General features: G+C 60.2%; 49 protein-coding genes (1 of these 49 only partly in view). 18 read left to right on the top strand and 31 right to left on the bottom strand.

From position 1 onward, the window contains the following. Window positions 1-167: 167 nt before the first annotated feature. A complete protein-coding gene (locus I7X13_RS04180) occupies window positions 168-1,736 on the top strand; it encodes a peptide MFS transporter (protein WP_198068624.1) in 1,569 nt (522 codons plus the stop codon). Between the two features lie 83 nt (window positions 1,737-1,819). On the opposite strand, the gene I7X13_RS04175 is transcribed toward I7X13_RS04180, so the two are convergent. The 13 genes from I7X13_RS04175 to I7X13_RS04115 form a co-directional block, all read right to left on the bottom strand. Further along, entirely contained in the window at window positions 1,820-2,404 is a 585-nt protein-coding gene (locus I7X13_RS04175) for a GNAT family N-acetyltransferase (RefSeq protein ID WP_211531982.1), read from the bottom strand. Window positions 2,405-2,524: 120 nt separating this feature from the next. Continuing rightward, on the bottom strand, window positions 2,525-4,171 hold the full coding sequence (gene groL, locus I7X13_RS04170; protein ID WP_198074452.1) for a chaperonin GroEL: 1,647 nt from the start codon (window positions 4,169-4,171) through the stop codon (window positions 2,525-2,527). A 47-nt stretch (window positions 4,172-4,218) separates the two neighbouring features. Beyond that, window positions 4,219-4,509 carry a co-chaperone GroES gene (gene groES / locus I7X13_RS04165; protein ID WP_198068620.1) on the bottom strand — a complete coding sequence of 97 codons (291 nt, stop codon included), beginning with the start codon at window positions 4,507-4,509 and terminating at the stop codon, window positions 4,219-4,221. 256 nt (window positions 4,510-4,765) lie between these two features. Continuing rightward, window positions 4,766-5,158, bottom strand: coding sequence for a preprotein translocase subunit SecG (gene secG / locus I7X13_RS04160; protein WP_198074451.1), 393 nt, complete (start codon window positions 5,156-5,158; stop codon window positions 4,766-4,768). A 27-nt stretch (window positions 5,159-5,185) separates the two neighbouring features. Beyond that, window positions 5,186-6,760 carry a hypothetical protein gene (locus I7X13_RS04155; protein WP_198074450.1) on the bottom strand — a complete coding sequence of 525 codons (1,575 nt, stop codon included), beginning with the start codon at window positions 6,758-6,760 and terminating at the stop codon, window positions 5,186-5,188. A gap of 215 nt (window positions 6,761-6,975) precedes the next feature. Continuing rightward, window positions 6,976-7,458, bottom strand: coding sequence for an LptE family protein (locus tag I7X13_RS04150; protein WP_317191519.1), 483 nt, complete (start codon window positions 7,456-7,458; stop codon window positions 6,976-6,978). A gap of 34 nt (window positions 7,459-7,492) precedes the next feature. Beyond that, the gene (locus I7X13_RS04145; protein ID WP_198074449.1) at window positions 7,493-8,785 is read right to left on the bottom strand and encodes a sigma-54 interaction domain-containing protein; all 1,293 of its coding nucleotides are present in this window, start codon (window positions 8,783-8,785) and stop codon (window positions 7,493-7,495) included. A gap of 179 nt (window positions 8,786-8,964) precedes the next feature. Next, a complete protein-coding gene (gene miaB, locus I7X13_RS04140; protein ID WP_198074448.1) occupies window positions 8,965-10,404 on the bottom strand; it encodes a tRNA (N6-isopentenyl adenosine(37)-C2)-methylthiotransferase MiaB in 1,440 nt (479 codons plus the stop codon). Between the two features lie 98 nt (window positions 10,405-10,502). Beyond that, on the bottom strand, window positions 10,503-11,780 hold the full coding sequence (locus tag I7X13_RS04135) for an anthranilate synthase component I family protein (protein ID WP_198074447.1): 1,278 nt from the start codon (window positions 11,778-11,780) through the stop codon (window positions 10,503-10,505). Window positions 11,781-11,840: 60 nt separating this feature from the next. Next, on the bottom strand, window positions 11,841-13,421 hold the full coding sequence (locus tag I7X13_RS04130) for a DUF3808 domain-containing protein (RefSeq protein ID WP_198074446.1): 1,581 nt from the start codon (window positions 13,419-13,421) through the stop codon (window positions 11,841-11,843). A 78-nt stretch (window positions 13,422-13,499) separates the two neighbouring features. Beyond that, entirely contained in the window at window positions 13,500-14,261 is a 762-nt protein-coding gene (locus I7X13_RS04125) for a zinc ribbon domain-containing protein (RefSeq protein WP_198068607.1), read from the bottom strand. Next, a complete protein-coding gene (locus tag I7X13_RS04120) occupies window positions 14,251-15,372 on the bottom strand; it encodes a Nif3-like dinuclear metal center hexameric protein (RefSeq protein ID WP_198074445.1) in 1,122 nt (373 codons plus the stop codon). The genes I7X13_RS04125 and I7X13_RS04120 overlap by 11 nt, the downstream gene beginning before the upstream one ends. Before the next feature lie 30 nt (window positions 15,373-15,402). Continuing rightward, on the bottom strand, window positions 15,403-16,092 hold the full coding sequence (locus I7X13_RS04115; RefSeq protein WP_198074444.1) for a uracil-DNA glycosylase family protein: 690 nt from the start codon (window positions 16,090-16,092) through the stop codon (window positions 15,403-15,405). 113 nt (window positions 16,093-16,205) lie between these two features. On the opposite strand from I7X13_RS04115, the gene lpxK reads away from it, so the two are divergent. Genes lpxK through miaE form a run of 3 tightly spaced genes read left to right on the top strand, consistent with a single transcriptional unit; the run spans window position 16,206 to window position 19,987 of the window. Next, entirely contained in the window at window positions 16,206-17,276 is a 1,071-nt protein-coding gene (lpxK, locus tag I7X13_RS04110; RefSeq protein ID WP_198074443.1) for a tetraacyldisaccharide 4'-kinase, read from the top strand. 56 nt (window positions 17,277-17,332) lie between these two features. After that, window positions 17,333-19,369, top strand: coding sequence for a putative porin (locus I7X13_RS04105; RefSeq protein ID WP_198074442.1), 2,037 nt, complete (start codon window positions 17,333-17,335; stop codon window positions 19,367-19,369). An 18-nt stretch (window positions 19,370-19,387) separates the two neighbouring features. Beyond that, on the top strand, window positions 19,388-19,987 hold the full coding sequence (gene miaE / locus I7X13_RS04100; protein ID WP_198068597.1) for a tRNA-(ms[2]io[6]A)-hydroxylase: 600 nt from the start codon (window positions 19,388-19,390) through the stop codon (window positions 19,985-19,987). Between the two features lie 146 nt (window positions 19,988-20,133). Here miaE and fahA read toward each other — a convergent pair whose 3' ends face one another. From fahA to I7X13_RS04085, 3 genes are all read right to left on the bottom strand, one after another. Further along, window positions 20,134-21,426 carry a fumarylacetoacetase gene (fahA, locus tag I7X13_RS04095; protein WP_198074441.1) on the bottom strand — a complete coding sequence of 431 codons (1,293 nt, stop codon included), beginning with the start codon at window positions 21,424-21,426 and terminating at the stop codon, window positions 20,134-20,136. A gap of 197 nt (window positions 21,427-21,623) precedes the next feature. Next, window positions 21,624-21,839, bottom strand: a complete 216-nt coding sequence (locus I7X13_RS04090) for a NifU family protein (protein WP_198069023.1) — start codon at window positions 21,837-21,839, stop codon at window positions 21,624-21,626. 48 nt (window positions 21,840-21,887) lie between these two features. Continuing rightward, the gene (locus I7X13_RS04085) at window positions 21,888-22,991 is read right to left on the bottom strand and encodes an Mrp/NBP35 family ATP-binding protein (RefSeq protein ID WP_198068593.1); all 1,104 of its coding nucleotides are present in this window, start codon (window positions 22,989-22,991) and stop codon (window positions 21,888-21,890) included. A gap of 158 nt (window positions 22,992-23,149) precedes the next feature. Between I7X13_RS04085 and I7X13_RS04080 the strand changes: the two genes are divergently transcribed. Beyond that, entirely contained in the window at window positions 23,150-23,548 is a 399-nt protein-coding gene (locus I7X13_RS04080) for a hypothetical protein (protein WP_198068591.1), read from the top strand. A 21-nt stretch (window positions 23,549-23,569) separates the two neighbouring features. Here the strand turns inward: I7X13_RS04080 and I7X13_RS04075 are convergent, their stop codons facing one another. From I7X13_RS04075 to I7X13_RS04060, 4 genes are all read right to left on the bottom strand, one after another. After that, window positions 23,570-25,426, bottom strand: coding sequence for a glycoside hydrolase family 2 protein (locus I7X13_RS04075; protein ID WP_198074440.1), 1,857 nt, complete (start codon window positions 25,424-25,426; stop codon window positions 23,570-23,572). A gap of 173 nt (window positions 25,427-25,599) precedes the next feature. Further along, window positions 25,600-26,397, bottom strand: a complete 798-nt coding sequence (locus I7X13_RS04070) for a phosphatase PAP2 family protein (RefSeq protein WP_198068586.1) — start codon at window positions 26,395-26,397, stop codon at window positions 25,600-25,602. 234 nt (window positions 26,398-26,631) lie between these two features. Further along, on the bottom strand, window positions 26,632-27,666 hold the full coding sequence (locus tag I7X13_RS04065; RefSeq protein ID WP_198074439.1) for a DUF6252 family protein: 1,035 nt from the start codon (window positions 27,664-27,666) through the stop codon (window positions 26,632-26,634). 125 nt (window positions 27,667-27,791) lie between these two features. After that, a complete protein-coding gene (locus I7X13_RS04060; RefSeq protein WP_198074438.1) occupies window positions 27,792-29,057 on the bottom strand; it encodes an asparagine synthetase B in 1,266 nt (421 codons plus the stop codon). Window positions 29,058-29,234: 177 nt separating this feature from the next. On the opposite strand from I7X13_RS04060, the gene I7X13_RS04055 reads away from it, so the two are divergent. The 3 genes from I7X13_RS04055 (at window position 29,235) to I7X13_RS04045 (ending at window position 32,227) form a co-directional block, all read left to right on the top strand. Continuing rightward, window positions 29,235-30,476 (top strand): ABC transporter permease, encoded by a 1,242-nt coding sequence (locus I7X13_RS04055; protein WP_198068579.1) that lies wholly within the window; start codon window positions 29,235-29,237, stop codon window positions 30,474-30,476. A 158-nt stretch (window positions 30,477-30,634) separates the two neighbouring features. Beyond that, window positions 30,635-31,357 carry a hypothetical protein gene (locus I7X13_RS04050; protein WP_198074437.1) on the top strand — a complete coding sequence of 241 codons (723 nt, stop codon included), beginning with the start codon at window positions 30,635-30,637 and terminating at the stop codon, window positions 31,355-31,357. A 48-nt stretch (window positions 31,358-31,405) separates the two neighbouring features. Beyond that, window positions 31,406-32,227, top strand: coding sequence for a helix-turn-helix transcriptional regulator (locus I7X13_RS04045; protein ID WP_198074436.1), 822 nt, complete (start codon window positions 31,406-31,408; stop codon window positions 32,225-32,227). A 180-nt stretch (window positions 32,228-32,407) separates the two neighbouring features. Here I7X13_RS04045 and mtaB read toward each other — a convergent pair whose 3' ends face one another. Further along, window positions 32,408-33,742, bottom strand: coding sequence for a tRNA (N(6)-L-threonylcarbamoyladenosine(37)-C(2))-methylthiotransferase MtaB (mtaB, locus tag I7X13_RS04040; RefSeq protein ID WP_198074435.1), 1,335 nt, complete (start codon window positions 33,740-33,742; stop codon window positions 32,408-32,410). Between the two features lie 30 nt (window positions 33,743-33,772). Beyond that, window positions 33,773-35,635, bottom strand: coding sequence for an LTA synthase family protein (locus I7X13_RS21880; RefSeq protein WP_198074434.1), 1,863 nt, complete (start codon window positions 35,633-35,635; stop codon window positions 33,773-33,775). A 247-nt stretch (window positions 35,636-35,882) separates the two neighbouring features. On the opposite strand from I7X13_RS21880, the gene I7X13_RS04030 reads away from it, so the two are divergent. Further along, window positions 35,883-38,072, top strand: a complete 2,190-nt coding sequence (locus I7X13_RS04030) for a glutamine synthetase III family protein (RefSeq protein ID WP_198074433.1) — start codon at window positions 35,883-35,885, stop codon at window positions 38,070-38,072. A gap of 166 nt (window positions 38,073-38,238) precedes the next feature. On the opposite strand, the gene I7X13_RS04025 is transcribed toward I7X13_RS04030, so the two are convergent. Beyond that, window positions 38,239-38,772: a hypothetical protein gene (locus I7X13_RS04025; protein ID WP_198074432.1), complete on the bottom strand. Its 534-nt coding sequence runs from the start codon at window positions 38,770-38,772 to the stop codon at window positions 38,239-38,241. 188 nt (window positions 38,773-38,960) lie between these two features. Between I7X13_RS04025 and I7X13_RS04020 the strand changes: the two genes are divergently transcribed. From I7X13_RS04020 to I7X13_RS04010, 3 genes are all read left to right on the top strand, one after another. Continuing rightward, window positions 38,961-39,326 (top strand): hypothetical protein, encoded by a 366-nt coding sequence (locus tag I7X13_RS04020; protein ID WP_198074431.1) that lies wholly within the window; start codon window positions 38,961-38,963, stop codon window positions 39,324-39,326. 37 nt (window positions 39,327-39,363) lie between these two features. After that, window positions 39,364-39,891: a PAS domain-containing protein gene (locus I7X13_RS04015; RefSeq protein ID WP_198068563.1), complete on the top strand. Its 528-nt coding sequence runs from the start codon at window positions 39,364-39,366 to the stop codon at window positions 39,889-39,891. A gap of 106 nt (window positions 39,892-39,997) precedes the next feature. Beyond that, on the top strand, window positions 39,998-40,972 hold the full coding sequence (locus I7X13_RS04010; RefSeq protein WP_198074430.1) for an NAD(P)H-quinone oxidoreductase: 975 nt from the start codon (window positions 39,998-40,000) through the stop codon (window positions 40,970-40,972). Window positions 40,973-41,037: 65 nt separating this feature from the next. On the opposite strand, the gene I7X13_RS04005 is transcribed toward I7X13_RS04010, so the two are convergent. The 5 genes from I7X13_RS04005 to I7X13_RS03985 form a co-directional block, all read right to left on the bottom strand. Next, complete coding sequence (locus I7X13_RS04005) at window positions 41,038-41,643, bottom strand: thioredoxin family protein (RefSeq protein WP_198074429.1); 606 nt, start codon at window positions 41,641-41,643, stop codon at window positions 41,038-41,040. 40 nt (window positions 41,644-41,683) lie between these two features. Beyond that, window positions 41,684-42,160: a TlpA family protein disulfide reductase gene (locus tag I7X13_RS04000; RefSeq protein WP_198074428.1), complete on the bottom strand. Its 477-nt coding sequence runs from the start codon at window positions 42,158-42,160 to the stop codon at window positions 41,684-41,686. Between the two features lie 80 nt (window positions 42,161-42,240). Further along, the gene (locus I7X13_RS03995) at window positions 42,241-43,689 is read right to left on the bottom strand and encodes a phytoene desaturase family protein (protein ID WP_198074427.1); all 1,449 of its coding nucleotides are present in this window, start codon (window positions 43,687-43,689) and stop codon (window positions 42,241-42,243) included. Window positions 43,690-43,745: 56 nt separating this feature from the next. Beyond that, window positions 43,746-45,269 carry a lipase maturation factor family protein gene (locus tag I7X13_RS03990; protein ID WP_198068553.1) on the bottom strand — a complete coding sequence of 508 codons (1,524 nt, stop codon included), beginning with the start codon at window positions 45,267-45,269 and terminating at the stop codon, window positions 43,746-43,748. A 67-nt stretch (window positions 45,270-45,336) separates the two neighbouring features. Next, on the bottom strand, window positions 45,337-46,344 hold the full coding sequence (locus I7X13_RS03985) for an SDR family oxidoreductase (protein ID WP_211531978.1): 1,008 nt from the start codon (window positions 46,342-46,344) through the stop codon (window positions 45,337-45,339). Between the two features lie 314 nt (window positions 46,345-46,658). Between I7X13_RS03985 and ispG the strand changes: the two genes are divergently transcribed. Then, complete coding sequence (gene ispG / locus I7X13_RS03980) at window positions 46,659-48,656, top strand: (E)-4-hydroxy-3-methylbut-2-enyl-diphosphate synthase (protein WP_198074426.1); 1,998 nt, start codon at window positions 46,659-46,661, stop codon at window positions 48,654-48,656. A gap of 22 nt (window positions 48,657-48,678) precedes the next feature. Further along, window positions 48,679-48,936 carry an SMI1/KNR4 family protein gene (locus tag I7X13_RS03975; RefSeq protein WP_198074425.1) on the top strand — a complete coding sequence of 86 codons (258 nt, stop codon included), beginning with the start codon at window positions 48,679-48,681 and terminating at the stop codon, window positions 48,934-48,936. A gap of 142 nt (window positions 48,937-49,078) precedes the next feature. On the opposite strand, the gene I7X13_RS03970 is transcribed toward I7X13_RS03975, so the two are convergent. After that, window positions 49,079-49,552 (bottom strand): nuclear transport factor 2 family protein, encoded by a 474-nt coding sequence (locus I7X13_RS03970; RefSeq protein WP_198074424.1) that lies wholly within the window; start codon window positions 49,550-49,552, stop codon window positions 49,079-49,081. 87 nt (window positions 49,553-49,639) lie between these two features. On the opposite strand from I7X13_RS03970, the gene I7X13_RS03965 reads away from it, so the two are divergent. The 3 genes from I7X13_RS03965 (at window position 49,640) to I7X13_RS03955 (ending at window position 51,032) form a co-directional block, all read left to right on the top strand. After that, window positions 49,640-50,371, top strand: coding sequence for a phytanoyl-CoA dioxygenase family protein (locus I7X13_RS03965; RefSeq protein ID WP_198074423.1), 732 nt, complete (start codon window positions 49,640-49,642; stop codon window positions 50,369-50,371). Window positions 50,372-50,496: 125 nt separating this feature from the next. After that, a complete protein-coding gene (locus tag I7X13_RS03960; protein ID WP_198068543.1) occupies window positions 50,497-50,670 on the top strand; it encodes a DUF6728 family protein in 174 nt (57 codons plus the stop codon). An 11-nt stretch (window positions 50,671-50,681) separates the two neighbouring features. Further along, entirely contained in the window at window positions 50,682-51,032 is a 351-nt protein-coding gene (locus I7X13_RS03955) for an MmcQ/YjbR family DNA-binding protein (protein WP_198074422.1), read from the top strand. Between the two features lie 83 nt (window positions 51,033-51,115). Here I7X13_RS03955 and I7X13_RS03950 read toward each other — a convergent pair whose 3' ends face one another. Next, window positions 51,116-53,638, bottom strand: coding sequence for a M14 family metallopeptidase (locus tag I7X13_RS03950; protein WP_198074421.1), 2,523 nt, complete (start codon window positions 53,636-53,638; stop codon window positions 51,116-51,118). Window positions 53,639-53,889: 251 nt separating this feature from the next. Beyond that, window positions 53,890-56,673 carry a leucine--tRNA ligase gene (gene leuS, locus I7X13_RS03945; RefSeq protein WP_198074420.1) on the bottom strand — a complete coding sequence of 928 codons (2,784 nt, stop codon included), beginning with the start codon at window positions 56,671-56,673 and terminating at the stop codon, window positions 53,890-53,892. Between the two features lie 218 nt (window positions 56,674-56,891). Between leuS and dnaG the strand changes: the two genes are divergently transcribed. Then, window positions 56,892-57,671, top strand: the beginning of a protein-coding gene (gene dnaG, locus I7X13_RS03940; protein ID WP_198074419.1) for a DNA primase. 1,323 nt of this gene lie beyond the right edge of the window; the window shows 780 of its 2,103 coding nt (coding positions 1-780); the start codon lies at window positions 56,892-56,894; its stop codon lies beyond the right edge, outside the window.

Raw genomic sequence — 57,671 nt, 5'->3', positions numbered from 1 at the left:
AGATGCTTCGCTGCGCTCTGCATGACGGTTTGTTGAATACCGGTACAGTGCCCCCGGCTTCATAATGCCGAAACTTTCCTAGATTTACCGTGCCCGTATTGCATCAGGAATGCAGCGCGCCGCTTTTCAACCGATTTCCATTTATTTCTCACCCCTAGTTTTCTTCAATGCAAACCATTTCTGCTCAGACCGAGCAACCGCTCGCCGCGGAATCCACGAGCCACCCGCGCGGGTTGTACCTGCTGTTCGCCACCGAAATGTGGGAACGGTTCAGCTACTACGGCATGCGCGCCGTGCTGGTGCTGTTCCTCACTAAGGCCATGATGATGGACAAGGCCTTCGCGTCCAAATTCTACGGCGGCTACACCAGCCTGGTGTACCTCACGCCGCTTATCGGCGGCTTCATCTCGGACCGCTACTGGGGCAACCGCCGCTCCATCCTCACGGGCGGCCTGCTGATGGCGCTGGGCCAGTTCACGCTGTTTTTCTCGGCTTCAAACTACGGCGCGGCCGAAACCCACGCCCTGAGCCACTGGATGCTGTACCTCGGCCTGGGCGTGATGATTGTGGGCAACGGCTTCTTCAAGCCCAATATTTCGAGCATGGTGGGCTCTCTCTACAGCCCGGCCGACAAGCGCAAGGACGCGGCCTATACCATCTTCTACATGGGCATCAACCTGGGCTCGTTCATCGGCAACACCATCACCAGCCTCATCGGCGACACCGGCAACCCCGCCGATTTCCGCTGGGCCTTCCTGGCCTGCGGCATTGCCATGCTGTTGGGTACCGTGATTTTTAACTGGGGCAAGGGCAAGTACCTGCACACGCCCGACGGCACACAGGTGGGCGAAACCCCCGTGCAATCGGGCGGCGTGATGGGCATCTATGCGCTGCTGCCGGTGCTGCTGGCCATTATTCTGGGCATTCTGTGGCTCGATTCGGCCAAGTTCCCCACTATTGCGCCGCTGCTAGGCGTGGCCGTGGTGGGCATCGCCTACATGATTTTCAGCGATAAATCCCTAAGTGGGGCCGATATCAAGGGCATCATGGTGATTTTCATCGTATCGTTTTTCGTGGTGTTCTTCTGGGCCGCGTTTGAGCAGGCCCCGGCTTCGCTCACGTTCTTCGCCGATGAGCAGATGAACCGCACCATCTTCGGCTTCACGCTGCCGGCCAGTATCTTCCAGAACCTCAACGCCATTTTCGTGGTGGTGGGCGCGCCGCTCATGGCCATGGTCTGGACGGCCCTGGGTCGCCGCGGGGCCGAGCCACCGTCGCCTCTTAAAATGGCCATTGGCCTGGCCTGCCTCGCCGCCGGCTACCTCGTGATGTGCTTCGGCGTGCACAACCTGCAGCCCGGCGTGAAGGTGAGCATGTTCTTCCTGGTGGCGCTCTATTTCCTGCACTCCGTGGGCGAGTTGTGCCTTTCGCCCATCGGCCTCTCGCTGGTAAATAAGCTGGCTCCCGCCAAATTCGCCTCGCTGCTGATGGCCGTGTGGTTCCTTGCCAACGCGGCAGCCAACTACCTGGCCGGTTACATGAGCAGCCTCTACCCCGACCCCAAATCGACGGCCCCCGCGCCGGAAATCCTGGGCTTCCACATCACCAGCCTCTACGATTTCTTCATGGTGTTCGTGGTTTCGGCCGCCGCCGCTGCCGCTATTCTATTCCTCATCAGCGGCAAGCTGGCCAAGATGATGGACGCCCGCAACTACCCCGCGCCGGTGGCGCAGTAATTGCCTTTTGCATAAAAAAAGTCCCCGGCACCATCGGCGCCGGGGACTTTTTTTATGCACTACACACCGCTCGATGAAGGGCGCTACTGACGGGCAAGCCAGTTTTCTTTAGTGAGTCGATAGACAAAGTTGAGCTTGGGTGCCTCGCCGAAATACGCTATTTCTTCCTCGGCAATCTTCTCGGCGCCCATGCGGCCGATGGCTATCTGTGAACGGGTATTCTGCCCGCCAATGTGGAAATATACCTGCGAGACAAACTGGTAAATGTAGTCCAGCATCAGCGCCTTCACGCCGCTATTAAAGCCCTTTCCCCAATACCGGGTGGCATAGAACGTGTAGCCAATCAGAATGCTGTTGTCCTGCTCGTTATACCCGTAGAAACGTGTGCTGCCAGCTACTTCGTTGGTTGCTTTGTCTACGATTTTGAAGGCGCCGTGGCTTTGCATAGCGCCATCAAAAAACGTCCTGAATACTTCCGGCCGCCACCGGTCTTTGTTTGGGTGCTGCTCCCAGATGCTTGGGTCGGCAGCCGTAGCGTATAGGGCTTCAAAATCAATTTCCTGCAAGGGCAACAACAGTACCTGCTGGTTTTCTAAGTGGGGTTGGATATTGGGCATCATGGGGCTGCGTGCAAATGGACGAGTAATGTAGCCGGCGACGACCGCCAAGGTACAGTAGCGGCGGAGCCATTCTGCGGTTTGAGAATTCCTCCGGGCACAAAAAAGCCCCGCCGGCAATACCGGCAGGGCCTTCTCTTGAGCTAACAGCAGGGCTGCCAGCGGCTCGACTTACATCATGCCGCCCATGCCACCCATACCGCCCATGCCGCCGTCGCCGTGGCTATGGCCAGCTTCTTTGGGCTCGGGCTCGTCCGAAATCACGGCTTCGGTCGTCAGCAGCAGGCCGGCGATGGAAGCAGCGTTTTCGAGGGCCAGACGGGTCACCTTGGTGGGGTCGATGATGCCGGCGGCCACCAGGTTTTCGTACCGGTCTTCGCGGGCGTTGTAGCCGTAGTCGGCTTTGCCGTCGCGCACTTTCTGCACCACTACCGAGCCTTCGCCACCAGCATTGGCCACGATGGTGCGCAGGGGAGCTTCCAAGGCCGTGCGGATGATGTTCACGCCGGTTTTCTCGTCCTGGTTGTGCGTGTCGATAGCATCCAGAGCGTCCAGCGCACGCACCAGAGCCACGCCACCGCCAGGCACCACGCCTTCCTCAACGGCGGCGCGAGTGGCGTGCAGGGCATCGTCAACGCGGTCTTTCTTTTCTTTCATTTCCACTTCCGTGCTGGCACCGATATAGAGAATGGCCACGCCGCCGCTTAGCTTGGCGAGGCGCTCCTGCAGTTTCTCCTTGTCGTAGTCGCTCGTAGTGGTTTCCATCTGGGCCTTAATCTGGCCTACGCGGGCGGTGATGGCGTCTTTCGAGCCCTTGCCGTTTACGATGGTCGTGTTGTCTTTGTCGATGATGATTTTCTCGGCCGTGCCCAGGTATTCCAGGGTCGCGTTTTCGAGCTTGTAGCCCTGCTCTTCGCTGATAACGGTACCGCCCGTGAGGGTAGCAATGTCTTCCAGCATGGCCTTGCGGCGGTCACCGAAGCCGGGAGCTTTCACGGCTGCGATTTTGAGCGAGCCGCGCAGCTTGTTCACCACCAGCGTAGCGAGGGCTTCGCCGTCCACATCTTCCGAAATGATAACGAGGGGCTTGCCGGTCTGCAGCACCTGCTCCAGCACGGGCAGCAGCTCCTTCATGGTGCTCACCTTCTTGTCGTAGATGAGGACGAAGGGCGAGTCGAACTCAACCTCCATTTTCTCAGGGTTGGTCACGAAGTAAGGGGAGAGGTAGCCGCGGTCAAACTGCATGCCTTCCACCGTCTTCACTTCGGTTTCGGTGCCACGAGCTTCTTCTACGGTGATGACGCCTTCCTTGCCCACTTTGTCCATGGCATCGGCAATCATTTTGCCGATTTCCATGTCGTTGTTGGCCGAAATGGCACCCACCTGGGCAATTTCTGACGAGTTTTCAATCTTCTTCGACTGGGTCTTCAGGTTGGCCACCACGGCCTGCACTGCTTTGTCGATGCCACGCTTCAAATCCATCGGATTGGCGCCCGCAGCCACGTTTTTCGAGCCAGCGGTGTAGATGGCCTGGGCCAAAACCGTAGCCGTCGTGGTGCCGTCACCAGCCTGGTCGGCCGTTTTCGAAGCCACTTCTTTCACGAGCTGGGCGCCCATGTTTTCAATCGGGTCGCGCAGCTCAATTTCCTTGGCCACGGTCACGCCGTCCTTGGTGATGGAGGGAGCGCCGAATTTCTTGTCGATGATGACGTTGCGGCCTTTCGGGCCGAGGGTCACTTTCACGGCGTTTGCCAGTTTGTTCACACCAGCCTGCAGTTTGCTACGGCCGTCGGTGTCGAATTGGATGTTCTTAGCCACGTTGGGAAGAATTAGGAGTTATGAATTATGAGTTATTCTCGGCGGGCTTAGAGCACGGCGAAAATGTCCGACTCGCGCATGATGAGCAGGTCTTCGCCATCGACGGTGATTTCGGTGCCGGCGTACTTGCCGTAGAGCACCTGGTCGCCCACGGCCACCTGCGGCTTGATGATGGTACCGCTGTCGGCGGTTTTGCCTTCGCCCACGGCTACTACTTCGCCACGCTGGGGCTTCTCCTTGGCCGTATCGGGGATGATGATGCCGGATTTGGTTTTCTCCTCGGCGGCGGCGGCGCGAACAATTACGCGGTCAGCCAGCGGTTTCATGCTAAGTGCCATTTTGGGTGTATTTGGGTTGGATTAAGTTGAAATACTAGGTGTCCGGCCTATTCTCATTTCCCGTGCCAGCGCCACAAACCTGACAAAATGGGCAGGTTTATGGCTGGGCGTGGCAGAAGTGACGGACGCGCCGGCAGCAGTGGCTGGTTCACCTGCGCATCAATGCCGCGTCGGCCCTTTGCATTGCCCAACAAAAAAGCCGGTGCCCCTCGTTGGAGAAGCACCGGCTTTTGTCGGTTCGGAGTAGAAGCCGCGATTATTTGGCAGGCGTAGTAGCCGGCGCTGGCGTCGTGGTGCCAGTAGCGGGAGCAGTTGCGTCGGGGGCCGGAGCAGCCGGAGCGGGCGCGCTCGGGGCGGTAGGAGCCGGCAGCTTAGTTTCGAGGGCGCGCTGCTGGTTCACGCTGCGCACCGGGCCACCGCCGGTGGAGGTGAGCATATGCGACCCAAGCGACAGCACCACCAAACCGATAGCAAAGCCCCAGGTGAGTTTTTCGAGCAGGTCGCCGGTGCGTTTCACGCCCATCATGCTGGCCGCGCCGCCGGCGCTAAACTGGCTGGAAATTCCGCCCCCTTTGGGGTTTTGGGCCAGCACTACGAGGGCCAGCAGGAAGCATACCAGGAGAATGAGGATGATGAGAGCGATGTACATGAGGGGTAAAGAAGCTGAAAAAGCAAATTACGCTGAAGGTTGCAATGATTCTATTTGGGCTGCAAAGTACGCCATTTTTTCCGGCTGCTTCACCATGAGCTTTTCATAAATCTCAATGGCCCGGGCAGTTTTGCCTTGCCGCACGAAGATGCGGGCCAGATTTTCGGAAACGAGGTCGGGTTCGGAGCGGGTGCTGCGCACGCTCAAGTCGGGCTGGCCGCCGGGCGTGGGCGGCAGCATGCCCGGCCGCGTGAGGCGCGGCTGACGCTTGAGGAAGTTGTTGATGAGGTCAATGGTAGAAGGCAGCTCGGGCGGGGCGGGGCAGTGCGTGGCCCAGTGGTCGAGCAGCAGCGGGTCCGGCTCGAAGAAGGTGCCGGTGGGGGGGAGCGGCACGGCCGGCGGCTGGGCGGCGGCCACCACGGCGGTGGCGGTTTCGGCGGCTTCGGCCTTGGCAGTCAGCAGGTCCAGCAGCTGCATGGACAAGCCCAGACGGCTGCTTTCGCCGAAAGCGTAGCCCACCACGGCATCGCCGGTGAAAGCGGCCGGGGTGAACACCGGCGCGGCCGGGGCCGTCGCCGGCAGGGTAAATGCGTCGGGGCTGCCCAGGCTGCGGGTAACCGCCGATGCGGCCCATTCATCAACCAGGCCGGGCAGCTCATAGCTCGTTACGGCGGCGGGCGGCGCATCGGCTAGGCCAAATTCGAACCTCGCTTCGCCCACTTCTACCGGTGGCCGAATCGCGGGGGCCTGGGCCGGTAATTCGTCGGCAATTGCAATGGCCTCGGGTGCGTCAATTAGCGGTGCCGAAATTATTTCAGGCACTTCAACTGCTGCCACTGGCTCGGCCAGGGGGCTGGTCGTTATCTCAACCCCTTCTTGGTCGACCAATTCTATCGGGGGTGGGGCCGCCGTTGGCGTTGCCGGCTCCAATTCAACTGGAAACGGAGGAGAAGCTTCGTGCGCGGCTTGCGGCACCGCTGGCTTTTCTTCCTGGACGATGGCCGTGGCTTGGGTGGATTCAGCCGGGGGAACTGCTTCGGAGAGGACTTCTGCAATAGCTGCCGGTGCTACAGACAACTGCGCGGCCACGGCAGATGGCAAGGCCTGTTCAATTTCAACGGAAACCGCCGGCATTGCCGGACTTGTGGCCACTGGTTGGGGTTCCTCAACCGCTGTAATCGGTTCGGGCTTTGCAGCAATGACAACGGCTGCCGGTGCGGGGGCAGGGATTTCCGCCGCAACCGGCGCTGCTGGCTGTGGCGTAGCAACTGGCGTGGCTTCGGCCACGAAAGCTGGCTCGATTGCAACCGGGGGCGGACTCTCAATGGAGGGCGCAGCCCCGGAAACCGGAAGAGCTACGGGCTCCGCTTCCACTTGCTCGATGAGGCGGCGCAGCAGGCTGCGGTCGGCAGCGTAAGTGGCGGCGCGGCGCAGGCGCTGGCTGGCCAGCATGGTGCCCTGGTCGTGAGCGGCTTTGGCCAGCAGCAGGTGGGCAGTCTGGCAATAGGGAAAGGCCTGGGCCAGCTGCTCAAGCTCGCGCACTTCGGCCGGCCCCAAAGCGGTGGGGCGGTCGAGAACGTGCAGAAGCGTAGCGCGGGTCACAGATGAAACAGGCAGTGGAAGCGGTAATTGGGAAGAACTGAGTTTCGGAGCAAAGCCGTAAATCAGCGCATCGGACCCATTAATGGGGGTGCAACATTACGCTAATTTACGCAGATACACCTGCTGCTAGCGTGCAGTTAATTGATATTTCCCGGAAAATTCAGTGCGTAATTCCTCTGCCGGCCAACTGCCCCAAACCCCAATTTATTCGCCGACTACCAGTTAGCTACCGACTTATTAAAAATGTCGGTAATAATTTTATCCGTGGTGGTACGCACGGCGGTGGGGTCGTTGTTGATGGTCGAAATGTTGCGGTTGGCCGCATAATCGTCAAAATTCTGGAACACCTGCTCGAAGCTCTGCTTGTCGTCCTTGGTGTTGGTGAAGCGAATTTTGACCTGAATCGTGAGGCGGTTTGAGCCGGCCTGCGACACGCCGTTGACCTGCTGAATGGAGGCCGGCGCAAAGTCGTAGGCCACGATGTTGCCGTCGAATTGCAGGTCGCCGTCGCGGGGCACGAGTTTTAGATTGGTATTGCGCTGGAAATAGTCCTTCAAATCCTCGGTGAAGCGCTGCGTGAGAAAGGCCGGTCCCGAAGGCGAGTTGTTCTGAATCGTGGCAATGGAAATGGTGCGCACCGCTGGATCAATGTTGGTGCCGTTGAAGGAGTACACGCCGCAGCTGCTCAGTCCCAGCACCAAGCAAAGCGCGGCGACCGAATAAAAAGCGGCTTTACACTTGCTCCAGGTCATATTGCTTGAGTTTGCGGTACAGGGTGCGTTCCGAGATGCCCAGGTCGTGGGCGGCGTACTTGCGCTTGTTGTTGTGCTTCTTCAACGCCTTGAGTATCATCTCGCGTTCCTTGATATCGAGCGACAGCGTTTCTTCCTCGGTTTCGTGCGGAATGTCCTCCACCGGGGTTTCGTCGTCGTAGCTCGTGGCCGGCTCGCTGTTGTAAGGGCTGGGGGCGGCGGGCAGGAAATACTCGGCGGCCTGGCCGCTGTCAAACGTGCCGGCGGGAGCCGTATTGTTGAAGAGGTGGCTGTTTTGACGCAGGAGCTCTTGGGCCTCGTGGGGGCGCTGGCCTGTGGCCAGCTCCAGCACCATTTTCTTGAGGTCCGTCATGTCGCGGCGCATGTCGAACAGGATTTTGTAGAGCAAATCCCGCTCGGAGTAGCCGGCGGCGGCCCCGTCGGGCGCGCCCGGGCCCAGCAGCATGGGCAGGCGGCTGGCCTGGTCCTGCGGCAGATAGGGCGCGAGGCGGCGAGCATCCACGTCGCGGTCGGTTTCGAGCACCGACATCTGTTCGGCGATGTTCTTGAGCTGGCGAATGTTGCCGGGGAAGCGGAAGCGAGTGAGTACCGGCACGGCATCGGGCAGCAGTGTGATGGGCCGGGTGCGGTAGCGCTCGGCCGCATCCGACGCAAACTTGCGGAACAGCAGGTAGATGTCGTCGCCGCGCTCGCGCAGCGGCGGCACGGTGATGGGCACCGTGTTCAGGCGGTAGTACAGGTCTTCGCGGAAGGTGCCGGCCTGCACGCGGTCGAGCAGGTTCACGTTGGTGGCGGCCACCACGCGCACGTCGGTTTTCTGCACCTTGCTGGAACCCACGCGAATGAACTCGCCATTCTCCAGCACGCGCAGCAGGCGGGCTTGGGTGCCCAGCGGCATCTCGCCGATTTCATCGAGGAAAATGGTGCCGCCGTTGGTTACCTCAAAGTAGCCTTTGCGCGCCTCGTTGGCTCCGGTGAAAGAGCCCTTTTCGTGGCCAAACAACTCCGAGTCAATCGTGCCCTCAGGAATCGCACCGCAGTTGATGGCGATGAACTGCCCGTGCTTGCGCGGCGACAGGGCGTGGATAATCTTGGAAAACGACTCCTTGCCCGACCCGCTTTCGCCGGTGATGAGCACCGTCATGTCGGTGGGCGCGACTTGCGCGGCCACCTGAATGGCGTAGTTCAGCGCTGGCGCGTTGCCGATGATGCCGAACCGGAGCTTGATGGATTGGATTTCGGAAGGTGTCATTCAGAGGACCGAATCAGAATAATTCAGCCGTAAAATTATTTTTTAGGAAAATTCATGCGCCAGAGCAACCGGATAACCAGGAAGGCAATAAAACCTCCCCCGATAAGCAGGAAAATCTGCCACACGAGCAGGCTGTTTACAATTGTCATTGGGATGATGATTTAGCCTTTGAATATTCGTTACACAACCGCCTCGCCCAGCAATGCGGCACCGGTGGTGCTGGTTGCCAGTACGCTCACGTAGTCGCCCTTCTTGAAATTGCCTTTCGGGAAAATGACTACCTGGTTCTGGTCGTTGCGGCCGCTGAGGTGCTCGGCCGAGCGTTTGGACGGGCCTTCGACCAGCACCTGATGCACCTTGCCCACCATGCGGGTGTAGCGGGCCCGAGCGTGGAGCTGCTGCAAATCAATAATTTCCTGGAGGCGGCGCTTCTTGGTTTCGAGCGGAATGTCATCAGCCAGCTTGCGGGCGGCCAGCGTGCCGGGGCGCTCCGAGTAGAAGAAGTTGTAGGCCATGTCGTACTTCACCAAATCGAGCAGGCTGAGCGTGTCCTGATGCTCCTCCTCGGTTTCGGAGCAGAACCCGGCAATCATATCCGTCGAAATGGCGCAGTCCTCGCCCAGAATGCGGCGAATGGCCTGAACCCGCTCCTCGTACCAGGGCCGGTCGTAGGTGCGGTTCATCAGGGCCAGCACACGCGAGTTGCCGCTCTGGGCCGGCAGGTGGATGTACTTGCAGATGTTAACGTGGCGCGCCATGGTGTGCAGCACCTCGTCGGTGATGTCCTTGGGGTGCGACGTCGAGAAGCGCACCCGCAGCTCGGGGCTGATGAGAGCCACGCGCTCCAGCAGCTGGGCGAAATTGACGTGCTCGGTGCCATCGGCCGATGCCCATTTGTAGGAGTCCACGTTCTGGCCCAGCAGGGTCACTTCCTTGTAGCCAGCCGCTACCAAGTCAGTGGCTTCCTGGATGATGCTGTGGGCATCGCGGCTGCGCTCGCGCCCGCGGGTGAAGGGCACCACGCAGAACGAGCACATGTTGTCGCAGCCGCGCATGATGCTGATGAAGGCCGCTACGCCGTTGGAGTTCAGGCGCACGGGCGTGATGTCGGCGTAGGTTTCTTCGCGGCTCAGCAGCACGTTCACGCCCTTCTGGCCACCGTCCACCTGGCTGATGAGGCCGGGCAAATCCCGGTAAGCATCGGGACCAACTACCAGGTCCACAATCTTCTCTTCTTCGAGAAACTTGCTTTTCAGGCGCTCGGCCATACAGCCGAGCACGCCCACCAGCATGCCGGGCTTACGCTTTTTGTGGGAGTTGATTTGCTTGAGGCGCATGCGCACCGTCTGCTCGGCCTTCTCGCGGATGGAGCAGGTGTTGAGCAGCACGAGGTCGGCATTGGCGAGGTCGTCGGTGGTGTCGAAGCCTTCGTCGAACAGGATGCTCGACACGATTTCGGAGTCCGAGAAGTTCATCTGGCAGCCGTAGCTCTCGATGTAGAGCTTACGCTGGCGGCCGGTACGGGTAGCAGCCGTCACGCGCACGTCGCCGCTGGGCGTAGCCTCGGCGGCGGGAGCGGCTTTATCTAAAAAATCAAGGGTTAACAGGGGTTGGGCCATATTCTAAACGCGTTTCGGCGGAAGACAAAGATACGGCAGCCAAGGGTAAAATGACAGAATGGCAGAATAATGTAGGGTGTGGGACTTGCCCCCGCGCCCTACTCAATGCCTGTTCCCAATACTTCCAGCAAAGCCCTGGCTTTCAGCAAGCATTCGTCATATTCACGCTCCGGGTCAGAGTCGTAAGTAATAGCAGAGCCGACCTGGAAGCTCAGGTAGCCGGTATCCTGGCGGTATTGCAGCGAGCGAATAACGACGTTGAAATCGAAGTTTCCATCGGCTCCCACATAGCCGATGCTGCCGCTGTAGAGGCCGCGCCGGCTGCGTTCGTAGTGCTCGATGAGCTGCATGGCGCGGATTTTCGGCGCACCGGTCATCGAGCCCATGGGGAAGGCGGCGCGGAGGATTTCGGCCAGGCCGGTGCCGGAGCGTAGGTCGGCGGTGACGGTTGAAATCATTTGCCAGAGGTGGCGGAAGGGATAGAGGCCGAAAAGCTCGGGCACGCGCACGGTGCCGGTGCGGGCCACGCGGGCGAGGTCGTTGCGCACGAGGTCCACAATCATGAGGTTTTCGGCGCGTTCCTTTTCGTCGTGCAACAGGGTTTGGCGCTGCTGCTCATCTTCGGCCGGCGTGGGCCCGCGCCGGATGGTGCCCTTGATGGGCTGGGAAATCAACTGACCTTGGCGGTGCGCTAGGAACCGCTCGGGCGAGGCGCAAAGCAGGAAATGGTCGTGCCAGCGCACGAAGCCCGCAAACGGCGCGGGCGACGCCCGCATGAGCTGCCAGAAAACCGCTACGGGGCTTAATACCACGTCCTCGGCGTAGAATTCCTGGCAGAGGTTCAGCTCATACACTTCCCCGTTGAGAATTTCTTCCCGAATGGCTTCCACGGCCCGCAGATATTCCGTTTTGGGCAGACGTGGGCGCATAACTGGCACGGCTGGCGCCGCAACCGGCGGCACGGATTGCGCCAGAACTCGGGCCAGAATCCCGGCTGTTTGCCCGTGAATTTCCAGCGTATCAGCCCGCCACACCAACCAGGTTTCCGGCGTGAAAAAATGCAAGGGTGGCCACGCGAATCCTGCAAAATTTTCGCTATAAAGGGCTTCGATGTCGTTTTTTAAGTCGTAGGTCAGGAAGCCAAAACGGGGGGCAGCAGTCGCTGGCTGCCCAGACAAATCAGCCAGCGAATGGACATTTTGGGCTCCGGCCGGCGCTACTGCCAGTAGGCGCTCTAACGCACCCTGCGGGTAAGCCAGGTCGTTGGGCTCGAAGTAGGTGCAGTGCGGAAAAGTTGCGCCCCAATGCAGCGCCCGGACCCGAAAATCGGCAGGCAGCTCATGCAGCGGAACGGTTTCGAAAGCAGTTGCAGGCACAGCAGAATAACAGGGGAGGGCCGTCGGTTTGGCAGGTTTCAGCGATAAATAAAAGGCGGACTACTTCAACTCGCGCAACGCCAGTTTGGCTTTGGCGTCGGTGCTGTTTTTGTATTCGTGCCAGGGATAATTCAGCGCCCGTCGGAAATACAGGCGCGCCGTGGGCTTGTTGCCCACGCTTTGGGCCATGTAGCCTTGCTGCAGGGCAGCTTGGGGCGCGTAATAATAAGGCGCTTTGGGGCCGGCCTCGGTCTGCGTTTGCTCGAAGTAAAACCAGGCCGAATCGAGCCGGCCGAGGCCCTGGTAGGCGCGGGCGCGCCGGTAGGGCGCCTCAATGCGGTCGCGCCAGAGCGTGGCCTGGGTAGCATGGAAGGCCCGCAAGGTAGCCAGTGCCTCGCGGTCGTAACCGCCATCCGATTGCAGCCGGGCTTTGGTGAGAATGGGATTGAGCGCCACGGCTTCCTGGTAGTAATGCTGGGCGTACACGTCCTCCTCCACATCGGCCGGGCCGGGTTGGTTAATTAGTGCGCGGTATTTGGCCGCCGCGGCCGGTTGCCCGCTCAGCCACACCGCCAGGTAGAGCTTGAATGCGGCATCCTTGCGGTAGTGCTGGCCCCGAAACTCGTGCAGAAACGCCAGATTCTCGCGCTCCGATGCCGCGTATTCGCCCCGGTAGAGCAGCAGGTCGGCAGCCATGTGGTGCAGGTAGGCGGTGGGCAGGTAGCCGGGCCCGGTAGGGCGGGCGCGGTAAGCGGCGAGGGCCACCGCGCCGTGGTGCTGCCGCTTCTCCACGCTGATACGCAAGTAGGCGAATAGCAAGTTGTCGGGCTGTTGGATGGTAAGCTGTTCGGCCAGTCGCAGGGCTTCAGCCGGCTTCTTGTAGTAGCTCTCCCGAATCAGGGCCAGAAGAATCTGGCTTTCGAGCTGGAAGTCATTCGGTTGCGTAGCGGCCTGGGCCAGGCGTTGCAAGCCGGTGTCCAGGTTGGCCGTGAGACCCAGCAGACGCAGCAGCCAGTGGTAGCCCTCGGGCAGAGAGCCCACCGCAAACTCGCAAACCCCCAACGTCTTGCGGGCAGGCAGGAAATTAGGGTAATGCTTCACCACGTCCTGCATCTGATGGTAGCCGCTGCGTAGGTGGTAGCCGCCCATCACCACGTGCTTGAATAGCAACTGGCTAAGGCCCAGGTGCAGCGTGATTTCGGCCCGGGCGTAGTCGCGCAGGGCGCTGGCGGGCGCATCATCCAGGGCATCGAGGCGGGCTTCCTGGGCGTCGGTCAGGGCATCGTAGCGGCCGGCATCCTGGGTGATGAGTAGTTCCACGAAGTCGGCGCAGTTGGCTACCAGCAGGGGAGCGGGGGCCGTGGGCATGCTGGCCAGCTCGGGCCGCAACAAAGCACGGGCCGCATCGAGGCGCAGCTTCAGGACGTCAGCGTAAGCGCGGCGGCTGTTAGGGGTAAGGGCTTCGGGTTTCTGGTTGGCCGCCTGTTCGGTGTTGGCCGCCAATTCCTGGGCTTCTACGACTTGGGTCGGCGGCCCGGAACTCGCCTGCGCCGGCAACACGCTGCTCATCAATGCCAATGCCAGCCCCGCCAGGTGAGCAGGGAGGTGAAGCGCAGCAAGTGAAAATGTCCGACGAAGCATGAACCAACAAAACCAAAAGCCCGGCAACAAAAAAGGAACGGCAGGGCCGTTCCTTTTTCAAATCATTGCAAACAAAAACTATGCAGTGCGCACTTCCACGTCGGCCAGAATCCGGCCGCAGTGCTCGCACACGATGATTTTCTTGTGCGAAATGATGTCGGCCTGGCGCTGGGGCGGCACCGTGTTGAAGCAGCCGCCGCAGGCGTCGCGGCGCACCAGCACCACGGCCAAGCCGTTGCGCACGTTGCCGCGAATGCGGGTATAGGCCGTCAGCAGGCGGTCTTCCACCGGCTTGGTAGCTTCCTCGCGCTGGGCCATGATGGCACGCTCCTCCTCTTCGTTTTCCGAAATGATGGTGTCGAGCTCGCTTTTCTTGGTGTCGAGGTCCTTGCGGCGCTCGTCCAGCTTCGACTTCGTACCGCTGATTTCGGCGTTTTTCACGTCAATCTGGTACTGCGACTCCTTGATTTTCTTGTCGGCAATCTGGATTTCCAGGCGCTGCAGCTCAATTTCCTTGGCAATGGCTTCGAACTCGCGGTTGTTGCGCACGTTCTGCTGCTGCTCGTCGTACTTCTTGATGAGCGTTTCAGCGTCCTTGCTGGCCTGCTTGCGGCTCTTGATGAAGTCGTTCAGGCCCTGAATGTCTTCGTCAAATTTCTTCACACGCACCTCGTAGCCAGCAATTTCGTCTTCGAGGTCGCTCACTTCCTCGGGCAAATCGCCCCGCACACGCCGGATTTCGTCGAGCTGCGAGTCGAGGTGCTGCAGGGTGAGCAGGGCTTCGAGCTTGGCGGCTACGGGAACGTCGGCGGGAGCCACGGCGGCACTTTTAGCAGTCATATTGAACGGGGTTCGTAGGGGTTTCAGCGATTAAGACCGCAAAAGTACGTTCAAATCCGGCCGTTAGCAAATCCCGGAACACTTCGCCGGTGAACTGTTCGCTCTCAAAATGGCCCACGTCGCAGAGCATCAGCTGGCCCTCGGCTCCAAAAAACTCGTGGTATTTCACATCGCCGGTCACGTAGGCATCGGCCCCGGCGGCCCGCGCCGCGCCAATAAGAAACGCGCCCGCCCCGCCGCAGATAGCCACCGTTTTGATGGGCTTTTCGAAAGCCGTGTGACGCACTACGGGCACCAGCAACTGCCGCTTCAGCCGCTGCCGGAACGCGGACGGAGTCAGTGCCTCGGGTAGCTCGCCCACCAGGCCCGCGCCTATTTCCTGGTGCGTGTTTTCCAATTTAATCAATTCATAAGCAACTTCTTCGTAAGGATGTGAGGCCCGCAGCGCCCGCAGCACGGCCGCCTGCCGGTGCAGCGGCAGCAACACTTCGAGGCGCAATTCGGCCACCGTTTCGGCCTGGTTTTGGGCGCCGATGGCTGGCTGCGCGCCGTTGCCGGGCGTGAAAGTTCCGGTGCCTTCGGTACGAAAGCTGCAGTCGGAATACTGGCCCACCTGGCCGGCTCCGGCGGCGTAGAGCGCGGCCAATACGCGGCCGGCTACGTCGGCTTGCTGGTCTTCGGGCCGGTTGGGCACGTAGGTGATGAGGCGCGCCAAGGTGCCAGTTTGCGGGGCCAATACGCGGGTTTTCAGCAGGCCAAGTTTTTCGGCGAGCTTGTCATTAACGCCGCCGCGCACGTTGTCGAGGTTGGTGTGGGCGGCGTAAATGGCCACGTCGTTTTTGAGGGCGCTGATGATGGTTTGTTCCACTTCGTTGGCCCCGGTGAGGCGCTTGAGGGGCCGGAAAATGACCGGGTGGTGGGCCACCACCACGTTGCAGCCGCGCCGCACGGCCTCAGCCACCACGGCCGGGGTGCAGTCCAGCGTTATAAGCACGCCGGTGATTTCGGCGTGTGGGTCACCGCATTGCAGGCCAGCGTTGTCGTAGCTTTCCTGGTAGGCGAGGGGCGCGGCGGCCTCCAGCAGGCGGGCAAGGTCTTGAACGGTGGGCACTTTGGGAAGGGTTGAGGTTTGACTGTTGAATTATGAGTTGGGCAGGAGTTGGCCCAGCGTTTCTACATAATGCGCCACGTTGGCGGCCGTGTTGCGGCTTTTGTACTGCATGAGGTAGCGCGGGTGGTCGAGCACCACGATTTCATCGAACAAGCCCAGCCCCGCATTGAGGCGCTTGAAGAATTCGCCGTTGCGCTTGCCCAGGCTCACGGCCACATCGCGCCGCAAACCTAACGCTTCTACCTGTTGGCGCAGCGAAAGCTGAATATCCGGCCATAGGGCTTTAACAAGGGCTGGCGAGTCGTAGTAATTGTAGTTGAGCCCGTTTCTCAGCAGCACCAACGGGTACAGCGACCCCACATAAAAGTGCTGATAAAAAGCCGCCGGGCCACCCATTTCGTTAATGACTTTGTACACGAACTGGGTGGAAGTTTCGGGCCGTTGGCGCGGCAAATCGTGTTCGATACCGCAAAATGCGCTCAGTGCTGTGGGGTCGGTAAATGCGACGCCTGTGCGGCCCATGCCCAGCCTGCCGGGATTGATGCCCAGTAGGGCCACGCGCGGCGGGGCATCTGGGTAAAATTTGTGGGCAAACTGGCTCAGCAAGTCGAATACAGCCGGCTCGCGAAAGGGACTTTGAGCAACAACACCAGCGGGCAGAGCCGTGGGTAGAGGAAAGGTGCGAAGAAATTGCAGGAGCTGGTCGGCAAACGAGGGCATGGAGGACGAAGAATAATTGCGAATGAGTTTTATGAGCCCAGACGTTTGCTGACGTCCTGACCTCCGCGAGACTGTACTTTTGCAGGCTGTAACCGGTCCGAAGTTTCCTGCTTATGTCTGCCGTATTGGCTTTTTTGCTGCTGCCGTTTTCCTGGCTTTATGCGGGGGTGTTGGCTGTACGCAACTGGCTATACGACGTGGGCTGGAAACGCGCCGCAACCTTCGCCGTGCCGCTGCTCAACGTGGGCAATCTGCGCGTGGGTGGCACCGGCAAAACCCCCCACGTCATCTGGCTGGTTGAGGAATTGCTGCGCCAGGGCCACCGCCCGGCCATCCTCAGCCGGGGCTACGGCCGCCAGACCTCCGGCCCGCGCCTGGCCGGCCCTGCCGATTCGGCCGCGACGGTGGGCGACGAGCCTTGGCAGTATTTCGAGCAGTTCGCGGCCCGCAGGGTGGTGGTGGCCGTAGCCGAGGAGCGCCGGCTTGGAGCCAATTTATTGCTACGCGAACACCCTGAAACCACCGTCATCGTACTCGATGATGCCTACCAGCACCGCGCCGTGCGGCCCACGCTCAATATTCTGCTCACGGAGCTGGCCCGACCTTTTTATGAAGACTACGTGCTGCCCGCCGGCCGCCTGCGCGAAAGCCGTTCTGGGGCACAACGAGCCGATGCCGTCATCGTAACCAAATGCCCGCCCGACCTTTCGGAAGCTGACCAGGAGATTGTAGAACGACAAATTCGCCGCTACAGCCGCCCCGAAGTGCCCGTGCTTTTCTCCGCTTATGAGTACGCTGCGCCCCAGGCACTGCCGGATGCTGCTGCCATCAGCTTGCCAACGGCTCTCACTGCCGGGCCTGCCGTGCTGCTGACGGGTATTGCCCAGCCCGGACCGTTGCGGGAGGAGCTTGAGAAACAAGGTTTTGAAATTCAATACCATGCTCTGTTCCCCGACCATTACATCTTTATGCCGGCAGACCTGACGGCGCTGCGGGCGTATTGGCAGCCGGGCTGGCCTATTTTTACAACGGAAAAAGACGCCACACGCCTGCTGGCCCCCGGATTGCGGGCGGCCCGGGCGGGGCTGCCACTCTATACCATTCCGGTGCGGGTGGCGTTTTTAAATGATGGTGGCGCAGCCCTGCGCCAGCTGTTGCCGCCCGCGCCCACTGCGGAGGCTTGATTTATTCTGACTTGGCCAGTTGTGCCGGTGCGCGCTGAACCTATTTCGTTTCCTCCTTGAAGGCTCTGCAATTCCCTTTTTTACTTTCCTGGCCGCGCCTGTGGCCCTTTGTCTGCGTGTTGTTGGCGCTGGCCGCGTCCACAGCGCAGGCCCAGGTGGTCGATGACTCGACCAAAGCGCTGTACGGACCCAAAACCACGCGCCTTATCTACGAAGCCGAGGTGCTGCGCGACTCTACCGCGGGAACGCCGCTCGACACCACGCTCACCAAGTGGCCGCAGGCGCGGTTCTGGTTTCACGACACCACCTTTCAGCAGGATTTGGGTACAGTGGGTTCGGCTTCGCGGCCGTTGCTTTATCAGCCCAACCTGGAATTGGGAGCCCGCTTCGGGCGCAATGTATTCGACAAATATGCCCGCGATGCCCGCACCGTGCCGTACTACGATTCCCGCTCGCCGTATTCGTTTTTTCGGGTGGTGCAGTCGGGCTCGGGCGAGCAAGTATTTGAAATCAGCTACAGCCGCAGCCTAAAAAAGAATTTCAGCGTGGGCATAGCTTATGAGCGCATTGCCTCTAATAAAGTGCTGGCCGCCAAGGGCTCCCGCGATGGCTTGGTGGAACATTCCAACCTGCTGTTTTTTGGCCGCTACCAGAATGAGAATGAGCGGTACCACCTGTTGTTCAACTTCAGCAACGTGCGCCACCGCGCCCTAGAGCAGGGCGGCATCAAGCCGCTGCCCAACGAAAACACTCCGCAGGACCTCTTTAACTACGCCCAGCAGCAAGTGTGGCTCACCCAGGCGGCCAACAACGAGGACCGCGACGAGTTCTACCTCACCCACACCTACCGCCTGCTCGGGCGCGGCCTCACCGTCTACCATACCTTCGACGCCAAGCGCCAGTACAACAATTTCGCCGATTTGGGGCTGGAAACGGCCCGTACTTCCGATGGCTCGCTGGAGCGCACCTTCTTTCCCAGCACCTTCAATAGCCCCACGGCTACTATTGACCGGGCCGAATACCGCCAGCTCGAAAATACTTTCGGCGTGCTGGGCCGCACTAAAGCCGTCGAATACCGCCTCTACGCCCGCGACCGTATTGCGTCCGTGACCAGCCAAACGCTAGCGCCCGGCTCTACCACCGCCAACCTTATGCTGCGGGAGGCCGCGCCAAAACGCCAGTTCAATCAGCTCTTCGTCGGGGGCACGGCCGCGTTCAACTACCGCACCATTTACGCCATAGAGACGTCCGGCGAAGCTTACTTATTGCCGCTGACCGGGCTGAGCACCAGCAGCTATAGCCTCGAATACTGGGCGCGAGGCAGTGTCCGCACCGGTCCGCTATCGGCCGAAGCGCTGATAAATTCCTACTCGCCCACGCTCACCCAGCAGGAATTCATCGGCAACCACTACGCCTGGAGCCATTGGAGCGGCAACTACACCAGCCCCGCTACCAACGCCGTTGATGGCATTTTCAAGAACACCAGCACGCAGCAGCTCACGGGCCGCCTGCAGCTCAAGGTGCCCAGCCTGGGCCTCCTCACCGGCCAGCGCTTCGAGGCCAGCGTGAGTGCCGTCAACATTGCCAACCTGGTGTATTACGGCACGACGGGCGCGCCGCAACAGCTCGGTACCAACCGCAACTTGGTCATCGCCTTTGCGCGGCACCGCACCATGTTGGGCCGGGTGGGCTTCGATAACCAAGCCACCTACACCAAGGGCGACAACGACAGCGAAGGCCTGCGCATCCCCAGCCTGGTCACCAACTCGCGGTTGTTTTACGAAAGCTATATTTTCCGCAAAGCGCTGTTCAATCAGATTGGGGCCGAGGTCTATTACCAATCGGCATTCCGGGGCTACACCTACAATCCCACCGCCCAGCAATTCTACCAGCAGGACCATTTCACCATCGGCGCTCACGCCATCGCCGACGTGTTTTTTGTGGCCGATATTAAAGCCGTTTCGCTATTTCTGAAAATGGCTTACGTCAACCAAGGGCTGGCAGGTAGCTACAACGGCTATTATGCTTCGCCCTATTATACCGGCTATCCACGCCGGTTTCAGCTGGGGGTAAAGTGGAATTTCTTCAATTAGCAATAATTAGAAATAACGATGACAAAGGAAAAAACCATCCTTAAATTAAAACTCAATACCGACCCGCGCTGGGTGAATATTGCGGAGAAAAATATCGAAGATATTCTGGTCGACCACGCTTGGTGCGAGCAAAAAGCCGCCAGCACCGGCATCAGCATGATTATCCATTACCCCGAGAAAACCCGCCTCGTGGACGAGCTCACCGACCTAGTGGCCGAGGAGTGGAGCCACTTCGAAAGAGTGCTGCTGGAGCTGCGCAAACGCGGTTTTGCCCTGGGCCGCCCGCGCAAGGACGAGTACGTGGTGCAGCTGCTGGCCCACGTTCGCAAGGGCGGTGCCCGCGAGCGTCAGCTCATGGACCAACTCCTGGTTTCGGCCCTCATCGAAGCCCGCAGCTGCGAGCGTTTCAAATTACTCTGGCAAAATATCGCCGACCAGGAATTAAGTAAATTCTATTACGAATTGATGGTTTCTGAAGCCGCGCATTTTGTTAGCTACGTCGATTTAGCCAAAGAATATTGCGACCCTAAATTAGTGGAAGAACGGTTGCAGGAATTGCTGGTAATTGAAGGCGAAATCGTGACCAATTTGCCCGTGCGCGACGACCGGATGCATTAATCATCATTGCGGGCGCAGCGAAGCAATCCGTCCTGTACAATGTGACAAGCCCCGAGACTTTACAGTGCCGGGGCTTGTCGCTTAATAAAATGTATGGTTTTGGCAGGACGGATTGCCACGGGCTTCGCCCTCGCAATGACCGGCGCCTACAACGGCAACGCCGGCAGCACCGTGCCGCTCACCTCGCCAAACCCAATGCGAATGCCATCCTTTTCTGCGTAGCCGCGCATGGTCACGGTATCGCCATCGAGCAGAAAGTTCCGCTCCGAGCCATCAGCCAGCGGCACGGGCCGGGTGCCGCGCCACGACAGCTCCAGCATGGAACCCAGCGAATCGGGCGTGGGGCCCGAGATGGTGCCGGAGGCGTACAGGTCGCCGGCTTCGATGTTGCAGCCGTTGGAGGCGTGGTGGGTGAGCTGCTGGGCCATGCTCCAGTACATCAGCCCAAAATTGGTGCGGCTGATGGTGGTTTCGGAGCCGTTGGCGGGAGCTAGGGCCACTTCGAGGTGCACGTCGAAGTTGTGCGCGCCACTCTGGCTCAGGTAGGGCAGGGGCGTGGGCTCCTGCGGCGGGCCAGCTACACGGAAGGGCTCCAACGCGTCCAGTGTCACCACCCACGGAGCCACGCTGCTACCAAAATTCTTGCCCAGAAATGGCCCCAGCGGCACGTATTCCCAGCTTTGCAGGTCGCGAGCGCTCCAGTCGTTGAACAGGCACAGGCCGAAGATGTGGTCTTCGGCTTCGCCGATGGGTACCGTTGTACCCAACTCGGTACCAGTGCCCACTACGAAGGCCATTTCCAGCTCAAAATCGAGCTGGCGGCTGGGGCCGAAGGAGGGTGCGTCTTCGGTAGGCGCCTTGCGCTGGCCGTTGGGCCGACGAATGTCGGTACCCGACACTACGATGCTGCTGGTGCGGCCGTGGTAGCCGATGGGCAGGTGCCGCCAGTTGGGCAGCAGCGCATTGGCCGGGTCGCGGAACATGGTGCCTACGTTGGTGGCGTGCTCAATGCTGCTGTAGAAATCGGTATAGTTGGCCGGCTTCACCGGGCGCAGCATCCGCACGTCGGTCTGGCGCAGGAGGCAGTCGCGCACGGCCAGCTCGTTGTCGCGCAGGCGGGGCTCGTCGTGGCGCAGCAGCTCGCTCACGCGCTGGCGCACGGCGCGCCAGGCTGGCCGCCCCAGCCGCAGAAATGCATTGAGCGACTTCCGCCGAAATACTTTCGGCTGGGCATCGCCTAACTCATCCAGGTCCTCAAAAAAACCAAACTGGCTGGCGGCGTACAAATCAAGGACATAGCCGCCAATGGCCACGCACAAATGCGGCCCACGCTCATCGGTTTCAAACACGCCAAAGGGCAGGTTCTGGATGGGGAAGTCACTTTCGGGGCGAATGTCAATCCAGGAACGGAGTGCGGGCGAGTTGAGGGCGTTGGGCATAGGGTATTGATGAGGTTTGAGCGGTAAAATTAGAGCGGACCGCGTTGTAGTCGGGCAAAAATCAGAACGTCATGCTGAGCGCCGCCGAAGCAACTCCACCGCGCAACTAAACCTGTCGATTGGGTTTACCATTGCGGGAGAGCTGCTTCGGCGGCGCTCAGCATGACGCCCTACGTTCTTCAAGCCGAAGAAAAAGCTTACCGGGCCTCCACGGCTGTGATTTCGGGCACGGCTTTTTTCACCGTGTCTTCCAGGCCGGCGCGGGTCATCGGCGACATGGGGCAGGCTCCGCAGGCCCCTTCCCATTCCAGTTGCAGCACGCCCTCGGGGGTGATGTTGGCCACGCGCACGTTGCCGCCATCAGTGGCCAGGTAGGGGCGCAGGGTGTTGAGGGCCGCCTCGATGCGGGGCATCAGCGGATGGTCGAAAGCAGGAAGGGATGTTGTCGTTTCCACAGGCAGTTAGGCATTCATTTGCACGACGGCCGTTTTGGGGGCCACGTTGTTGCGGATACTCACCTGGCGGGCCACCGCCTCGGCCAGGTCGGCAAACAGCTTGCCTACTACCGATTCCGGGTCGAGCACAGCTGGCTGGCCCTGGTCGCCGTTTTCGCGGATGCTTTGCACCAGCGGCAGCTGGCCCAGCAGCGGCACATCGTGCTGCGCGGCCAAGCGCTGGCCGCCGTTTTCACCAAATATAAAGTACTTGTTATCCGGCAGTTCAGCTGGCGTAAACCAAGCCATGTTCTCCACCACGCCCAGCACGGGCACGTTGATTTGGGGCTGGCGGAACATCTGCAAACCCTTCTGGGCATCGGCCAGGGCCACTTTTTGCGGCGTGGTCACGATGACGGCCCCAGTCACGGGCACGGTTTGCACCAGCGTGAGGTGGATGTCAGAAGTGCCGGGCGGCAGGTCGAGCAGCAGGTAGTCGAGCTCGCCCCAATCCACTTCGGTGATGAACTGCTTGAGGGCCGACGAAGCCATGGGCCCGCGCCACACAATGGCGCTTTCGGCCGGGGCCAGAAAGCCAATGCTCATCAGCTTTACGCCGTATTTTTCAATGGGCTGAATCAGGTTTTTGCCGTTCGGACCCTGGAAAACGTGCGGCGCGGCATTCTCCACATTGAACATGACGGGCACGCTGGGACCGGAAATGTCGGCATCGACCAAGCCAACTTTGGCCCCGGTGGCAGCCAGCGCCACCGCCAGGTTGGCCGTGACGGTGCTTTTGCCCACGCCGCCCTTGCCCGAGGCAATGGCAATGATATTTTTCACGCCGGGCAGCAAATCGCCGCGGTTGTTGCGGCCGGTAGTTACGCGCGAAGTCATGGTAATTACCACGTTGGCGTCCTTGTCCACCATTGTGTGGATGGCACGCTCGCAGGCATCGTGAATGAGCTGCTTGAGGGGGCAGGCCGGCGTGGTGAGCACGACGGTAAACGCGACGGTGAGCCCGTCAATCTCAATGTTCTCAATCATGTTGAGCGTCACGAGGTCCTGGCCCAGGTCGGGCTCTTCCACGTAGCTCAGCGCTTTGAGAACGGCTTCTTTGGATATGGTCATGGATTAGGCAATGCGCCAAATGGCAGCGTAGCGCAAAGATAACCCCGGAAGGGCCGGCACGGTTCGGCAGCTTGGCATTGCTCGTATTCTACTGTTGAGCTCGGCGGTTTATATGATTATGGTAATAAAAAAAATAATTAAAATAATTTTTATAAATTGTGTTTGTTAAGCTGACAGATGTCATATTTACCCAAAAAACAAACCCTTTACTTTCCAGCGTGCCATTTACTCACCTTTCTCGTGCAACGTTTATGCAACATCGTGACCAAGATGCTGGAGCCGGCGTTATCAACCCTTTATGCTGTGCCCACTGCGAAGAAGACCTAGAGCAATTAGTTGTTTTTGAGCTGATTGTGCCCAAGGCTGCCAAAGTGGCTTTGCCACGCCTACAGCCAGAAATTGGTCCGTTGACCTTACGGGAAAACTCCGTCACGACGACCGTACCGGGGAAGCTATACATGCAGTTGCAGGCCAGCAATACCGCTACGCGGGCCGGCTGGTACATGACGGCCACTCTCGCGGCGGCCCCAGCCAGCTTTCCCGAGTGCCGGCGCTAAACCGTCGCTGCGGGCAATGCCTCAACTCCCGGTTTCCGGAGCGGGTTGGCGCGAGTTGAGCAGGCCGGTGGGCACGCTGAGCGCGCCGGTGTGCGGGTCGAGCAAGCCGTTGCGTTCGTCTTCGATGTTGGTGGCCTGCGTGTACACATCGCCGGCAATAGGCCGGTTGCGCAACTCCTGCTTAAAGGCGCGGATGGTGTTGGTACGGGCTTCGGCATCCTGCGGCCCGCCGTAGTCCGGGAAGCCAAAACCGCCCCATTCGCTCACGATGAGCGGCACCTGGCGACGGTAGAAGAACGGGTCGCCCACCACCAGCGGGAAGGCCGCGGTGCCCTCCAATTCGCCGCCTACTAGGCGGTCGAGCAACTCCCTCCACCGGCCCAGGTCGGGGGTATAGAGGTGGGCGGTGAGCAGGTCCGACTTTAGGCGGCCGGTATAGGAAACGTGGTGCCAGCCGTCGTTGTCCACCACCAGAAACTGCGGGTAGGCAATTTGCATGAAGTGGTACATCTCGACGATGTACTGCCGGGTTTCGGGGTTGGTGGCAATGTCCTGGGCACCCCAGTCCTCGTTGTACAGGCTCCAGATGACGATGCTGGGGTGGGTTTCGCTGAGCGTGACCAAGCGCAGGAGCTCGGCACGGTGGTTCTGGCGGCTGCGGGCGGTAGAACTGTGTGGGCTGGGCACTTCTACCCATAGCAGCAGACCCAGCTCGTCGGCCAGGTTGTAGATGCGCGGGTCGATGCCGGCAATGTGCACGCGAACCAGATTGCAGCCCAGCTCTTTCATGGCGTGCATGTGGCGCTGCATTTCCTCGTAAGTGGCCTGGCCGGGCTGGTACAAGATACCGTCGAGGTACACCGGCTCGTTATTCAGATACACGTAGCGGCCCCGGGCTTCAATTTTGCGCAGGCCAAACAGGGTTTCAATCTGAGCTGCGTAGCCATCGGCGTGAATGAGCTGCGCCACCAGCCGGTAGCGGTTCGGCACTTCCGGCGACCAAAGACTGGCCCCGGGCACTTCGAGCACCAGCCGCTGCTGCCACTGCCCGGCGGCCAGCTGTAACGGAAAATCGGAAGTAGCCAGGGGCGTGGTGCGGTCCTTGGTATCGGCCTCAAACGCCTGGAGCCGAATGGTATAAGCGCCGGCGTCGTGAATGCGCAGCGTGAGGTTGAAGCGTACCAGCTGGTCTTCCACGGCACTCACCACGCCCACCCGCGAGCGCAGGCGGTTGCGCTCCACCACTTCGAGCCACACGCTGCGCACGGCGCCGGTGTAGGTCTGGTACCAGATGCCGCCGCGCTTGTACACGTGCGATTCCTGCTTGCCGCGGGGCAGCTCGGCGTCCATGGTATCGGCAATACGCACGGTGAGGCGGTTTACGAGGTGCAGGTTTTCCTCGTCTAGCTCGTAGGAAAAAGACGTGTATTCTCCCAGATGAATTTCTTCGCCTTCAATGGTTTTCAGCGGCTTGCCGTTGAGCCAGACCCGGGTCTCGTAGCCGCAGGCCCCAAACGTGAGCTGGAGCATGGACCGTTGCTGCGACTCGGCTACTTCGGGCAGTTGAAATTCCCGCTCATACCACACCACCACCTGGTCTTGCCAGGTGGGTCCGTTCTGGTGGCCACGCGCCTGGGCCAGGTGCTCCTCTACCGAGCCGGGCCACTGGGCGGCGTGCTCGTAGGTGTGGCCCAGGGCCCAGTTGTCGCGCAGGCCCGCATCCTTAGCGTCTTCGGCGAAGTGCCAGGTGCCGTCGAGCAGCATGTGGTTGTTCATGCGCAGCACGGCCCGGGGCAGGGGGTTGGCGGTTTCTTCGGCGGGAGATTCTTCGGGCCGGCTGGCCGAAAGCGAGTAGTTGGCCAGATGCAATTCGTCCATGCGGGTAGGGAGCGGAAAGGAAGCCAGAGCCATCGGCGGCCGGCCAGGTGCTACTTACCAAACGCGAACCATGTTGATAATGATACAGAAAATGCGCTTCTGGCCCGCTAATAAAAAGAGCCGGGGCCCTTCCAATGGGAAGAGCCCCGGCTTTATCCAACCGCTGCTTAGCGCTACGGCCGGAAGGCCAGTGCGGCCCCGGCCCCCGCACCGGGCACGTAGGTGGGCACCAGCAGCAGCTTGTGCGCCACGCGGGACGGCAGCGCTTTAGTGAGTGCGGGGTACAGGTGCCACACGGTTTCGGCGGAAAGAAAGCCGATGGCGGCCCCGGCCAGCACGTCGGTGGCCCAGTGCTTGTTGCCCATCAGGCGCATGGCCCCGGTGGCGGTAGCCACGGCGTAGCCGCTCACACTCACCCACGGGTACTGGCGGCCGTACTGCTCGTGCAGCAGCGTAGCCGTGAGGAAGGCCTGCGAGGTGTGTGACGACGGAAAGGAGCTTAAATCCTGGGCGTTGTAGGGGCGCGGCTCGGCCGTGATGCGCTTGAGGTTGCTCACGATGCCTTCGTCCAGCTCGTGGGCGGCCAGGTAGATGAGCGTGAAACCCACCGCCGAACGCTCGCCCCGGTGGCCGGTGGCCATCAGGCCGTAGGCCAGGGCCAGCGGCGCGTGGCGCGAGTAGTCGTCGATGCCGTGGGCATCGAAGCCCCGGAAAATTTCCTGTGTTTCGGCCTGCATGTCCTGTTTGGCCTGGCAGAGCACCGTGCTGTACGTGGGGCTGTGGGCCAGCACGCCCACGGCCACCAGCGCCGACGGCACGGCAATGCGCAGGGCCACGGCGCGGGCCTTATTTACTGGCCGTGGGGCCTGAATGGCCGAATCAGCGGGCAAAGCCGGGAGTTGCTGGGCCTGGGCCAGATGGGCCATCGGGCTGCTCAGCGCAAGCAGGAATAGGCTTAGGCGTAAACGCAAATGGAGCAGAAGATAAATGTGGTTCTGAAAGTTAGCCACTCGATGGGCTGGTCAGGAAGCTCAAACCGGTGAATGACACGCTACGCAAGGCGAACGGCCCGTAAGTTTCCGCCAAGGCGAAGTGCCGAGCACAACGTAGCGGCATAGGGGCCGCCTGACGCAGAGGCTGAACTCAATAAAAAAGCCCCAACCGGCGAAGGTCAGGGCTTTTGGTTGCGCTGGGCAGCGATGAAGCTAGAACCGCAGCGAGAAGGAGCCGTTCGAAATAGTTGCCGTGGTGGTAACCGTGCCGGTGGGATACACGCCGACGAAACCAAATGTGCCGGTGGTGGCGCCCGCGTACCGGTCGAAGGTGGCAATGTTCACGATACCGGCCTGGGCATTGGTGAGCGTCGTGTAGGTGGCGGTGACGATGCCATTCACCAGGTGCGTGTAGCGGGCTGTGTAATAGGGCGTAGACCCCAGCGGGTAAGTACCCGTCGAAATGCTACCATACAGGGCTATGGTCAGCTTGTCGCTCACGGTGCCGCTGGTACTGGTGCCTTCTACCACGAACTGATTGCTGGCTACGACGGTGCCGGTGAGGGCCGTGGCCGTGAACGTGGTGCCGTTCACCGTCCAGCTCATGGTGCCGCGCGGCACGCCATTGCCGTGGATATTTGTCACGCCCAGAGCGGCGGTGAGGGCCGTCAGCGTCAAAGTAGCCGTTTGGTCGGGTTCCTGTAGAAACCCGTTAGCTACCACAAAGTGCACGGTGTAAGTACCAAGCTCCAGATTGGGGAAGCTGAACGCGCCGGTGGTGGCATCGGGCACCGCCGAAACCGTTACGCCCGCGGCCGAGGTGGCTTCTACCCGCGTGGCGCCATCAGCAGGGTAAATACTGCCCGTAATGCTGCCCGTTGGTATCGGCGACACTACCACCGTGCCGGCCTGGGCGGTGCTGCCAGCCACCACGCTGATGGTGCGGGCCGCAGCCACCTGGAAGCCGGCGCGCGGGGCGAAGCTGAGCACATAAGCCCCCGGGGCCAGATTGGGCACGGTGAACACGCCGGACGTGGTGTTAGGCGTGGCCAGGAAAGTGAGGCCGCCCACGTTGGTGGCCGTCACGGTGGTCACGGAGTTGGCCGGGGTAATGGTGCCTTCGATGCTGCCGGTGGTCGGAGCAGCGGGGGCCGCGTCCTCCTTTTTAGAGCAAGAGGTAGTGGCGAAAAGCAGCGTAGCGGCTGCGGCCGTAAGGGCCAGTTGGGCAGTGCGTATAAATGAATTCATTGAAAAAAGATGTGGAAAAATATCAGCAAAGTTCAGCTAGAAACGCCAGACCATCACGCACGAAGCCCCAACTTTTCGGTTGGGGCTTCGTGCGTGATGGTCTGGCTGATGACGTGCGGCGCGGCTTAGGTTTTCTGCTTCTTCTTTTTGGCCGCCGGGAAGAGAATGTTATTCAATATCAGCCGGTAGCCGGGAGAGTTGGGATGCAGGGCCAAATCAGTTGGTTCTTCGCCCACCAGGTGCTGGTAGTCTTCGGGGTCGTGGCCGCCGTAGAACGTCCAGGTGCCCTTGCCCAGCGTGCCGTGGATGTAGCGGGCCTCGCCGGTTTGCTTGGTTTCGCCCATCACGATGACGTCGGGCTTGATGAGGCTTTTGCGGAAGGCCGTGGTCTGGCCCATGAAGCCGTGGATGGTTTTCTCGTGGTCCTGCGTGAGCATGGTGGGCACCGGGTCGTACTTGGCCGAGTAGGTGAAGAGCGAGAAATAATCGTTCTGCTCGCCCAGGCCGCGCTCGTTGGGCTGCATGTCGATGTTAGAGTACTCATAGAAATACGGGTCGCGCATGAGCTGAAAGTTCTGGAAGGCCAGGCAGCGGTTGAAATTGAGCTTGGACTGCGCGGCCGGGTCGGCGGGGTCGCCGTCGTACATGCTTTCCACCATATCAATGCCCAGGCCGGCCAGCGCGATGTCGTAGCTATCCGTGGCCGAGCACATAGCGAACAAAAAGCCGCCACCCGCGATGAACTCCTGCATTTTGGTGGCCACCGCGCCTTTCATCACACTCACTTTATTGAAGCCGTTGCGCTTGGCGGCGGCTTCGGCGTCGCGCACCTGCTGCTGGTACCAGGGGTAGTTGCGGTAGGTGGCGTAGAACTTGCCGTACTCGCCCGTGAAATCTTCGTGGTGCAGGTGCAGCCAGTCGTACTTGGGCAACTCGCCTTTTAGCACCTCGTCGTCGTAAAGCTGGGTGTAGGGGATTTCGGCGTAGGTGAGCACCATGGTTACGGCATCGTCCCAGGGCTGCTTGCCTTTGGGCGTGTACACCGCAATTTTGGGCACCTTCTCCAGCTTCATCACGTCCATGTTGGCGTTGGGGTCGGCTATTTCCTGAAGGATGCTGGTGTACTGCGCCTCACTGATAACCTGGAAGCTGACGCCGCGCACGGCCAGCTCGTTCTCGGCCCCCGGCGTGCTTTCGAACGCAAAGGAGCCGCCCCGATAGTTGAGCAGCCAATCAACCGGCACCTCGCGCTGGAGCAGCCAGAATGCCACGCCGTAGGCCTTCAGGCACTCTTTCTGGGTGTTATCCATCGGGATGAACACGTGGTTGGCGCGGGCCGCCAGCGGGGCCACGGCCACGAGCAAAAGCAACAAAAAACGCTTAAGCAGCATAGTTTTTAGGAGAAAGAAACGCACCAAACCAACGAGGTTGCTGCGTCAGTGGTTCAAGTTAGGCGTCGTCCGCCGAACTTTGGCGTCCTTGCGTTGCCGTGCGGCCTCCGTAGCACTCTGCTGCGTGCGTGTCCATTCCCAGCATAACGCCCGCCCCGCCGGCCAAAGTCCCTGCCCATGAGCCCTTTCGAAAACGTCCGCGAAGCCTTCCGTTCCATTCGCGCCAACCTGCTGCGCACCATTCTCACGGCGCTTATACTGAGCATCGGACTGTTTGCGCTGGTGGGCATCCTCACGGGCATCGACGCGATGAAGAATTCGCTGTCCGAAACCTTCGCCAGCCTCGGGGCCAACTCCTTCGAGCTGCACGCCAAAGGCTACAGCAACCGTGGCCGGCGCGGCGGGGTACAGGCCAAGCAGTATCCGCCCATCAATTTCCTGCAGGCCAAGCAATACAAAAAGGCCATCGGCGACAACGCCAAAGTCGGCATTTCGGCCTTCATTGCCGGGGCTGTGGAAATGAAAGCCAACGGCACCAAAACTAATCCTAACATGCAGGTGGTGGCCGGCGACGAAAACTACCTCAAAATTGAAGGCTATAACCTGGCCGGTGGCCGTACCTTCTCGCAGGCCGAGCTCAACAGCGGAGCCAACGTGATGATAGTGGGCGATGAAATTCGCTCCAAATTATTTCCCAAGCAGAGCCCGGTGGGCAAATACGTGGCCGCCATGGGCCGCCGATTCCTGATTGTGGGCCTGCTGGAAAAAAGCGGCAGCGGGGCCGGTGGCGGCGGTGGGGCCGACCGCATTGCCCTCCTGCCCCTCGAAACCGGCAACCAGATGCCCCGCCAGCGCGCCCTCACCTACGACGTGAAAACGGCCACTACCGAGCACAGCACCCTCAATTTTATCATGGGCCAGGCCACCGGCATCATGCGCGCCGTGCGCCGCGACAAACTGGGCCAGGAAGACAGCTTTGTGGTGGAAAGCAGCGAGTCGCTGGCCAACGACCTGGATGCGATTTCGGGTAAGATGAAGGCCGGCGGCAGCATTATTGCTTTCGTCACCTTGCTCGGGGCCAGCATTGCCCTTATGAACATCATGCTAGTGTCGGTGACGGAGCGCACCCGCGAAATCGGCATCCGCAAAGCCTTGGGCGCGACGGCCCGCCAAATCCGGTTTCAGTTTCTAATGGAAGCCATTGTGATTTGCCTGCTGGGCGGCGGCATGGGCATTTTGCTGGGCGTGCTGGGGGGCAACCTGGTGGCGAAGTTCGTGGGCTCGGGTTCCTTCCTGGTGCCCTGGGGCTGGATGGCGGCGGGCCTGGTTATCTGCGTGGGCGTGGGCATGGCCTCGGGCTACTACCCCGCCAGCAAAGCCGCCGCGCTCGACCCGATTGATTCGCTGCGCTACGAATAGGGGTAGAGGCGAGAATGATTGGAAAGTGGATTTTAAGGGCATGGTTTTTCGCCGGAGTAACGCCTGGTCTGGCCCAAGCAGTGGCACACGCGAGGCAAAAGGCGCGTCTTTTCACGGTCACGGAAGGCCGGCAGACCAATCGATTTAAATTGCCACAGGTGCAGCTGGCCGATGCGGTGGCGGCTGAACGCATCAACCGCCGCATCGTAGCGCTGGTGCTGGATGGGGCCACAAACCCGAAGCTGAGCGTGCGCCAGCAGTTGCGGCAAGCCGAGCGAGCGTGTTGCTATGATAGCGAAAACGGTTTGGGTTGGAACACGGTCGGGCAGGGGCTAACAGGCTGTGACTACAGTGTACTACTAAATCAGCAAGGGCTGCTATCCTTGGAATACTCGCAGGAATTCACCGGGGCCTATTCGTGGGAGCAGGCCCTGCACGTCACCTTCGACCTGCGCACCGGCAATCAGTTGGCCCTGGCCGACCTGGTAGCCGACCTGCCCGCTCAACTGACGCGCCGAATGCACGGGGCCATCAGCCGCCGCTTTGGTGAAACCCTGGACGGTATGCACGATGAAGCAGATTCAACCGACATTGCCACCGTGGCCGAGTGTTTCAGTTGGGACTGGGCCGCTAAGCGCGTTCGCTTTCAAACAGACCTTGGGCCCACAGAAGAATCTCGTGCTTCCGAACCAGATTTGGAAAGCTTTGCTCTGACGCCGCACGAGGTGCGGCTATACTACGAAAGGATGCTGCCGCACGTCATGTTAAATTATGAGCCCGACAATGCTTACCACTTCCCATACGCGAGAGTACAGCCGCGTGGGCTGTTAGCGCCAGTAGCCGCAAAAGCCGCAGCCACTAAAAAGCCCAAAGTCAAATAACAAAGCAGGATTTTATACATTTGCGCAAATCTCATTTGTGCAAATTCCATGGTTGCCCACACCTCAGAATCGATTGACCAGCGTTTTGCGCAGCTTATCAAGCAGTTTGGGCTGACCAAAAACAGCTTTGCCATTTCACTGGGCAAGACGGCCAGCGTAGTGCAGCATCTCATCGATGGCCGCAATAAGCCTGGCTACGACCTGCTGTGCAAGGTGTTTGAAATTTACCCAAATGTGTCCAGAGACTGGCTTTTGCTGGGCCGGGGACCCATGCTGGTGAGTGGCGAACACGCGACAAAAGCCGTGGCACCACCTGCTGCTCCCGCACTGGAAGCACCGTTCGAGCCCATCGATTTGTCCGATGTGGAAGTCCGCACGGCTCGTCGTTCCGGGCCGGGCGTGGCCGGCTCTCGGCTTCAGCCTGACGAAATCGCGACTACGCTGGCGCTGGCTGCTGCAGCCAATCAGCCGGTACGGGCCGTAGTTGCTACGGCTCCCGATGAGTCCAGGATTTCCCCGCCCGTGGCGGCGGTTGCCGCGGCAGAGACGCCCGTCGCAACCAATACTGCTACTGCTCCCGAAGTCCCGGTTGCTCCCGTTGCGCCTGCCGCTGCCGCCGAAGCAGCCCCGATTGCTTCACCTCGGCCGGAACCTGCCGCAGCGCCGGTTGCCGCGCTGCCCTCGCCGGTACCAGTTCCGGCAACGCCAGCCCCCGGCGTGCCTTCGCCCGAAGTGTATGTGGCCGCCGCGCTGCACGCACAGCATTTGCAACACCAGCTAGCCCTCGCCGAAATGCGCAACCAGCACCTGTTGGAACAACAGCAGATGCTGCGCGAAATGCTGGCCATGGCCCGACAAAGCATGGTCTGAACCACGGATTCAGGCGGATTTTTCGGATTTCACGGATTTTGTGAATGGCTAAGTAACTATAACCAAACGCAATCAAGCAAAAAGGCCACTCGATAAAAGTGGCCTTTTTGCATTTTTAACCGGCTAGCAGAATCGTTCACAAAATCTGTGAAATCCGAAAAATCCGCCTGAATCCGTGGTTCAGACGAATATTCCCATTTCTTCGGCTTCCATCAGCCCGACAGCATTCACACCGGTTAGGCGCAGCTGTTTCATTTCGCCTACCAGCAGCGGGTCGTACTTGGCGGCCACGCGGATGTAGTTGGGCGTGAAGCCTTCCATCTGGCCGTTGGTCACATCGTCTTCGAAGAGTACCTCGGTTTCGAGGCCGAGGTGCTCTTCGTAGAAAAACCGCTTTTTCTTTTCTGAAAGGCTGCGCAGCTGCGTGGTGCGCTCGTGCCGCACCCGGTCTTGCACGCGGCCGGGCAGGGTGGGTGCCAGCGTATCGGCCCGCTCCGAGTACGGAAAGACGTGCAGGTAGCTGATTGGCAGTTCGTTCAGGAAATTGTAGGTGTCCAGAAAATCCGCTTCGGTTTCGCCGGGAAAGCCCACGATAACATCTACGCCAATGCAAGCGTGCGGCATCAGCTCCTTGATGCGGGCCACACGCTGGGCGTAGAGTGCGCGGCGGTAGCGCCGCCGCATCAGGCCCAGAATCTTGTCCGAACCGCTTTGCAAGGGGATGTGGAAGTGTGGCATGAAGCGCTCCGAAGCCGCCACGGTGGTCAGAATCTCGTCGGTGAGCAGGTTGGGCTCGCAGCTGCTGATGCGGAAGCGGCGAATTCCGGTTACCTGGTCCAGAGCCTGCACCAACTGGGTGAAATCTTCTCGGCGCTCACGCTCGGGGCCCTGCAGGCCAAAGTCGCCGAGATTTACGCCGGTGAGCACGATTTCCTTCACGCCGGTTTCGGCCAGCTTCTCCACGCGTTCTACCACGCTGGCCACGCTGCCCGAGCGGCTGCCGCCGCGCGCCAACGGTATGGTGCAGAACGAGCAGGAATAGTCACAGCCGTCCTGAACTTTCAGGAAGGTGCGGGTGCGGTCGCCGAAGGAATGCGCGGCCACAAATTCGGTGGCTTCCGAGATGGGCGAGGCGTGCACCGCGCCGGGCTGCCCGGCTGCGGGCTTCTGGAAATCGGCCAGAATATCCACCAGCATGAATTTTTCGGCCGCGCCCAGCACGGCGCTCACGCCGGGAATGTCCGCGATTTCCTGCGGCTTGAGCTGGGCATAGCAGCCCACAATGGCCACAAATGCCTCGGGATTATGCTTGAGGGCCTGCTGCACCACCTTGCGGCACTTGCGGTCGGCGTGGTCCGTGACGGAGCAGGTATTGATAACGTATAAGTCGGCCCCGGCTTCGAAGGCGACCTTCGCAAAGCCCTTTTCCTCAAACTGCCGGCCGATGGCCGACGTTTCGGAGAAGTTCAGCTTGCAGCCGAGGGTATAAAAAGCAACGGATTGGGGGGTAGGCATAGTCCCGCAAAGGTACGGCCCGGGCGCGTTTTACTTGCGCGCAAAGTCTTCCAGCGAAACCTGCTCCATGGCCTGGCCCAGTTGCAGCTGGCTAGTGGGAGGGGCGCCATAACGGTCCCATACGTGGCGGCTCACGTTATCGAAGGTGATGGTGCCCTGCGGCGAAACGGTCCCAAAACCGTTATTGAAGCAATAATAGACGAACGGCGGGTTATGCGCCGCCAGCAGGTCGCGGCTCCAGACAAAGGCCTTAGCAGGCAATTGCAGCTGGTGTAGCAGCGTGGCCGCCACGTCGGTTTGCGAGCCCAGAGAATTCACCACCCGGCCGCGCGCCTCGGGCCGCAGCGCACCGCCCGCCAGCAGCAGCGGAATCCGGAATTTATCGGGGCTTTGGTTGGAGGAATTGCCGGGCTGCTGGTGGCCGTGGTCGGCTACCAGTACTAGCAGCGTATGGGCATACCAGGGCTGTTTTTTGGCCTCCTGCAGAAATTTGCCCAGCGTATAATCAGTATAATAAACGGAATTGCGGAACAGCGCCACCTCATCGGTGCCGGGGAAATGCGGCTTCATCGGCACCTCAAACGGCTCGTGGCTGCTCAGCGTGAAGGCCGTGACGAAAAATGGCTCCGGCTGTTGGCGCAGGTCGCCCAGAATGCGGTCGAAAAGCACCCCGTCGTGCGCGCCCCATTTAGAGTTTTGGTCGGCCGCAGCAAAGTCAGCGCGCTCCGTAAATTTCTCGTAGCCACCCGCTTGCAAGTAGCTGCGCATATTGGCAAATGCCAGCTCGCCCCCATAGTAATAGTGCGAGCGGTAGCCCACCGCCGCCAACGACCGGCCCAAATGGGGGAGGTGCTCGGTTTTGCGCGGAAACTTGATGATGCTGGTAGTCGGCTGGTTGGGGTAGCCCGAAAGCAGCGAAACCAGCCCCTTCTGGCTGCGGTCGCCGGCGGCGAAGATGTTGTTGAACAGAATGCCAGTCCGGGCCAGGCTGTCAAGGTTCGGTGTCACGCCCTTTTCACCGCCCACGCTGCCCACAAACTTCGATGTGAAGCTTTCGAGGATGATAAATAGTACGTTGGGCCGCGCTTCATTCAGCACCAATGCGGAAGAATCGGTCCGGGCTGGAGCACCCACCGCCAGCGGGTATAGGCCTGCCACCAGGCGGCGCGCCGTGCTGTCGGGCATAAACGGCTGGATGGGCTGCTCGGCGGCCCGCAACACCAGCGCGCTTATCATGTTCCAGGGCGCATTGAGGGCCGCGTGGTTGGCAAAGGCCACATTTGAGAAATACACGTCGCTCTGGTTCACCGGAATCTGCTGGGTGCCGCCGCGCAGCGGCACCACCAGCAGCACGGCGTAAAGCAGGCTGGCCAGCGCCGCCCGCCCGCGCCCAAACCACGCGGGCAACGGCGCGAGCCGCCCCACCACTACCTTATATAAGTAGGTGCCCGCGCCCAGCAGGCCCAGGAGCAGCAGCAATAGCAGGCCAATGGGCGCGCTACCCGCCGAGGCAGCCATTTCCTGCGGGGAGTTTAGGTATTGTATGGGGGTGTCATCGAGCCGGAAGCCCCACACGCGGTACAGTTCTAGGTCGGCAGTGACCAACACCGCCAGCACAATACCGATAATAGCCGAATAACCCGTTAGCAGCCGCTGCAAGTGCAACTTCGGAAACAGGCTGCCTATCACAAACAGCAGGAACGGAATCAGGCATACGTAAGCTGCCGCCGACGCATCCAGCCGCAGCCCATACCCCAAGCTCCCCAGTAACTCTGCAACCGACAATTGGGCCGCTGCCTGATGCTGATACCCCAGAAACAAGCCCCGGCACAGCTCAAAGAATACCAGCCAGAAAAAAAAGTAGCGCGGCTGGAACGCAAAGCGGTTTTTCACGCCCTAAAGATAGAGGCCGCCGATACGCCCCAAAAACATTGCATCATTATTGGTTCAGTGCTTGTGAATACACCGTTTTCAGAAAGAGGCTGAAAAAAATAGCCTATATGAGGAAAAGTCAGGTGTATTTAAGAACAAGACTTAAAAAATTAGGGTGGTTTGATACAATTTGTGTTTGCTGCTTTATCTTTGCCCTCAGAATAAGAACTCATCCGGCTCACTATTTCCCGTTTGGTAGTCAATCCCTATGGCCATCCTCCGCTTTAAAGCTTTAGAACTCGTTAACCAGCGCCGCCCCTTTACCGTGGAGCCCGCCGCTGCCCGCCGCTCCGACAGCTTCGGGCAAAACGTGTTCAACCTGGAAGCCATGCGGGCCACCATGCCCGGCGATTATTTCAAGAAGCTGCAAGCTGCCATCAAGCAGGGCGCTACTGTCGAACGTAACGTAGCCGACGCCGTGGCTTCGGCTATGAAAACCTGGGCCATGGCCAAGGGCGCCACGCACTACACGCACTGGTTCCAGCCCCTGACCGGCGCTACCGCCGAAAAGCACGACTCCTTCTTCGACCTCAATTCTGACGGTCGTCCGATTGAAAACTTCAAAGGTTCGGCCCTGGTTCAGCAGGAGCCCGATGCTTCGTCGTTCCCCAACGGCGGCATCCGCAACACGTTTGAAGCCCGTGGCTACACCGCCTGGGACCCCACTTCGCCCGCTTTCATCATTGAAACGGTAGGTGCCAAGACGCTGTGCATCCCCACGATTTTCGTGGCCTACACCGGCGAAGCCCTCGACTACAAAGCCCCACTGCTGAAGTCGCTGGCACTGCTGGAAAAGTCGGCCCTCGACGTTTGCCAGTACTTCGACAAAGACGTGAGCCGCGTGAACACCACGCTCGGCATCGAGCAGGAGTATTTCCTGGTGGACAAGGCCTTGTACGACGCCCGTCCCGACCTGGTGATGACCGGCCGCACCCTCTTCGGCCACACGCCGGCCAAGGGCCAGCAACTCGACGACCATTACTTTGGCTCGATTCCGGCCCGTGTGCACGGCTTCATGCTGGAGTTTGAGGAAGAGGCCAACCTGCTCGGGATTCCGCTGCGTACCCGTCACAACGAGGTGGCCCCCAATCAGTTTGAGTGCGCCCCCACGTTTGAGGACGCCAACCTGGCTGTTGACCACAACCAGCTGTTGATGGATGTGATGGACCGCGTAGCCGAGCGTCACAACTTCAAAGTGCTGCTGCACGAGAAGCCCTTTGCCGGTGTGAATGGCAGCGGCAAGCACAACAACTGGGCCATGAGCACCGACACCGGCGTTAACCTGCTCGCGCCCGGCCGCCGCCCTAAGGAGAACCTGCAATTCCTGGCCTTCCTCATCACCACCATCAAGGCGGTGCACCGCTACGCCGACTTGCTGCGCGCTAGTATTGCTTCGGCCAGCAACGACCACCGCCTGGGCGCCAATGAGGCCCCACCGGCCATCATGTCGGTGTTCCTTGGTTCGATGCTGGACGGCGTGCTTGATGAACTGGAGCGTACCGCCAAGCTGCCGCTCGACAAAGGCGACAACATTTACCTGAAGCTGGGCATCGACAAGATTCCGGCCATCCTGCTCGACAACACCGACCGCAACCGGACCTCGCCATTCGCCTTCACCGGCAACAAGTTCGAGCTGCGCGCCGTGGGTTCGTCGGCCAACTGCTCCTCGGCCATGACGGTGCTCAATACCATCGTGGCTGACCAACTCATTGATTTCAAGGAGGCTGTAGATGCGCTCATCGAGCAGGGCAAGAAAAAAGAAGTGGCCATCGTGGAAATTCTCCGCGAGTATGTAATATCTTCGAAGAATATTCGTTTCGAGGGCAACGGCTACTCCGACGAATGGAAGGAGGAAGCCGCCAAGCGGGGCCTCAGCAACATTGCCACCACGCCTCAGGCCCTGGATGCGCTGGTGCGCGACGATGCCGCTGACCTGTTTGCCCGCCACGGCATCTTCTCGGAAATTGAGCTGCACGCCCGCCACGAGATTTTGCTGGAGGAGTACATGAAGAAAATCCAGATTGAAAGCCGCGTAATGGGCGATTTGGCCATCAACCACATCATTCCGACCGCGCTTTCGTATCAGACCAAGCTGGTGAACAACGTGCGCGGCCTGCGCGAGCTCGGCCTCGACGATGAGCACAGCCAGGTGACGCTGGAAATGATTAAAGCCATTTCCCGCCACGTAGCGACCATCAAAACCAACGCCGACGCCATGACGGAGTCGCGTAAGCAAGCCAACAAAATCGGAGACGCCCGCGAGCTGGCGGTAGCGTACTGCGAGGAAGTAAAACCAAAATTCGACCCCATCCGCCGCGCCGTTGATAAGCTGGAGCAGATGGTGGCCGACGAGGACTGGCCGCTGGTGAAGTACCGCGAACTGTTGTTCAGCCGGTAATTCGTCAGCGGACGGAATCGGGTCCGGTGTTGGGTGGGAATTCTCGCCGCGCCCCGGTTTTGAAAGAGCCATCTCGGGTGAGGTGGCTTTTTTTGGTAAGCGGCCGCAATCGTTTGCAGCTGGCCAGCAGAAGGATTAGTGTTGCGCTTGTGACGGTTAGGCGTGATTAGGCTGTTTTAACGGGTTTGGGCGTGGTGGCGGCCAGCAGCAGCGGCAGGCGCGGGGTAGTGGCATCGTCTTCCACAATTTCGACGCTGCTGCCGGGGTCTGGTACCAGCATCTTCCAGGTGGCGCTGCGCAGCTCGTCGAGCTTGTCGAGGGCTTCGCTAACGGTGGGGTTGGCCTTCAGCTTGTCAAACAAGCCGCTTTTGTGGCCCACGGCAATTAGTTTTTCAATCACGAAGGGCAGCACCCAGCCCACTACGTTGGAGGCCAACGCGCCGCGCAGGCCCAGGCGGAGCAGCAGGCGCACGGTCATTTGCTCAATGAGCAGGACGCGGGCGGCGGGCAGGGCTTTATCGGCCAGGAAATCGGCGACTAGCTTGAGGTTGCCTTTTTCTACTTCGGCGCGGAGCACGTCCTGCACGCTGTCGAGGGCACGGGCTGCCAGCTGGCGAAACAGGCGGCCGGTTTGCCAGGCGGCGAGGCCGGTGAAGCGCGCCGCCCCGAGAATGGCGGGCAAAAAGCGTGGTTTTTTCATGGTTTGCAACGAATAATGGCCCTAAATGGGCTGCACAAGGAACGGAGCAGCGCCCACAGGGGTTAGGCGCTGCGGTAAGGTATGGCTTGCGGGAACTACGGAAAATTTGGAATTATTATCAAATCCTGGTAACCCTATTGCCATTTCCTTGTTAGTTTTCCGCCTAAGCGCGACGATTATTCTTCTGTATGTCTGATTTGCTGCTTGATATAAATTTACAACATCTGCCCGATGACTATTTTGGTGGGGAATGGCAAGTTGCCAGCCGGGTGCTGAACCACAACGACCCCGCTAGTCCGTTGGCCCTGGCCGACCGGCTGGTGCTCACGCCGGGCCAGCTGGAAGCCCGGCCCACGCCGCCGGGCCCCAGCCAAACCGGCAATTGGGCCGTGATGCGCGACGAGCTCATGAACCGGCCCTATCTTAATTTCGAGCTTCCTAATGAAGCCACCCGCGCCTTGGTCACCCGGCTGCGGCGCTCGGCCGATGGCCTGCGCAGCCAATTGAACCTGTACTTTGCATCGGGCATGGAAATGCAGCTCGACCGCGCCTAAGTGTACTTTTATTTCGGTTTTTAAGCTTTTCTGATTCGTGAGCACACCGCAAGAAGTTACCCCACTGCCCGCCATCGCCCAGAACGGGCTGGTGGGGCCTGAGCAGTTCACTTTTCTGGCCGACATGATTCCGCAGCTGGTCTGGATTACCGACCAGAACGGGTTTCACACCTATTTTAACCAGCGCTGGACCAATTTCACGGGCTACGTGCTGGCCGACAGCGTGGGGCCGGATATGTGGAACAACCTGCTGCATCCCGACGACCGTGCCCGGGCCCGCGAGGTGTGGGGCCACTCGCTGGCCACCGGCGACGACTACAACATCGAGTACCGCTTCAAGGCCAAAGATGGTTCGTACCGCTGGTTTTTGGGGCAGGCCCTGCCGCGCCGGAGCGAGGATGGCCAGATTATCGCCTGGTTTGGCACCTGCACTGATATTCAGGAACAGCGCCAGATGCGCGACCAGCTTGAAGCTGCTTACTCCGACCTTGAGGCCAAGGTGATGTTCCGGACCCTGGATTTGGAGCGCGAAGTGAAGCAGTTGCGCGAAGCGGCTGGTAAGTAGGGTTTGCGAAGGAAATATTGTTCAAAACGGCTCTTCGGAGCCGTTTTGCGTTAGTAGCGGTATTATCGGCTCATGGCCCGTTGGGGCGCCCATTTTCCTGTTTCTTATGAATGCCATTGTTATCCAGCAGCCCGGCGGCCCCGGGGCGCTTCAGCTTCAGCAGCAGCCCAAGCCACAACCTTCGGCGCAAGAGGTGCTCATTCGGGTGCACGCCGCCGGCGTAAACCGGCCCGACGTGCTGATGCGTCAGGGCAAGTATGCCGGAAGCGGCGATGTAACCGGCCTAGTGCCCGGCCTGGAAATTGCCGGTACGGTAGAAGCTTGCGGAGCCGCTGTGGCTAAATGGCAACCAGGCGATGCCGTGTGCGCCCTGCTGCCCGCCGGGGGCTATGCCGAATACGCCGTGGTGGACGCCCGCCACTGCCTTCCCGTGCCGACCGAACTGACCCTAACCAAAGCGGCCGCCCTGCCCGAAACCGTGTTTACGGTGTGGCATAATGTGTTTCAGCGCGGGGGCTTGCAGCCCGGCGAGACCCTGCTGGTGCACGGTGGCAGCAGCGGCATTGGCACCACGGCCATTCAGCTGGCCAAGGCGCTGGGCAGCCGCGTGGCTGTAACGGCCGGCGATGATGCTAAATGCGCCGCCTGCCGAAAATTGGGTGCTGACTGGGCCATTAACTACAAAACCCAGGATTTTGAGGAGGTGCTGAAAGATGAAGGCGTCGATGTGATTCTCGACATGGTTGGCGGCGACTACATTGCCAAAAACCTGCGCCTGCTAAATGACGACGGCCGCCTAGTGTTTGTGAATGCCATGCAGGGCAGCAAAGGCGAATTCAACGCGTTGGAGGTGATGCGGCGGCGGCTGAGCATTACGGGCAGCACGCTCCGGCCGCGCTCAGCCGATTTCAAGGCCGCGCTGGCAGCCGCCGTGGCGCAACACGTGTGGCCGCTTATTGCGGCGGGGAAGTTCCGTCCGGTTATCTACAAAACCTTTCCATTGGCCGAAGCCGCGGCCGCGCACGAACTGATGGAAAGCAGCGCCCATATTGGCAAAATTGTGCTGGAAATAGGGCAATAGCCCAAGTAAAAAGGCCCGTTCCAAACAATCTGGAACGGGCCTTTTTCAGTGAGGACGGGGAGCAGCTACGCGCGTTTCCACTTAATGCCGCAGCCAATGGCCTTCGTCTCCTTGGTAGTTGCTGGCTTGCCAGCCAGGATTTCCGTCATGGCATTCTCCACGTACTTGGTTTTGGCCAGCTTGGCATCTTCCGAATTGTCGTCGATTGCGCCGATATAGGACACCACAAAGTCCGTGCCCTGGCGGGTGAGCACGAAGAGGTGGGGTGTGCGCGTGGCCCCGTAGGTTTTGGCTACCTGCTGCGACTCGTCCTGCAGGTAGGGGAAGGCGTATTTTTTGCTTTGCATGGCGGCGTAGGAATCGCCGGGAGCCACGGCCGGGTCGTTGGGGTTGATGGCCACCACGGGGTAGCCCAGCGGCGCATACTTTGTGTTCAGGTCGATGATGCGGCTTTCGTAGGCTTTGGCGAAAGGGCAGGTGTTGCAAGTAAATACCACGATATAGCCCTTGGCAGCCTTGTTATCGGCCAGCGACACCATTTTGCCGTCGATGTTTTTCAGCTTGAAGTCAGTGGCTTTATCGCCGACTTTGTAGCCATCAGCGGTGGAGCGAAGCACGAAGCTGCTCAGCAACACGAAGCAGAGAGCGAGGAATGACAGGACTTTTTTCATGGCTCAAAAAGGTTACGGGTTGATACCTGCAAGATAGTAGCTACTGAATATTCTTCAGGGCCGTCTGGAGCTCGGTGGCTGATAATTCGCGCTCGAAGGTGCTGCGGCGTTTGGTTTGGTTATTGAAAATCAAGGTAAAAGGTAGTGCGCCCGACCATTTAGGGTCTACTTTGTCAATCCACTCGTTGGGGTCGGGCTCGTTCAGTAGCAGCACTTTCGATTTCAGTCCGCGCTGCTTTACGAAAGGTTTTACCTTTTTGTCAAGCTGCGAAGCATAGTCTAAGCTCACGAGTAGCACCTTCACCTTTTGGCCGGCATTCGCCATGCGGAGCTGCTCAAAATTGGGCATCTCCTTCACGCAAGGCCCGCACCAGGTTGCCCAGAAATTTACCACGTAGGTCGTGTCAGTGGGCCGCGCCAGCCGCTTTTGCAGCTCCGGAAATTTGATGACGGCAACGTTTTGAGCAAAGGTCGGCGCGGAGCAGAGCAAGCTGCCGACCAGAGCAAGAGGTTTCATCAAACGCATAATAGTAAGTGCCGAAACGGGGTTTTCCCACAGACAGGGAAGGCCAGCCGGAAGTTGCGCCTGGCCTCGATTTACTGCCCATACAGCGGCGGCGCGGGCAGCCGGAATACATCGCGCAGGGCCCGGCGGGCGGCATAATAGCCGCACATGCCGTGCACGCCGCCGCCGGGCGGAGTTGCCGATGAGCACAGATACAGCCCGCGCTGCGAAGTGCGGTAGGGAGATGCCCGTAGCGCTGGCCGCGTGAATAACTGGCTGATATCCAGCAGTCCGCCGTTGATGTCGCCGCCCACATAGTTGGGGTTGTATTCCTCCATCTGGGCGGTGTCGAAGGTGTGGCGGGCCAGAATGCGTTCCCGAAAACCGGGCGCAAACCGCTCTACCTGGCGCTCAATGGCGGCGGTCATATCCACTCGCGAGCCGTTGGGGACGTGGCAGTAGGCCCAGGCGGTGTGTCGGCCGGCCGGGGCGCGGGTTGTGTCGAACAGGCTTTGCTGGGCCAGTAGCACGAAGGGTTTGCCGGGGTGCTGTCCATTGGCCGTGGCTTGTTCGCTGGTGACGATTTCGGCTAGGGTATTGCCCAAATGCACAGTGCCGGCCTGGGCACATTCGGGGGCCGCGAAAGGAATGGGTTCGGCCAGTGCCCAATCCACTTTAAACACGCCCATGCCATAGTGGTAGCGCCGAAGCTGCCACTGGTAGATACCCGACAGGCTGTGCCCAGCAATCTGAAGCAACTGGGCCGGGGTCACATCAAAAAGCACGGCCCTTGCCGATGGCAACTGCGCCAGCGAATGAACAAATGTCCCCGTTTCGACTCGCCCGCCCAGGGCTACAAAGTGGGCCAGCAGCGCATCGGCAATGGATTGGGAACCGCCTTTAGGCATTGGCCAGCCGCCGCGGTGGGCCGCAATGAGCAGCACCAAGCCAATGGCGGAAGTGGTCAGGTTACTCAGCGGCTGGATGGAATGGGCAGCCATGCCGGCCAGCAGTCCTTTGGCTTTTTCATCCGTGAAGCGTCGCGCCAGCGCCGTGGCGGGTAGCAGCGCCGAGCGTCCAAACCGGGCCATATCCAGCGGGTGCTGAGGGAAGTGCAACGGCGCCAGCACATCGTTGGCGATGTTGGGCCACCGGGCCACGAGCGGGCCGAGCAGGCGCTCATAGGCATCGGCATCGGGGCCGAGACTGGCCGCGGTATCGGCCAGCGACGCGGCTATGGCGGCGGTGCCGTCGTCGAACGGGTGCGCGGCGGCCACGGGCGGCGTGAGGTATTCCAGCCCATAGCGGGCCAGCGGCAACGTCTGGAAAAAGGGCGAAGCCGCCGCCAACGGGTGAATAGCCGAACAGATATCGTGGTGAAAACCGGGTAGCGTCAATTCGGCCGTGCGCAGTCCACCGCCGATTTCCTTTTTGCCTTCAAGCAGCAATACCGACAGACCCGCTTGTTGCAGCACAATGGCTGCCGCCAGCCCATTGGGGCCGGAACCGACTACGACGGCATCATAAGTGGGCTTACTCACGCAGGGTAGGGCTGGGGTGAATTCTTATTGGTAAACGAGCAGGAGGTTCTTCAAACTCAGGGCCCCCAGCCCGACCGTCGCAGAAACTCGGCCAGGCGTGGGTCATCGGCCGACAGCGGCACCAGCCACATATCAACCCGTTCCCGTTGCCACCACTGTCCCTGCGGGTTACCGGGCCGGGCAAACCGGTACCGGTAGCGCACGGCCCGAATATAGCGCGGCGGCTGGCCGGGAAATGGGTTGCGGGCAAATAAACTGACCGCGTCGGGGTCGTTGTGCAGGAGCTTCGACACCAGATTTGCCGTCCAGGGATATTCGGCGGGCGAAGCCATGGCGGCAAACCACATCTGCCAGTCGAGCCGCAGCTGGTAGGGGGCGATTTGGGGCGGGCGTTGGTCGAGGGCCACGGGGAGGCCTTTGTAGGGGTAGGGTAGCCAGTTGGCGCTGTCGCTGGGAATGGCATCGCGGGTGCCTTCAAATACCACGTTCAGCCGCTCGCGGCCCACCGTGCCGAAGGCTCCGTAGGTGTTCACCAAATCCAGCGGGTCGAAGGACGTATTCATGATTTGGCCGGGCGAAATCATGTTCAGCGCCGGCCGGATGCTAAGCAGCGCGATAACCGCCGTGACCACCCACGCGGCTGTGCGCATCGGGCGCGACTCCTCGGCCTGGGCCGCTGCGGCTGCGGCCTGCCGCACCAGCCGCCGGGGAAGCAGCCGCGCCCAGAAGCCGTCGTCGAAACAAGCCAGGGCCGGCACGATGGTCAGCCAGTTCAAAAACGACAGGTTGCCGCTGAGGATGATGCTTAGCTGAAACAGTACCATCACCACGCCGGCCGTGTGACGGGCCACGCGAGGCCCGAAGGCAAAAAATGGGGCCAGCAGCTCGGCCAGCCAGTTGAACCACACGCCCAGGCGCAGAGCCCCGTGCGGCAAAAAGTGGAACCACCGGCTCAGGGGGCCGGGAATGGGCTGGGTTTCGAAATGGTAGTAGAGGGCAGTGCTATTGCGCCAGATTTCATCGCCGCGCACCTTGATGAGCCCGGCCCCGAGCATCACGCGCACCACCAGCCACCGAAACAGCACGATGACGGGCAGGGGCGGTGCATACTTCGGAAAAGGCCGCCCATCGAGCAAGGGGCATAGAAAAATGGCCAGAAACCCGGTTTCGGTCAGCTGGATTTCCCAGCCGTAGCCGTACCATTCCTGCCCCACGTGCACGAAGGACAGGTAGAGCCCCCATAACACTGCCAGCAGCAGCGCATTGGCGAAGCCGGCCGCTACCAGACAAGAAATTCCAAACCCCAGCCAGGCCGCCGCCAGCAAAGCCGTATCGGAATGGCCAAGCCAAAAAATAGACGGCAGCCGCACAAAACCAGCGCCCGCCGACCCCAGAACTGCGCTCGCCTGCTTCAGAAAGAGCCCCACCGGCAATAGCCCATGCTCCCCAATCAGCGGCACAATCTGATTGATAGCCACCAGAAAAGCCACCGCGTACAGCCCGCCCAGCAGGCGCAGAATAACAAAGCGCGTGAGCCAATAAGTTGGCTCGGGCGGCGTAGTGGAGGCCTCGGTTTCCATGATGATGCGTACCAATGGAAGGGGAATAGCTCAGCAGGCGGCTCGCAGCCTGATGTTTTGGCCGACGCTAGGGCTGGCCGCCGCCGCCCGACGCGCCATAAATCTGGCCCGTGGTAAAACTGGCGTCGTTGGCGGCCAGCTGCACGTAAATAGACGCTAGTTCAACGGGTTGGCCGGGCCGGCCCATGGGCGTTTTGGCTCCGAACTCTTTCAGGTTTTCCTGGGTCGAGCCGCCGCTGACCTGCAAGGGCGTCCAGACGGGGCCAGGAGCCACGCCGTTCACCCGAATGCCTTTGGGCGCGAGCTGTTTGGCCAGCGACTTCACGTAGTTCATAGTCGCCGCCTTGGTTTGGGCATAATCATACAGGTTCGGCGAAGGGTCGTAGGCCTGCTCCGAGGTAGTGCCGATGATGGCCGCGCCGGGCGGCAGGTGCGGCAGGGCAGCTTTAATAATCCAGAACGGTGCGTAGATGTTGGTCTTCATCGTGGCATCGAAATCGGCGGTGCTGAGTTCCAGAATGGACTGGCGCTGCTGCTGGCGGCCGGCGTTGTTCACCACAATGTCGAGCCCGCCGAGCTGGCGCACGGCTTCGGCCACCAGCTTCTGGCAGAAGGCTTCTTCGCGTAGGTCGCCCGGAATGGCGATGCCCTTGCGGCCTTCGGCTTTAATCAGGGCAATAACTTCTTTGGCGTCGGCTTCCTCGGCCGGCAGGTAGTTGATGGCCACGTCGGCACCTTCGCGGGCGTAGGCAATGGCCGCGGCGCGGCCCATGCCCGAGTCGCCGCCCGTTATCAGGGCCTTGCGGCCTTGCAGCCGGCCCGAACCTTTATAGCTTTTCTCGCCATGGTCGGGGCGTGGGTCCATCTGGCTGGCCAGCCCCGGCCAGGGCTGCGACTGCCCTTTGAACGGCGGCTTGGGGTACTTATTGATTGGATTCACCATAGGGTCCGGGGCCGCTGCGGCAGGCGCACCTGCGCCCTGCACCGGAAGCACCGGTGCCACTGCCGCCACCGCTAGGCTGGCCCCTAAGCCGCTGATGACGTCGCGCCGGCTGAGCTTGTTTGATTCATTCATGATGTTGAAGTATAGTGTTTTAATAATTGTGAGCTACTATTCTGGTTATACCTTCTTTTGGAAGCTGGGGTTGGTCGCAAGTCCTTCGCAATTGCCTGATAATTGAAACACGGACTTTTTAGGCTAATGAATGCTGGGACGAACGGGATGACTGCCAATAGTTTCCGGCTGCCAGTCGTTGCAATAGCAATTCCGGCCTGCTCATTAGGAAAAGTGCCAGCCTGGATTGAACCTGTACGTCACGCTGCCATCCGATACGGCTTTACCTTTGCAGCACGGCGCAACTTTCGCCGGCACCCCCTGGTTTTTGGCCCATGAACAAGACGTATTGCCCCAGCCTCACCGAATACAAGCGCCGCGTGTCCCGCGTGGTAAACATTGGCGGCTTGCCGATGGGCGGCGACTACCCCATCCGCGTGCAGAGCATGACCACCGTGGATACCATGGACACCATGGGCTCGGTGGAGCAGACGCTGCGCATGGTGGCGGCCGGCTGTGAGTACGTGCGCATCACCGCGCCCAGCATGAAAGAGGCCCAGAACCTGCTGGAAATTAAGAAAGAGCTGCGCAAGCGCGGCTGCAACGTGCCGCTCATCGCCGACATCCACTTCACGCCCAATGCCGCCGAGCTGGCTGCCCGCATCGTGGAGAAAGTGCGCGTGAACCCCGGCAACTACGCCGATAAAAAGAAATTCGAGGAGATTGAATACACCGACGCCACTTATGCGGATGAAGTGGAGCGCATCCGCGAGCGGTTCCGGCCGCTGGTTCAGATTTGCAAGCAGCACGGCACGGCCATGCGCATCGGCACCAACCACGGCTCGCTCAGCGACCGGATTCTGAGCCGCTACGGCGATACGCCGCTGGGCATGGTGGAGTCGGCGCTGGAATTCCTGCGCCTCTGCGAAGAAGAAAATTACTACGACGTGGTGCTGAGCATGAAGGCCAGCAACACCCAGGTAATGGTGCAGGCCTACCGCCTGCTGGTGCAGAAGCTCGACGAGGAAGGCCTGCAGCCCTACCCGCTGCACCTGGGCGTGACCGAGGCCGGCGAGGCCGAAGACGGCCGCATCAAGAGCGCCGTCGGCATTGGCACGCTGCTCGAAGACGGCCTCGGCGACACCGTGCGCGTGAGCCTGACCGAAGCGCCGGAGGCCGAGGCCCCGGTGGCCCGCATGCTGATTGACCGCTACACCGAGCGCGCCGCGCTGGCCAAGCCCATTAAGCCGCTGGAAGGCGAAGTGCCCATCGACCCCTTCCAGTACCACCGCCGTACCACGCATGAAGTAGCCAACTTTGGCGGGCTGAACGTGCCGCGCGTCGTGGCGGATTTGTCGCGCCTGCCGCGCCGCGAATACGCCGACCTGCGCGCCGCCGGCCACCTGTATTCCCCCTTCCTCGATAAATTTCAGATGGGCGACCTCGGGGCCGACTACATCTACACCGGCGAGCGGCCGGTACCTTACATGCTGCCCAATGGCCTGAAGGAAGTCGTGACCTTCACGGCCTGGAAAGATGCCGGCCGTCGCACCGACCACTACCCGCTGATGACGGCCTGCACCTACCTGGAAACCAGTGCCGACGCCCGTCATCCGCAGCTAAACTTTCTACTGGTTGAGCCCATTGCGTTCGACTCGCGCCTGATTGAGCACCTGCGCACCGACCGCACCGTGGTGCTGGTGCTCGAAACCCACAACCCCCACGCCATGCCCGACCTGCGCCGGGCCTTCTTCGAGCTGATTAACCACGGCGTGACCTGCCCGGTCATTATTGCCCGCTTCTACCCGCAGCAGCCCAATGAGAAAACCCAGCTCGACGCTGCCACCGACGTGGGCGGCCTGCTCATCGACGGTCTGGGCGATGGCGTGGTCCTCGGCGCTCGCCTGCTGCCCGTCGACCGGCCCCAAGAAGATTGGCTGCGAGACATTGACATGCTCAACCAGCTTTCGTTCGGCATTCTGCAGGCGGCCCGCACCCGCATGAGCAAAACCGAGTACATCAGCTGCCCCAGCTGCGGCCGCACCCTGTTCGACCTGCAGGAAACCACGGCCATGATTCGCAAGCGCACCGACCACCTCAAGGGCATTAAAATCGGCATTATGGGCTGCATTGTGAACGGTCCCGGCGAAATGGCCGATGCCGACTACGGCTACGTGGGCGTGGGCAAGGGCAAAATTTCCCTCTACCGCGGCCAGGAAGTCATCAAGAAATCCGTGCCCGAGGAACGGGCTGTGGACGACCTGATTGAGCTCATGCGCGAGGATGGGAAGTGGATTGAGAAAGAAGTGGTTGGGGAGCCGTTAGAAATGTGATAACCCTAATTCATTTCTACCTATGGGGTTTTCAGAAATTATTATAGGGTTTCAGCAAGCCGGTATTGAAATCAATGCTGGAGCATCGATTGAGCAGCTTAATAAGCTTGAAGCCAGAACAGGTTTTAAATTCCCAGATGTATTTAAACAGTTTTATTGTACTGCAAATGGGTTTAAAAACTATGATATGACACCAGGGTTATTTAGCCTCTTTTCAATAGAATTGATAAACGAATATGGCTTATGTTATCACGAAGATTTTATAGGATTTTCTGATTAATAGTCATGCAATAGGCTTCCTTAAAACCAAGACAGGTATTTATAAGAGTTACGATTTAGAAAGACCGGTTTGTTCGACATTTAGTGAAGCATTAGAAATGATATTAGCAGCGGATGAAAAATTGTATTAGATTCTCTAATCTTTATTTACATTTCTCCTTCCGTCGCGTATCAATAATATGCGCGATTTTCCAGCCGTCGGCCAGCTTCACCAGCTGAAACGAGTCGTAGCCGCAGTGGCTGAATTTGCTGCCCAGGTAGAACTCGTAGGGAGCCCACACGCTGGCTAGGTTGGCATCAATTAACACCCGCTCGAACTGCACCCGCTCGTCCCAGACGGCGGGATGGGGCGTGCCTACGGCCTTCAGGAAGCCGTTGATACTTTCGATTTCCAGCGTAGGTGGCTGGCCGGGCTTGCCGCCGAAACCGTGAAAAACGGCCGCCGGGGCCAGCGTGCGGCGCACGGCGGTGCTGTCGCCGCGCCGCATGCCATCGAAGAAGGCGGTGACGGTTTGCTTCACCGCTTCCGTTTCGGCAGAGACTTTTTGGGCGTGGGCGGCGGGAATAGCGGCGGCCAGCAAGCCGGCGAGCAAGAGGGAAGTATTGGGCTTGTTCATTGATACAGCATTGGGATGGCTAAAGGTGCATCGGTGATGCCGCAGGTTGCGCAGCTGGCGGCGGGGCGAATGTAGCTTTGCGGATGTATGGAAACAGTTGTTCTCAGTGGCCCGGTGGCCGCGCAATTTGCCGAGGCAGGTTTTGCCGTGTTCAGCGAGCTTTACACGCCCGCCGAAGTGGCCGCCTTACTGCAAACCGTAGAAAGCGCGGCCGGAAATGGCCCCAACTTTAGGCGGAGCCAGGAGGTGTTTGCCATTCGCGAACTACTGAAAGAAATCCCGACCCTTTGGCAATTGCTGGATACACCCGCACTGCGCCAGCTGATGGCGGGGCTGTTTCCGGCGGGGTGTCAGCTGGTGAAGGCCATTTATTTTGACAAGCCCGCCGGCTCCAACTGGCTGGTGGCCTGGCATCAGGACCTAATGATAAACGTGGACCAGCGTATAGATTTGCCTGGTTTCGGCCCTTGGACCAGCAAGGCCGAAGGTGTGTCGGTACAGCCCCCAGTGGCAGTGCTGGAAAATATGGTAACCCTGCGCATTCACCTCGACGACTGCAACGCCACCAACGGCGCGTTGAAAGTGGTGCCCGGTTCGCACCGGCACGGTGTGGTGCCGGCCGCTGCCATTGTTGGCTACACGCCAAATGCCACCGTTTGTGCCGTGCCCGCGGGTGGGGGCATGCTTATGAAACCGCTAGTGCTACACGCTTCCAACCGCAGCACCAGCAACCGCCCGCGCCGGGTAATTCACCTGGAATTTGCCTCGGTGGAACTGCCGACCGGACTGGCCTGGCGCGAGCGACGCGAGGTGATGTAGCGCCCGCTTCCGCTGGCGTGGGGTTGCACGGCGTGTCATCCCGGTACCCAAGCCACGGCGTGCGCATCGGTAAATCTTTCTGGCGCGGCGGGTGTTACCTTAGCTACTCCCAAACCTGCTCTGATATGAACGGCAAGAATCTTTTCAATTTCGGCCCGGTCCTCGGCTATTATTTCCGGAAAAACGACCCTAACCGCAAGAACAACTTCAACCTGAAGACCATGCACTTCATCAATAAGCTCAGCTTGGCGATGTTTCTGGTGTGCTTGGTGGTGATGCTGTTCCGTTACGTGCTGTAAGCTGGGGTAGGATGAATATTGAGGATTTCCGCGACTACTGCCTGCTGAAAGCCGGCGTGACCGAAGAAACGCCCTTTGGCCCCGAAACGCTGGTGTTCAAAGTCGGCGGCAAAGTGTTTGCCCTGACGGATATCGATACCTTCGGCAGCATCAACCTGAAGTGCGACCCCGAGCGCGCCGAAGAGCTGCGCGAGGCCCACGACTACGTGCGGCCCGGCTACCACATGAACAAGAAGCATTGGAACACGGTGTTCACCGGCACCGGCGCACCGGAAAGCCAACTCCGCGAGCTGATTGACCACTCGTATGATTTGGTGCGCGCCTCGCTACCGAAAGCTGTAAAAGCCACGCTAGAACTGTAGAGACGCAAAATATTGCGTCTCTACACCAATACAAAAACGCCCTGCTGGATTTCCAGCAGGGCGTTTTTATTAGCTGTGAAGGCTTACTGTCCCACTAAAAACACCGCGTTGCCAAACATCAGCTTGCCGCTCTGCCAGAAAGCGCGGAACAGCGGATTATCGCCCAAGTACACCACTTCGCCGCGCCCAAAATCCTGCGCGCCCACTACGAACGTGTCGGTGAGCTCCTTGCGGGCCTTGGTGCCGGTGAAGCCGGCCGAGTAGCTGTCTCTCTTGATGACGCCCACGTTCCAGCCGCCTTTGCCCAGGAAGCTGTAGTTGAGCGGGTTGCGCACCAGTGCGTAGTAGGTATCGCCGTAGCCGAAGGCCAGCGGGTGGGTGTTGTCGAGCTGCACGCGGTAGATGCTACCCTGCACCGCGTCCTCGGCTTCCTCGCGCTCGGCGTCGCCGTAGCGGCGCAGCAGGCGGTAGGGGTTGGCTTTCATCTCCTTGCGGATGGCGGTGGAATCGATGGTTTTGGGCTTGAGGAGGAAGTCCTTTTTGCCGGACAGGAATTTGGCTGCGCCTTCCATGGCGATGAGGCGGCCGCCGTCGCGCACCCAGGCTTTCAGACCTTCCAAGTTGCGGTCGTTGTACACGTCGCCGTAGCCGCCGTTGGGCAGGATGAGCACGTCGTATTTATTTAAACTCACGCGGCTGAGGTAGTCGGTGCCCAACACCGTGAGCGGGTAGCCGAGCTGCTGTTCGAAGAAGTGCCACACCTCACCAAAGGCCGTGGGGTCGACGCCCGGTCCAGCCACCACGGCCACATTTGGCTGCTTCACGAAGTGCACCGAGCTGGAGCCCAGGTCGCGGCCCGAGGTCGAAAAGCCCGATTTCACGGCCATGACGGTGGTGCCGGCCGAATCGGCCTGGGCGCGCACCAGCTCGTCGAAGCGGGGGGCGAGGCCCTCGTTACCGGTGCGGGTGATGATGAGCGTGCCGGGCGAATACTGCTGGCCTTCCGACTCGAACGCCTTTTCGGCGTAGCGCACCTTCACTTTCTGCAGCAGCAGGCGGCTGAGGAAACGCACGTCCTGTAGGGAATTCCAGCGGGCGAGGTAGGCGTAGGGGCGGTCGGCCGCGGCGGCGCTGCCCTGCACGCTGGCGGTGGCGGGCGCACCGGCCGAGGCGTCGAGGCGGCCGGGCACGGCGTACGATTTCAGGCCGAAGGCGTAGGGCAGGGCCCAGGAGGTGATGTCGTAGGTGAGCGAGTCTTCGAGCTGGGGCTTGGGCTCGAACAGTACCTTCACCAGCGTCGATTTGGGCTGGTACATGCTGATAACTACGTCGCGGGGCTCCACGGTCACGTCGCCGGTTTTGCCGGTAAGATAGTTGAAGCCCTTGGTTTTGGTGCGCTTCGGGGCATAGCCGTAGCGAATCTGGTTGCGGTCGAGGTACTGCGTGAAGGCGCGGAGTTGGCCAGGGTCGTTGCCGGCCCCGATGACGTAGCTCTTGAACTCGCCCTGCGGCTTGCTGGCGGCGTTGGCGAAGTAGCGCTGGAACTCGCGCAGCAGGTCGTCATGCCGCTCGGCAGTGGCCTGGATGGTGGCGCGGCTGGCAGCGTGGTGGTGGGCAATGCGCTGGGCCAGCGTCAGGGTGTCGCCGTCGAGACGGGCGTAGGCCACGCCACCGGCCCCGCCGCCGCCCTGCTCATACGTCATGCCAATGGCGCCGTTAAAGCTGGGCCAGGTGTCGCCGTAGGTAGGGGCGTAGAGGTCGTAGACTTCGCGGGTGAAATACAGCCAGTTATTCTTGTCGAAGGCCACTTTGTTGTAGTCGCCCAGTACGCCCTGGAACTTGCGCTGCCAAGCCGTGAGGTCGGCGTGGTAGGGCTTGGCGGCGGGCGAGAAGTAGTAGGTGTTGTTCGGGCCCATCTCGTGGAAGTCGGCATGCACCTCGGGCAGCCACTGGTTGTAGAGGGCGATGCGCTGCTTGGTTTCCTGTTGCGTTTGCCAGGCCCAGTCGCGGTTCAGGTCGAAGTAGTAGTGGTTGAAGCGGCCGCCGGGCCAGGGCTCGTGGTGCTCCCAGGAGTCGGGACTGGCATTCACCGACTGGTTGCGCACGCGGTTGTACCAGTTCACGTACCGGTCGTGGCCGTCGGGGTTGATGCAGGGGTCCACGATGACGACGGTGTTTTTCAGCCAATCCTGCATTTGCTGGTCCTGCGGGTTGGCCAGGTCGTAGAGCACCTGCATCACGGCTTCGGAGCTCACGGCCTCGTTGCCGTGCACGTTGTAGCTTAGCCAGCACACGCCGGGCTCCTGGGTGCGGGCCGAACCGCTCTCCACGCCGGCCAGGCGAAGGTTGTTGTGGCGCACGTCGTCGAGGCGGCCGAAGGTTTCGGCGCTGGCAATCTGGACCACTTCGAGCGGGCGCTTCTCGTAGGTGCTGCCGTAGCGCACCAGCTTCATACGGCCGGGCGTGTGGGCCGCGACGTGGGCCACATAGCGCAGCAACTCGGCGTGGGGCGTAAACTGTTCCCCCAGCTTGTAGCCTAGGAACTGCTCGGGCGTGAGCAGCGGGCCGGCCGAGTCGGTGGTTTGGGCGTAGCTGTCGAAACTCATCAGCGCAGCGGTTAGTAATACCGTTGGCTGTGCAAACCGCGTCACGCCAGAAAAGAACGACCTAAGTCGGGAAGTATTTATCTGAAGCATTGGAATTCAGAAGGTGATTTTATGCGCGCAAGGTAGGACACAAAAACGCGCTGTTCTCTTTACAGAAACGGCAACAAAAAGGCCTACTGCAATCACAGTAAGCCTTTTTGCTTATTCAATTTTGCACGTCATGCGGCGTGCAGCGAAGCATGATGTGCTACTTACACTACCACGTTCACCATGCGGCCTTTCACCACAATCACCTTCTTGGCGGCCTTGCCTTCGCCGTGCTTGGCGAGGAAATCCGATGCCAGGACGGCGGCTTCAATCTCGGCGGGGGTGGCGGCGGCGGCGAACTGCATCTGCTCGCGTACTTTGCCGTTGATGGCCAGCGGGTAGGTCACACTTTCTTCCACCAGGAATTCTTCGCGGAACTCGGGGTAGCGGGCCGTGCTGATGCTGCCGGCCTCGTGGCCCAGCTCCTGCCACAGTTCCTCGGCCAGGTGCGGCGCAAACGGGGACACCAGCAGCACCAGCGGCTCCAGGATGGCGCGCTTGTGGCACTTGAGGGCCGTAAGCTCGTTCACGGTAATCATGAACAGGCTGACGGAGGTGTTGAAGCTGAACTTCTCGATGTCTTCTTGCGCCTTCTGGATGGCTTTGTGCAGCACCTTGAGTTCGGCCGGGGTCGCCGGCTCGTCGGTGATGGCCAAGGGGCCGTCTTCAGGGTGGAAGAGGCGCCAGAACTTCTTGAGGAAGCCGCCCACGCCGCTGATGCCGTTGGTGTTCCAGGGCTTGTACTGCTCCAGCGGGCCGAGGAACATCTCGTATAGGCGCAGGGCGTCGGCACCGTAGCGGCCAATCAGCACGTCAGGGCTCACCACGTTGTACTTCGATTTCGACATTTTCTCGACCTCAACCCCGCACACATAGGTGCCGTTGTCTTCGAGAATGAATTCCGCGTTGGCGTACTCTTCGCGCCATTTTTTGAAGGCTTCGACGTTGAGGACATCGTTATCCACGATATTCACATCCGCGTACAAAGCAGTAGTTTCGTACTGGTCTTTCTTGCCCAGCGTCACGAATTGGTTGGTGCCGTTGATGCGGTACACAAAATTCGACCGGCCCAGAATCATCCCTTGGTTAATCAGCTTCTGGAAAGGCTCATTGCAGCTCACGAGGCCTAGGTCTTTCAGGAACAGGTACCAGAAGCGGGCGTAGAGCAGGTGGCCGGTGGCGTGCTCGGCCCCGCCCATGTAGAGGTCCACATTGCCCCAGTATTTTTCCGCCTCTTCGCCCACGAAGCGCGCGTCGTTGTGCGGGTCCATGTAGCGCAGGTAATACCACGACGAGCCTGCCCAGCCGGGCATGGTGCTCAGCTCATAGGGGTATTTGCCTTTATACAGCCAATCCTGGGCGCGGCCCAAGGGAGGCTCGCCGGTTTCGGTGGGCTTGTACTCGTCGATTTCGGGCAGCACCAGCGGCAGGTCGCTTTCGGCGATGCCGTAGGCCGTGCCGTCCTTGTAATAAATCGGAATGGGCTCGCCCCAGTAGCGCTGGCGGCCGAAAATAGCGTCGCGCTGGCGGAAGTTCACCTTGCCCTTGCCTAGACCCTTCTCTTCGAGGAAGGCGATGAGCTTGGCGGTGGCCTCCTTGTAGGTGAGGCCGTTAATGATGCCGGAATTAATATAGCGCCCTTCCTTGGTGGGGTCGGCCTGCTGGTCGATGTCCTTTTGAGCGTCGGAAATAACGGGAATGGGCAGGCCGAAATGCGTGGCAAACAGCCAGTCGCGCTGGTCGCCGCTGGGCACGGCCATCACGGCGCCGGTGCCGTAGCCGGCCAGCACGTAGTCGGCCAGCCAGATTTGCACGGGCTCGTTGTTCACCGGGTTGAGGGCGTAGGCACCGGTGAACACGCCCGATACGGTTTTGGCGTCGGCCATGCGGTCGCGCTCCGAGCGGCGCTTAGTGGCGGCAATGTACTCATCCACGGCGGCGCGCTGCTCGGGCGTGGTGAGTTGGTCGACCAACTCATGCTCCGGCGCCAAAACGAGGAAAGTGGCGCCGTAAATGGTATCGACGCGGGTGGTGTACACCTTGATTTGCGCCGTTTCGGAACCCTGCACGGGGAACGTCACCTCGGCCCCAATGCTCTTGCCAATCCAGTTGCGCTGCATCTCCTTCACGGCATCGGGCCAGTCGAGCTGGTCGAGGCCCTGCAGCAGGCGGTCGGCGTAGGCGGTGATGCGTAGGCTCCACTGCGGCATAAGGCGGCGCTCGACGGGGAAGCCGCCGCGCTCCGAGACCCCGTCTTTTACTTCGTCATTCGACAAAACCGTGCCCAGTCCGGCGCACCAGTTCACGTAGGTGTCCTGCTGGTAGGCGAGGCGATAGGGGAGCACGGCGGCCAGCTTCTGCTTCTCGCTCATCATCTGCCACTGGCCGGCGGTGAAGTCGTGGCGCTCCTCGTCATCGCCGGCGGCCCGAATGCCCGCGCTGCCGCTCTCCGCGAAGCGGGCGGTGAGCTCGGTGAGGGGCTCGGCGCGGTCGGTGTCGAGGTTGTACCAGGAGTTGAACAGCTTGAGGAAAATCCACTGCGTCCATTTGTAGTAGCTGGGGTCGGAGGTGCGCACCTCGCGGCTCCAGTCGTAGCTGAAGCCCAGGCTACTGAGCTGCTGGATGTAGGTATTGATGTTCTGCTCGGTGGTGAGCGCGGGGTGCTGCCCGGTCTGGATGGCGTACTGCTCGGCGGGCAGGCCAAAGGAGTCGAACCCCATGGGATGCAGCACGTTGAAGCCCTGCAGGCGCTTGTAGCGCGTCACGATGTCGGAGGCAATGTAGCCCAGCGGGTGCCCCACGTGCAGGCCCGCCCCCGAGGGGTAGGGGAACATGTCGAGCACGTAGTACTTGGGCTTGTCGGAGTGGTTCTGGGCCTTGAACGTGCTATGCTCTTTCCAGTGGGCCTGCCACTTCTTTTCGATTTCTTCGGGGCGGTATGCGGGCATCTTTCGCGGAGTTTATTCCGGGCAAAGGTAGGACGTAGGAGAAAGTAGGGCGAAATTTGTTGAACTGTGCCGCACGACCGTTCTATTCAGAACGTCATGCAGAGCGCAGCGAAGCATCTCGCGTGCTTCATTGAACGTTTTGATTAGCGACTGCGAGCGAAATGTTTCGCTGCGCTCAGCATGACGTTCTAGATAGATAAGCCGATATCCTGCCCCCGATGGCCCGCATACCCAAAGAATTAGTTGACCACATCATCCAGACCGCCGACATCGTGGAAGTCGTCGGCGACTTTGTGCAGCTCAAGCGCAAGGGCCAGAACCTGTGGGCCCCGTGTCCATTTCACAACGAAAAGTCGCCCTCGTTCTCGGTAAATCCAGCCAAGTCGCTCTATAAGTGCTTCGGCTGCGGCAAGGCCGGCGGCGTGGTGCAGTTTGTGATGGACGTGGAGGGCACCAGCTACGTGGAGGCCCTGAAGTACCTAGCTAAGAAGTACGCCATCGAGATTCAGGAGGAGGAAAAGACGCCCCAGCAGCAACTAGAGCAGAACGAGCGGGACTCGCAGTTCATCGTTTCCGACTTCGCCAAAAACCACTACCACCGCTTGTTGCTCAACTCCGAGGAGGGCATGAGCATCGGCTACGGCTACCTCAAGGAGCGCGGCCTCAACCTGAGCACCATCCAGACCTTCGAACTCGGTTACTCGCTCGACGCCTGGGATGACCTGATGAAAGCCGCCGAAACGGCCGGCTTCGACAAGAAATACCTGGAAAAAACCGGCCTCACGGTCATTCGAACCGATGACCAGGGCAAAGACACCGGCCGGCGCTACGACCGATTCCGGGGCCGCGTGATGTTTCCCATTCACAACATCAGCGGCCGGGTGGTAGGCTTCGGGGCGCGCACGCTGAAGCGCGACGACAAAATGGCGAAGTACCTCAACTCGCCCGAGTCGGAAATCTACCACAAGTCAGACGTGCTGTATGGCCTGTTTCAGGCC

This window comes from Hymenobacter negativus, from assembly GCF_016056375.1.
In the GTDB taxonomy this organism is placed as follows: Bacteria; Bacteroidota; Bacteroidia; order Cytophagales; family Hymenobacteraceae; genus Hymenobacter; species Hymenobacter negativus_A.
The sequence above is the reverse complement of the archived record's forward strand: the minus strand, read 5'-3'. Positions and strand labels throughout refer to the sequence as shown.

Coding starts and splice junctions, on each gene's coding strand:
- I7X13_RS03975 (WP_198074425.1), top strand. CDS start 48,679: ATGGGGTTTTCAGAAATTATTATAGGGTTTCAGCAAGCCGGTATTGAA.
- leuS (WP_198074420.1), bottom strand. CDS start 56,673: ATGCCCGCATACCGCCCCGAAGAAATCGAAAAGAAGTGGCAGGCCCAC.
- I7X13_RS03960 (WP_198068543.1), top strand. CDS start 50,497: ATGAACGGCAAGAATCTTTTCAATTTCGGCCCGGTCCTCGGCTATTAT.
- I7X13_RS03965 (WP_198074423.1), top strand. CDS start 49,640: ATGGAAACAGTTGTTCTCAGTGGCCCGGTGGCCGCGCAATTTGCCGAG.
- I7X13_RS04075 (WP_198074440.1), bottom strand. CDS start 25,426: ATGGACGAATTGCATCTGGCCAACTACTCGCTTTCGGCCAGCCGGCCC.
- I7X13_RS04025 (WP_198074432.1), bottom strand. CDS start 38,772: ATGAAAAAACCACGCTTTTTGCCCGCCATTCTCGGGGCGGCGCGCTTC.
- groES (WP_198068620.1), bottom strand. CDS start 4,509: ATGGCACTTAGCATGAAACCGCTGGCTGACCGCGTAATTGTTCGCGCC.
- I7X13_RS03970 (WP_198074424.1), bottom strand. CDS start 49,552: ATGAACAAGCCCAATACTTCCCTCTTGCTCGCCGGCTTGCTGGCCGCC.
- I7X13_RS04180 (WP_198068624.1), top strand. CDS start 168: ATGCAAACCATTTCTGCTCAGACCGAGCAACCGCTCGCCGCGGAATCC.
- I7X13_RS04045 (WP_198074436.1), top strand. CDS start 31,406: ATGGTTGCCCACACCTCAGAATCGATTGACCAGCGTTTTGCGCAGCTT.
- I7X13_RS04090 (WP_198069023.1), bottom strand. CDS start 21,839: ATGCCCCGCATCGAGGCGGCCCTCAACACCCTGCGCCCCTACCTGGCC.
- I7X13_RS04010 (WP_198074430.1), top strand. CDS start 39,998: ATGAATGCCATTGTTATCCAGCAGCCCGGCGGCCCCGGGGCGCTTCAG.
- I7X13_RS04055 (WP_198068579.1), top strand. CDS start 29,235: ATGAGCCCTTTCGAAAACGTCCGCGAAGCCTTCCGTTCCATTCGCGCC.
- I7X13_RS04030 (WP_198074433.1), top strand. CDS start 35,883: ATGGCCATCCTCCGCTTTAAAGCTTTAGAACTCGTTAACCAGCGCCGC.
- I7X13_RS04130 (WP_198074446.1), bottom strand. CDS start 13,421: ATGCTTCGTCGGACATTTTCACTTGCTGCGCTTCACCTCCCTGCTCAC.
- miaB (WP_198074448.1), bottom strand. CDS start 10,404: ATGGCCCAACCCCTGTTAACCCTTGATTTTTTAGATAAAGCCGCTCCC.
- I7X13_RS03955 (WP_198074422.1), top strand. CDS start 50,682: ATGAATATTGAGGATTTCCGCGACTACTGCCTGCTGAAAGCCGGCGTG.
- I7X13_RS04000 (WP_198074428.1), bottom strand. CDS start 42,160: ATGAAACCTCTTGCTCTGGTCGGCAGCTTGCTCTGCTCCGCGCCGACC.
- I7X13_RS03990 (WP_198068553.1), bottom strand. CDS start 45,269: ATGGAAACCGAGGCCTCCACTACGCCGCCCGAGCCAACTTATTGGCTC.
- I7X13_RS04065 (WP_198074439.1), bottom strand. CDS start 27,666: ATGAATTCATTTATACGCACTGCCCAACTGGCCCTTACGGCCGCAGCC.
- I7X13_RS03950 (WP_198074421.1), bottom strand. CDS start 53,638: ATGAGTTTCGACAGCTACGCCCAAACCACCGACTCGGCCGGCCCGCTG.
- fahA (WP_198074441.1), bottom strand. CDS start 21,426: ATGCCCAACGCCCTCAACTCGCCCGCACTCCGTTCCTGGATTGACATT.
- I7X13_RS04115 (WP_198074444.1), bottom strand. CDS start 16,092: ATGCCCTCGTTTGCCGACCAGCTCCTGCAATTTCTTCGCACCTTTCCT.
- I7X13_RS04145 (WP_198074449.1), bottom strand. CDS start 8,785: ATGACACCTTCCGAAATCCAATCCATCAAGCTCCGGTTCGGCATCATC.
- I7X13_RS04085 (WP_198068593.1), bottom strand. CDS start 22,991: ATGACCATATCCAAAGAAGCCGTTCTCAAAGCGCTGAGCTACGTGGAA.
- secG (WP_198074451.1), bottom strand. CDS start 5,158: ATGTACATCGCTCTCATCATCCTCATTCTCCTGGTATGCTTCCTGCTG.
- I7X13_RS04005 (WP_198074429.1), bottom strand. CDS start 41,643: ATGAAAAAAGTCCTGTCATTCCTCGCTCTCTGCTTCGTGTTGCTGAGC.
- ispG (WP_198074426.1), top strand. CDS start 46,659: ATGAACAAGACGTATTGCCCCAGCCTCACCGAATACAAGCGCCGCGTG.
- lpxK (WP_198074443.1), top strand. CDS start 16,206: ATGTCTGCCGTATTGGCTTTTTTGCTGCTGCCGTTTTCCTGGCTTTAT.
- mtaB (WP_198074435.1), bottom strand. CDS start 33,742: ATGCCTACCCCCCAATCCGTTGCTTTTTATACCCTCGGCTGCAAGCTG.
- I7X13_RS04125 (WP_198068607.1), bottom strand. CDS start 14,261: ATGACTGCTAAAAGTGCCGCCGTGGCTCCCGCCGACGTTCCCGTAGCC.
- miaE (WP_198068597.1), top strand. CDS start 19,388: ATGACAAAGGAAAAAACCATCCTTAAATTAAAACTCAATACCGACCCG.
- I7X13_RS03985 (WP_211531978.1), bottom strand. CDS start 46,344: ATGAATGAATCAAACAAGCTCAGCCGGCGCGACGTCATCAGCGGCTTA.
- I7X13_RS04060 (WP_198074438.1), bottom strand. CDS start 29,057: ATGCTGCTTAAGCGTTTTTTGTTGCTTTTGCTCGTGGCCGTGGCCCCG.
- I7X13_RS04020 (WP_198074431.1), top strand. CDS start 38,961: ATGTCTGATTTGCTGCTTGATATAAATTTACAACATCTGCCCGATGAC.